The 55,448-nt window shown below is 69.6% G+C and carries 55 protein-coding genes, 1 tRNA gene and 1 pseudogene (2 of these 57 running past the window's edge); 22 read left to right on the forward strand and 35 right to left on the reverse strand.

What is annotated here, in order from left to right; all coding sequences use genetic code 11:
• Together ACGF8B_RS28580 and ACGF8B_RS28585 are read right to left on the reverse strand one after the other, a co-directional pair.
• On the reverse strand, positions 1-1,402 hold the 5' portion of the coding sequence (locus tag ACGF8B_RS28580; protein WP_392744131.1) for an FAD-dependent oxidoreductase. The gene continues 554 nt to the left of window position 1, outside the view; 1,402 of the gene's 1,956 nt are visible here — the first part of the coding sequence; the start codon lies at positions 1,400-1,402; the stop codon falls past the left edge of the window.
• A 263-nt stretch (positions 1,403-1,665) separates the two neighbouring features.
• Positions 1,666-2,256, reverse strand: coding sequence for a TetR/AcrR family transcriptional regulator (locus tag ACGF8B_RS28585; protein WP_392744134.1), 591 nt, complete (start codon positions 2,254-2,256; stop codon positions 1,666-1,668).
• A 150-nt stretch (positions 2,257-2,406) separates the two neighbouring features.
• Between ACGF8B_RS28585 and ACGF8B_RS28590 the strand changes: the two genes are divergently transcribed.
• A complete protein-coding gene (locus tag ACGF8B_RS28590; protein WP_392744137.1) occupies positions 2,407-4,878 on the forward strand; it encodes a glycoside hydrolase family 3 protein in 2,472 nt (823 codons plus the stop codon).
• 69 nt (positions 4,879-4,947) lie between these two features.
• Here ACGF8B_RS28590 and ACGF8B_RS28595 read toward each other — a convergent pair whose 3' ends face one another.
• Positions 4,948-5,946 (reverse strand): aldose epimerase family protein, encoded by a 999-nt coding sequence (locus ACGF8B_RS28595; RefSeq protein WP_392744140.1) that lies wholly within the window; start codon positions 5,944-5,946, stop codon positions 4,948-4,950.
• An 11-nt stretch (positions 5,947-5,957) separates the two neighbouring features.
• A complete protein-coding gene (locus ACGF8B_RS28600; RefSeq protein WP_392744143.1) occupies positions 5,958-6,866 on the reverse strand; it encodes an SGNH/GDSL hydrolase family protein in 909 nt (302 codons plus the stop codon).
• A 350-nt stretch (positions 6,867-7,216) separates the two neighbouring features.
• Between ACGF8B_RS28600 and ACGF8B_RS28605 the strand changes: the two genes are divergently transcribed.
• The gene (locus ACGF8B_RS28605; protein WP_124717843.1) at positions 7,217-7,711 is read left to right on the forward strand and encodes a DUF3145 domain-containing protein; all 495 of its coding nucleotides are present in this window, start codon (positions 7,217-7,219) and stop codon (positions 7,709-7,711) included.
• 131 nt (positions 7,712-7,842) lie between these two features.
• On the opposite strand, the gene fabF is transcribed toward ACGF8B_RS28605, so the two are convergent.
• The 5 genes from fabF to ACGF8B_RS28630 all read right to left on the reverse strand — a co-directional run bounded on the left by fabF (position 7,843) and on the right by ACGF8B_RS28630 (position 12,713).
• Positions 7,843-9,105, reverse strand: a complete 1,263-nt coding sequence (gene fabF / locus ACGF8B_RS28610) for a beta-ketoacyl-ACP synthase II (protein WP_392744144.1) — start codon at positions 9,103-9,105, stop codon at positions 7,843-7,845.
• Positions 9,106-9,182: 77 nt separating this feature from the next.
• Positions 9,183-9,431 carry an acyl carrier protein gene (locus ACGF8B_RS28615; protein ID WP_093542924.1) on the reverse strand — a complete coding sequence of 83 codons (249 nt, stop codon included), beginning with the start codon at positions 9,429-9,431 and terminating at the stop codon, positions 9,183-9,185.
• A 63-nt stretch (positions 9,432-9,494) separates the two neighbouring features.
• Positions 9,495-10,496 carry a ketoacyl-ACP synthase III gene (locus ACGF8B_RS28620; protein WP_392744147.1) on the reverse strand — a complete coding sequence of 334 codons (1,002 nt, stop codon included), beginning with the start codon at positions 10,494-10,496 and terminating at the stop codon, positions 9,495-9,497.
• A 13-nt stretch (positions 10,497-10,509) separates the two neighbouring features.
• Positions 10,510-11,424, reverse strand: coding sequence for an ACP S-malonyltransferase (locus tag ACGF8B_RS28625; RefSeq protein WP_392744150.1), 915 nt, complete (start codon positions 11,422-11,424; stop codon positions 10,510-10,512).
• Between the two features lie 89 nt (positions 11,425-11,513).
• On the reverse strand, positions 11,514-12,713 hold the full coding sequence (locus tag ACGF8B_RS28630) for a helix-turn-helix domain-containing protein (RefSeq protein WP_326765455.1): 1,200 nt from the start codon (positions 12,711-12,713) through the stop codon (positions 11,514-11,516).
• Between the two features lie 117 nt (positions 12,714-12,830).
• On the opposite strand from ACGF8B_RS28630, the gene ACGF8B_RS28635 reads away from it, so the two are divergent.
• The gene (locus ACGF8B_RS28635) at positions 12,831-13,496 is read left to right on the forward strand and encodes a pirin family protein (protein WP_392744153.1); all 666 of its coding nucleotides are present in this window, start codon (positions 12,831-12,833) and stop codon (positions 13,494-13,496) included.
• 9 nt (positions 13,497-13,505) lie between these two features.
• Here the strand turns inward: ACGF8B_RS28635 and ACGF8B_RS28640 are convergent, their stop codons facing one another.
• From ACGF8B_RS28640 to ACGF8B_RS28650, 3 genes are all read right to left on the reverse strand, one after another.
• The gene (locus ACGF8B_RS28640) at positions 13,506-14,096 is read right to left on the reverse strand and encodes a GNAT family N-acetyltransferase (RefSeq protein WP_392744157.1); all 591 of its coding nucleotides are present in this window, start codon (positions 14,094-14,096) and stop codon (positions 13,506-13,508) included.
• Between the two features lie 93 nt (positions 14,097-14,189).
• Positions 14,190-14,456: a DUF397 domain-containing protein gene (locus tag ACGF8B_RS28645; protein WP_392744160.1), complete on the reverse strand. Its 267-nt coding sequence runs from the start codon at positions 14,454-14,456 to the stop codon at positions 14,190-14,192.
• Positions 14,416-15,264: a helix-turn-helix domain-containing protein gene (locus ACGF8B_RS28650; RefSeq protein ID WP_392744163.1), complete on the reverse strand. Its 849-nt coding sequence runs from the start codon at positions 15,262-15,264 to the stop codon at positions 14,416-14,418. The genes ACGF8B_RS28645 and ACGF8B_RS28650 overlap by 41 nt, the downstream gene beginning before the upstream one ends.
• A gap of 85 nt (positions 15,265-15,349) precedes the next feature.
• On the opposite strand from ACGF8B_RS28650, the gene ACGF8B_RS28655 reads away from it, so the two are divergent.
• Entirely contained in the window at positions 15,350-15,835 is a 486-nt protein-coding gene (locus ACGF8B_RS28655; RefSeq protein WP_392744165.1) for an ATP-binding protein, read from the forward strand.
• Here the strand turns inward: ACGF8B_RS28655 and ACGF8B_RS28660 are convergent.
• Positions 15,795-16,616: a serine hydrolase domain-containing protein gene (locus ACGF8B_RS28660; protein ID WP_392744167.1), complete on the reverse strand. Its 822-nt coding sequence runs from the start codon at positions 16,614-16,616 to the stop codon at positions 15,795-15,797. The two genes, ACGF8B_RS28655 and ACGF8B_RS28660, sit on opposite strands and share 41 nt — an antisense overlap.
• Before the next feature lie 117 nt (positions 16,617-16,733).
• Between ACGF8B_RS28660 and ACGF8B_RS28665 the strand changes: the two genes are divergently transcribed.
• The 3 genes from ACGF8B_RS28665 to ACGF8B_RS28675 all read left to right on the forward strand — a co-directional run bounded on the left by ACGF8B_RS28665 (position 16,734) and on the right by ACGF8B_RS28675 (position 18,647).
• Positions 16,734-17,195, forward strand: a complete 462-nt coding sequence (locus tag ACGF8B_RS28665; RefSeq protein ID WP_392744170.1) for a MerR family transcriptional regulator — start codon at positions 16,734-16,736, stop codon at positions 17,193-17,195.
• Positions 17,195-18,211, forward strand: a complete 1,017-nt coding sequence (locus ACGF8B_RS28670; protein WP_392744172.1) for an aldo/keto reductase — start codon at positions 17,195-17,197, stop codon at positions 18,209-18,211. Before ACGF8B_RS28665 ends, ACGF8B_RS28670 begins: the two co-directional genes overlap by 1 nt.
• Before the next feature lie 112 nt (positions 18,212-18,323).
• Positions 18,324-18,647, forward strand: coding sequence for a hypothetical protein (locus ACGF8B_RS28675; RefSeq protein WP_392744174.1), 324 nt, complete (start codon positions 18,324-18,326; stop codon positions 18,645-18,647).
• A 72-nt stretch (positions 18,648-18,719) separates the two neighbouring features.
• Here the strand turns inward: ACGF8B_RS28675 and ACGF8B_RS28680 are convergent, their stop codons facing one another.
• The 5 genes from ACGF8B_RS28680 to ACGF8B_RS28700 form a co-directional block, all read right to left on the reverse strand.
• Complete coding sequence (locus ACGF8B_RS28680; protein ID WP_124717856.1) at positions 18,720-19,403, reverse strand: response regulator transcription factor; 684 nt, start codon at positions 19,401-19,403, stop codon at positions 18,720-18,722.
• On the reverse strand, positions 19,400-20,746 hold the full coding sequence (locus tag ACGF8B_RS28685; protein WP_392744176.1) for a sensor histidine kinase: 1,347 nt from the start codon (positions 20,744-20,746) through the stop codon (positions 19,400-19,402). The genes ACGF8B_RS28680 and ACGF8B_RS28685 overlap by 4 nt, the downstream gene beginning before the upstream one ends.
• 116 nt (positions 20,747-20,862) lie before the next feature.
• Positions 20,863-21,831, reverse strand: a complete 969-nt coding sequence (locus ACGF8B_RS28690) for a DUF4429 domain-containing protein (protein ID WP_392744177.1) — start codon at positions 21,829-21,831, stop codon at positions 20,863-20,865.
• Between the two features lie 86 nt (positions 21,832-21,917).
• Positions 21,918-23,129: an alpha/beta hydrolase gene (locus ACGF8B_RS28695; RefSeq protein ID WP_392744180.1), complete on the reverse strand. Its 1,212-nt coding sequence runs from the start codon at positions 23,127-23,129 to the stop codon at positions 21,918-21,920.
• Positions 23,130-23,380: 251 nt separating this feature from the next.
• Positions 23,381-24,052, reverse strand: coding sequence for a TetR family transcriptional regulator (locus tag ACGF8B_RS28700; RefSeq protein WP_392744182.1), 672 nt, complete (start codon positions 24,050-24,052; stop codon positions 23,381-23,383).
• A gap of 117 nt (positions 24,053-24,169) precedes the next feature.
• On the opposite strand from ACGF8B_RS28700, the gene ACGF8B_RS28705 reads away from it, so the two are divergent.
• Complete coding sequence (locus ACGF8B_RS28705; protein WP_392744184.1) at positions 24,170-25,780, forward strand: MFS transporter; 1,611 nt, start codon at positions 24,170-24,172, stop codon at positions 25,778-25,780.
• A gap of 187 nt (positions 25,781-25,967) precedes the next feature.
• Positions 25,968-26,345: a peptidase inhibitor family I36 protein gene (locus ACGF8B_RS28710; RefSeq protein ID WP_392744187.1), complete on the forward strand. Its 378-nt coding sequence runs from the start codon at positions 25,968-25,970 to the stop codon at positions 26,343-26,345.
• Positions 26,346-26,429: 84 nt separating this feature from the next.
• On the opposite strand, the gene aceE is transcribed toward ACGF8B_RS28710, so the two are convergent.
• Positions 26,430-29,171 (reverse strand): pyruvate dehydrogenase (acetyl-transferring), homodimeric type, encoded by a 2,742-nt coding sequence (aceE, locus tag ACGF8B_RS28715; RefSeq protein ID WP_392744190.1) that lies wholly within the window; start codon positions 29,169-29,171, stop codon positions 26,430-26,432.
• Between the two features lie 471 nt (positions 29,172-29,642).
• On the opposite strand from aceE, the gene ACGF8B_RS28720 reads away from it, so the two are divergent.
• The 6 genes from ACGF8B_RS28720 (at position 29,643) to ACGF8B_RS28745 (ending at position 34,396) form a co-directional block, all read left to right on the forward strand.
• Positions 29,643-30,080, forward strand: a complete 438-nt coding sequence (locus tag ACGF8B_RS28720; RefSeq protein ID WP_266746033.1) for a DUF3052 domain-containing protein — start codon at positions 29,643-29,645, stop codon at positions 30,078-30,080.
• Positions 30,081-30,347: 267 nt separating this feature from the next.
• The gene (locus ACGF8B_RS28725) at positions 30,348-30,806 is read left to right on the forward strand and encodes a peroxiredoxin (protein ID WP_329870545.1); all 459 of its coding nucleotides are present in this window, start codon (positions 30,348-30,350) and stop codon (positions 30,804-30,806) included.
• A gap of 146 nt (positions 30,807-30,952) precedes the next feature.
• Positions 30,953-31,528: a TerD family protein gene (locus ACGF8B_RS28730; RefSeq protein ID WP_037696943.1), complete on the forward strand. Its 576-nt coding sequence runs from the start codon at positions 30,953-30,955 to the stop codon at positions 31,526-31,528.
• A gap of 172 nt (positions 31,529-31,700) precedes the next feature.
• The gene (locus ACGF8B_RS28735; protein ID WP_093542977.1) at positions 31,701-32,276 is read left to right on the forward strand and encodes a TerD family protein; all 576 of its coding nucleotides are present in this window, start codon (positions 31,701-31,703) and stop codon (positions 32,274-32,276) included.
• 70 nt (positions 32,277-32,346) lie between these two features.
• Positions 32,347-33,489 carry a DUF475 domain-containing protein gene (locus ACGF8B_RS28740; protein WP_392744194.1) on the forward strand — a complete coding sequence of 381 codons (1,143 nt, stop codon included), beginning with the start codon at positions 32,347-32,349 and terminating at the stop codon, positions 33,487-33,489.
• A 172-nt stretch (positions 33,490-33,661) separates the two neighbouring features.
• On the forward strand, positions 33,662-34,396 hold the full coding sequence (locus tag ACGF8B_RS28745; protein WP_392744197.1) for a Tellurium resistance: 735 nt from the start codon (positions 33,662-33,664) through the stop codon (positions 34,394-34,396).
• Between the two features lie 209 nt (positions 34,397-34,605).
• On the opposite strand, the gene ACGF8B_RS28750 is transcribed toward ACGF8B_RS28745, so the two are convergent.
• The gene (locus ACGF8B_RS28750; protein ID WP_392744200.1) at positions 34,606-35,466 is read right to left on the reverse strand and encodes a TerD family protein; all 861 of its coding nucleotides are present in this window, start codon (positions 35,464-35,466) and stop codon (positions 34,606-34,608) included.
• A gap of 220 nt (positions 35,467-35,686) precedes the next feature.
• On the opposite strand from ACGF8B_RS28750, the gene ACGF8B_RS28755 reads away from it, so the two are divergent.
• From ACGF8B_RS28755 to ACGF8B_RS28770, 4 genes are all read left to right on the forward strand, one after another.
• Positions 35,687-36,850 (forward strand): HpcH/HpaI aldolase/citrate lyase family protein, encoded by a 1,164-nt coding sequence (locus tag ACGF8B_RS28755; RefSeq protein WP_392744203.1) that lies wholly within the window; start codon positions 35,687-35,689, stop codon positions 36,848-36,850.
• Between the two features lie 239 nt (positions 36,851-37,089).
• Positions 37,090-39,594: a phosphoribosyltransferase gene (locus ACGF8B_RS28760; RefSeq protein WP_392744205.1), complete on the forward strand. Its 2,505-nt coding sequence runs from the start codon at positions 37,090-37,092 to the stop codon at positions 39,592-39,594.
• Positions 39,595-39,617: 23 nt separating this feature from the next.
• Entirely contained in the window at positions 39,618-40,448 is an 831-nt protein-coding gene (locus tag ACGF8B_RS28765) for an HAD family hydrolase (protein ID WP_392744208.1), read from the forward strand.
• Between the two features lie 54 nt (positions 40,449-40,502).
• Entirely contained in the window at positions 40,503-41,162 is a 660-nt protein-coding gene (locus ACGF8B_RS28770; RefSeq protein ID WP_392744210.1) for an O-methyltransferase, read from the forward strand.
• Positions 41,163-41,360: 198 nt separating this feature from the next.
• On the opposite strand, the gene ACGF8B_RS28775 is transcribed toward ACGF8B_RS28770, so the two are convergent.
• From ACGF8B_RS28775 to ACGF8B_RS28790, 4 genes are all read right to left on the reverse strand, one after another.
• Positions 41,361-41,591 (reverse strand): zinc ribbon domain-containing protein, encoded by a 231-nt coding sequence (locus ACGF8B_RS28775; protein ID WP_392744213.1) that lies wholly within the window; start codon positions 41,589-41,591, stop codon positions 41,361-41,363.
• 27 nt (positions 41,592-41,618) lie between these two features.
• Entirely contained in the window at positions 41,619-42,209 is a 591-nt protein-coding gene (locus ACGF8B_RS28780) for a DUF4383 domain-containing protein (RefSeq protein ID WP_392744216.1), read from the reverse strand.
• Positions 42,210-42,572: 363 nt separating this feature from the next.
• A complete protein-coding gene (locus ACGF8B_RS28785; protein ID WP_392744219.1) occupies positions 42,573-43,940 on the reverse strand; it encodes a hypothetical protein in 1,368 nt (455 codons plus the stop codon).
• A 71-nt stretch (positions 43,941-44,011) separates the two neighbouring features.
• Positions 44,012-44,776, reverse strand: coding sequence for a DUF4097 family beta strand repeat-containing protein (locus ACGF8B_RS28790; RefSeq protein WP_392744221.1), 765 nt, complete (start codon positions 44,774-44,776; stop codon positions 44,012-44,014).
• A gap of 200 nt (positions 44,777-44,976) precedes the next feature.
• Between ACGF8B_RS28790 and ACGF8B_RS28795 the strand changes: the two genes are divergently transcribed.
• Positions 44,977-45,051: transfer RNA gene (locus ACGF8B_RS28795), tRNA-Val, on the forward strand.
• A gap of 68 nt (positions 45,052-45,119) precedes the next feature.
• Here the strand turns inward: ACGF8B_RS28795 and ACGF8B_RS28800 are convergent.
• The 9 genes and pseudogenes from ACGF8B_RS28800 to ACGF8B_RS28840 all read right to left on the reverse strand — a co-directional run.
• Positions 45,120-46,133: pseudogene (locus ACGF8B_RS28800) on the reverse strand (tyrosine-type recombinase/integrase); the annotation flags it as partial.
• Positions 46,134-46,277: 144 nt separating this feature from the next.
• Positions 46,278-46,514 carry a hypothetical protein gene (locus ACGF8B_RS28805; RefSeq protein ID WP_392744224.1) on the reverse strand — a complete coding sequence of 79 codons (237 nt, stop codon included), beginning with the start codon at positions 46,512-46,514 and terminating at the stop codon, positions 46,278-46,280.
• A gap of 1 nt (position 46,515) precedes the next feature.
• Positions 46,516-46,845, reverse strand: a complete 330-nt coding sequence (locus ACGF8B_RS28810; RefSeq protein ID WP_392744227.1) for a SpdD protein — start codon at positions 46,843-46,845, stop codon at positions 46,516-46,518.
• Positions 46,846-46,857: 12 nt separating this feature from the next.
• Entirely contained in the window at positions 46,858-47,043 is a 186-nt protein-coding gene (locus ACGF8B_RS28815) for a mobile element transfer protein (protein ID WP_392744230.1), read from the reverse strand.
• A gap of 20 nt (positions 47,044-47,063) precedes the next feature.
• Positions 47,064-47,753: a DUF2637 domain-containing protein gene (locus ACGF8B_RS28820; RefSeq protein ID WP_392744233.1), complete on the reverse strand. Its 690-nt coding sequence runs from the start codon at positions 47,751-47,753 to the stop codon at positions 47,064-47,066.
• A gap of 81 nt (positions 47,754-47,834) precedes the next feature.
• Complete coding sequence (locus ACGF8B_RS28825; protein WP_392744236.1) at positions 47,835-48,017, reverse strand: hypothetical protein; 183 nt, start codon at positions 48,015-48,017, stop codon at positions 47,835-47,837.
• Positions 48,018-48,101: 84 nt separating this feature from the next.
• A complete protein-coding gene (locus tag ACGF8B_RS28830) occupies positions 48,102-49,454 on the reverse strand; it encodes an FtsK/SpoIIIE domain-containing protein (RefSeq protein ID WP_392744239.1) in 1,353 nt (450 codons plus the stop codon).
• 2 nt (positions 49,455-49,456) lie between these two features.
• The gene (locus ACGF8B_RS28835; protein ID WP_351724003.1) at positions 49,457-49,786 is read right to left on the reverse strand and encodes a hypothetical protein; all 330 of its coding nucleotides are present in this window, start codon (positions 49,784-49,786) and stop codon (positions 49,457-49,459) included.
• A 135-nt stretch (positions 49,787-49,921) separates the two neighbouring features.
• A complete protein-coding gene (locus ACGF8B_RS28840; protein WP_392744242.1) occupies positions 49,922-50,701 on the reverse strand; it encodes a GntR family transcriptional regulator in 780 nt (259 codons plus the stop codon).
• Between the two features lie 18 nt (positions 50,702-50,719).
• Here ACGF8B_RS28840 and ACGF8B_RS28845 point away from each other — a divergent pair, with 18 nt between their 5' ends.
• A complete protein-coding gene (locus ACGF8B_RS28845) occupies positions 50,720-51,184 on the forward strand; it encodes an NUDIX hydrolase (RefSeq protein WP_392744635.1) in 465 nt (154 codons plus the stop codon).
• A gap of 6 nt (positions 51,185-51,190) precedes the next feature.
• Here ACGF8B_RS28845 and ACGF8B_RS28850 read toward each other — a convergent pair whose 3' ends face one another.
• Positions 51,191-52,030 carry a nuclease-related domain-containing protein gene (locus tag ACGF8B_RS28850; RefSeq protein WP_392744245.1) on the reverse strand — a complete coding sequence of 280 codons (840 nt, stop codon included), beginning with the start codon at positions 52,028-52,030 and terminating at the stop codon, positions 51,191-51,193.
• 575 nt (positions 52,031-52,605) lie between these two features.
• Entirely contained in the window at positions 52,606-54,426 is a 1,821-nt protein-coding gene (locus tag ACGF8B_RS28855) for a DUF262 domain-containing protein (RefSeq protein ID WP_392744248.1), read from the reverse strand.
• 218 nt (positions 54,427-54,644) lie between these two features.
• Between ACGF8B_RS28855 and ACGF8B_RS28860 the strand changes: the two genes are divergently transcribed.
• Positions 54,645-55,448 carry the 5' portion of an HNH endonuclease gene (locus ACGF8B_RS28860; protein ID WP_392744251.1) on the forward strand. Its footprint extends 261 nt past the window's final position, so the window shows 804 of its 1,065 coding nt (coding positions 1-804); it begins with the start codon at positions 54,645-54,647; its stop codon lies beyond the right edge, outside the window.

A 55,448-nucleotide genomic window follows, 5' to 3' on the forward strand; every position in this document is an offset into this window, starting at 1 on the left:
GTGCCTTGCCCAGCCGGTAGGCGTCGTACAGACCCGGCTTGACCTTCTCCAGCTCGGTCTTCCAGTCCTTCTCCTCGAACTCCCACCAGCGGCGGCTGAATTCGAGCAGCACCTTGGTCGCCGCGTCGTAGTGGATCTCGGTGATCGCGCGGCGCTTGCCGTACGAGAGCGCGGGCGTGACGGGGACGTGGCGCAGCCCGGAGAACGGCACGGTGATGATCGCCCGGTCGCCGGTGAACTTCTGCCGCACCAGCGGCTTTCCGTCGCGGCCCTCGGAGACCGTCTCGACCTCGACGCCGTCGGGTCCGTAACTGATCCTGGTGGCCCGCCGGTCCAGCCGGACCAGGTCCTTGACCCGCTTGTACATCGCGTCGGCCAGGGTGCCCGTGCCGTCCGGCAGCTCGTAGAACGCGGTGTCCGGGCTGATCAGGGAGGCCCCGATGAAGCTGTGCACGAAGGCGAGATGGAGGCGGGAGGTGAGGTTCTCGACCGTGCCGACGAGGTCGATGGTGCGCTCGTCGAGCTTGGCCGCCTCGGTCAGGAAGCGGAACATCGACCAGTGCCCGTACTTCTGGATCACCCGGGCCCAGCCCTCGACGAGTTCCCGGCCCTGCTTGCCCTCGAACTCCTTGCGTACGGGGGCGAACGCCTCGCGCACGATCGTCGCGGCGGTCTTGTTCTCGAACTCGGCGGGGACCCCGAACGAGCGGTTGACCGCCTGGGGCTTCGCCGCGTAGTCGGCCTTGCGCATCCGGATGCCGTTGACGTGGATCCAGGTGTGGTTGACGGGACGGCCCTCGGAGTCGACGTCCACCAGGTAGAAGGGGCGGCGCTTCAGACCGAAGCTGTCCATCAGGCCGGTGACCAGCGGATGGCTGTCGGGGATCCGCATCGCGCCGGCCTCGGCGTACTGCTTCGGGTCCGCGAACGGCGCCTTCGCGTTCTCGTGGCCGCCCTTGCGGAAGGTCTTGATCCGGCCGCCGACGCGGTTGCCGTTGGCCTCGATGACGGTGACGGTGTGCCCTGCGCTGCGGAGCAGGTGGGCGGCGGTGAGCCCGGCCGGTCCGGCGCCGACGATCAGCACCTTCTTGGGGCCCTTGCTGCTGCGGGGCAGGCCCTTGGACAGCAGGATGTCGCGGTAGCGGGGGACCAGCGGCCGGTCCTGTTCGTCGACCACGAGGATGGCGCGGGCGACGGCCAGGCAGGCGTCCCAGTCGGAGCCGGTGGCCGCGGGGGCGAGCGCGGTACCGGAGGCGGTGGCGGATCCGGTGGCGGCGGGCGCCGAGGCGCGCGCGGTGCCGGCGGCGGTGACGGCCAGGGCCGCGGCACCGGCGGTGGCACCGGTGATCAGGGTGCGGCGGGAGGGCAGGCCGGGGGTGGATCCGGTGGGGTTGGAAGTCATGCGGCAACCCTGGGGCGCCCCGGGGGGTGCCCTGTGCCCGGACGCGCGTAGACCGGTCCGAAATCACCCGCAGGAGGCGCGGATCGATCATGTTCCACCCCGGTCGGACACAGCGCATGTCATGATTGCCGGTTCTCCAAGGCCCTTGATCCCGCTCATGGTTGAGGGTCCGCGGGCCTCGGCCCCGTCCATCGTCACGGGTTTCGCGGAGCCTCGGTCCGGTCAGCTGTCACGGGGTCTCCGGAGCCCGGTCCGGTCCGCCGTCACGAGGTCTCCGGGGCCTCCGGTCCGGTCGGCCGCAGCAGTGCCAGGAAGTCCTCGAACGCCGCGGGCATGTCCACCGAGTCCGGGTCCAGCAGCCACTGGTACTGGAGCCCGTCCATCACCGCCACCAGCAGCGGCGCCGCACGCTCCGGGGTCAGTCCGCCCGGCAGCCGTTCGCCGTACTCCGCGCGCAGTATCGCCGCCATGCTCGCCCGGACCTGGGTGTAGCGGCGGGTGAAGAACTCCCGTGCCGGATGCCCCTCCGTCACGCTCTCGCCGAGCAGTGCCGAGAACGTCTGGACGATGCCGGGCCGCATCGCGTTGTACTCCACCAGCGAGGCCAGCAGTTCGATCCGCCAGACCCCGTCGCTGCGGGTGCCGCCCCCGGTGTCCCACTGGTCGCGCTCCTCCAGCACGGCGACGAGCAGCGCCTCCTTGGTCGGGAAGTAGTGCAGCAGCCCCTGCTGGCTGAGGCCGACCCGCTCGGCGACGGCGCTCAGCGAGGCGCCGCGGTAGCCGCGCTCGGCGATCACTTCGAGCGCGGCCCGGACGATCTCCGCCCGGCGCTCCGTACTTCTGGCCCGCACCATCGCCCCGGCCCCTTTCGGCGCTCCATCGGTCCCGCACAGGGACCGTACGCCATCCTTGAGGTCACGGAATGATAACGAAACCTACTGGTCTACCTGTAAGGGGGTCAGTATGGAGGTATTCAGTCCAGAATCCGACCAGGAGGCACGGCCGTGGCAGACGCGTCCACACCCACCAACCCCGATGCGGTCCGCGAGGCCGTGGTCGACGCGGCGCTCGCCGCGCTGGGACTCGACGACAAGGCACGGCTCCTGGCCGGCCAGGACATGTGGTCGCTGCCCGCCCTTCCGGAGATCGGGCTGCGCTCCCTGGTGATGTCCGACGGGCCGATCGGGGTCCGGGGCGTCGCCTGGAGCGCCGACGACCCGTCCGTCGCGCTGCCCTCGCCCACCGCGCTGGCCGCGACCTGGGACCCGGCGCTGGCCCGCCGGGCCGGCCGGCTGCTCGCCCAGGAGGCCCACCGCAAGGGGGTGCACGTCCTGCTCGCCCCGACCGTGAACATTCACCGGTCCCCGCTCGGCGGGCGCCACTTCGAGACGTACAGCGAGGATCCGTACCTCACCGGCGAGATCGGCACCGGCTACGTCCTCGGGGTGCAGGACGGCGGCGTCGGCACGACCGTCAAGCACTTCGTGGCCAACGACGCCGAGACCGACCGCTTCACCGTCGACAACATCGTCTCCCCGCGCGCCCTGCGCGAGATCTACCTCGCCCCGTTCGAGCGGATCGTCAGGAACGCCCACCCCTGGGGCATCATGTCGGCCTACAACCGGGTCAACGGCTCCACCATGACCGAGCACCGCTACCTCCAGAACGCGGTGCTGCGCGGCGAATGGGGCTTCGACGGCTACATCGTCTCCGACTGGCTGGCCGCCCGCTCCACCGTCGCCGCCGTCAACGGCGGCCTCGACGTCGCGATGCCCGGCCCGAAGACCGTGTACGGCAAGGCGCTCGCCGACGCCGTGCGGGCGGGCGAGGTCGAGGAGTCCGTCGTCGACGGCGCCGTACGCAACGTGCTTCGGCTGGCCGCCCGCGTCGGGATCCTGGACGGCGCCCCGCCCGTCGTCGACGCGGCCGCCCGCCCCGGCGGCATCGACGGCGACGCGCTGGCCCGCGAGATCGCCCGCCGCTCCTTCGTGCTGGTGCGCAACGAACGCGCCGTCCTCCCGATCGACCCGGCGGCCGTCCGCAGGATCGCCGTCAGCGGGGCGCTCGCCCGGGACGCCCGGGTTCTCGGCGGCGGCTCCGCCCAGGTCTTCCCGCACCACATCGTCACCCCGCTCGACGGTCTGATCGCGGCCCTCCCCGGGGACGTCGTCGACTACCGGATCGGCGCCGACCCGAACACCGAACTCACCCCCGCCGAGAAGGGCTTCGAGTTCACCGCGGTCTGCTACGACGAGGCCGGCACCGTCATCGGCACCGCACCGCTGCGGGGCGGCACCGTCCAGTGGATCGGCGACGACCTCCCCGAGGGCGTCACCCGTGCGAACCTGCACAGCGTCGAGATCACCGGCACCTTCGTCCCGCGCGACAGCGGCGAGCACGTCTTCGGCACCCGCGGCACCGGCGCGCTCACCCTCACCGTCGCGGGGGAGACCCTGTACGACGAGATCCACCGGGTCGTGGGATCCGCCGACCCCGGCGAGGCATTCTTCGGCAACCCGCTGGAGCGCGGCCGGATCACCCTCACCGCGGGCGAACCCGTCGAGGTCTCGCTGCGGCAGGTCCCCGAGACCCTGGGCGACGACCAGCCGGTGCTCGGCGTCTCGTTCTCGCTCTGCCACCTCGGCCCGCGCCGCGACCCGCAGGAACTGATCGCCGAGGCCGTCGGGGCGGCCCGCGCCGCCGACACCGCGATCGTGGTCGTCGGCACCACCGAACGCGTCGAGTCCGAGGGCTTCGACCGGACCGACCTGAGGCTCCCCGGCCACCAGGACGACCTGGTCCGTGCCGTCGCCGCCGCCAACCCGAACACCGTCGTGATCGTCAACTCCGGCTCCCCGGTGGAGCTTCCGTGGCGCGACGAGGTCGCCGCGGTCCTGCTCGGCTGGTTCCCCGGCCAGGAGGCCGGCCACGCGCTCGCGGACGTGCTGCTCGGCGCCGCGGAACCGGGCGGGCGCCTCCCCACCACCTGGCCGGCCGTGCTCGCCGACGTACCGGTCCTCGGCACCACCCCGACCGACGGCGAACTCCGCTACGACGAGGGCGTCTTCGTCGGCTACCGGGCCTGGGAGAAGGCCGGCGCCACGCCCGCCTACCCCTTCGGCCACGGACTGGGCTACACCACCTGGGAGTACGAGAGCCTGGAGGCCGGCCCGGACTCCGCCACCGTCCGCGTCCGCAACACCGGCACCCGGCCGGGCGCCGAGACCGTCCAGGTCTACCTCGCGCCCCGGGACGGCACCGCCGACCGCCCGGCCCGCCGGCTGGCCGGCTTCGCACGGGTCGAGGCGGCACCCGGCGAGAGCGCCGAGGCGGTCGTCGCACTGGACCGGCGCGCCTACGAGATCTGGGACGAGGAGGCGTACGGCTGGGTCCTGGTCCCCGGCACGTACGAGGTGCAGGCGGCCCGTTCGCTCGGTGACGTGCGCCGGACGGCGGTCCTGGACATCAAGGAATAGGCAGGGCCGGGCAGGGGGACGGCAGCCGTCCCCCTGCGACCGGACGGCAGCCGTCCCCCTGCTGCCCCGTCAGCGCACCGAGAATCCGTACACGGTCGTCGAGACGAACTCCTCGCCCGGCCGCAGCACCGTGCTCGGGAACGCGGGCCGGTTCGGGGAGTCGGGGAAGTGCTGGGTCTCCAGCGCGATCCCGGCGCACGGTCCGAACGGCCGCCCGTCGAAGTGGTCCGCCGTGTACAGCTGGAGGCCCGGCTCCGTCGTGGTCACACTCAGCACCCGTCCCGAGGCCGCGTCGTACAGCTCGGCCGCCGGACCCGTGCCCGCCCCGTCCAGCACGAAGTTGTGGTCGTAGCCCGCGCCGAGGGGCCCCGGCTCCCGGAAGTCGAACCGGGTGCCGTCCACCGGCAGGAACTCGCCCGTGGGCAGCGATTCGGCGTCCGCCGGAGTGATCCGCCCGGCCGCGATCCGCAGCGTCTGCCCGAGCGCGCTGCCACTGCCGGCGCCCGCCAGGTTCCAGTACGTGTGGTTCGTCGGGTTCAGCACCGTCGGGGCGTCCGTCGTCGCCCGGTACGTGATCCGCAGCGCCCCGCCCTCGTCCAGGGTGTAGGCCGCCGACACCGCCAGACGGCCCGGGAAGCCCTCCTCCCCGTCCTCGGAGACCAGCGACAGCTCGACACCGTCCGCCACCTCCCGGGCCCGCCACACACGCTTGTCGAAGCCCTCGGCCCCGCCGTGCACCTGGTTGCGGCCCTCGTTGGCCGTCAACCGGTGGACGCGCCCGTCCAGCTCGAAGCGGGCCCCGCCGATCCGGTTCGCGTACCGCCCGACCAGCGCGCCGAAGTACGGGCCGGGGAACTCCCGGTACCCGGCGAGATCGGGCAGCCCGAGCGCGATGCCGGCCCGCACCCCGTCCCGGTCCGGCACCTCGACCGACTGCACGATGCCGCCGTACGTCAGCACGCGCACCCGCGTACCGTCCCGCTCCAGCGTCCAGCGGTGCACCCGGGTGCCGTCCGCGAGAGTGCCGAACTCTTCCGTACGCATCGCCGTGCCCGGACCAGTGATCATGATCACGGAGCCTACGCGGGGGGCCGGGCCGCGGTGACATTGCGGTAGGCGATCTCCGCCAGCCTGGCCTGCCCGTCGCGCCCCGGATGGAACCAGTCCCACCGGCTGAGCTGCTCGCCGGTGAACGGGTAGTCGAAGACCGCCCCGCCGTCGTAACGGCAGCGCGGATCCTTCGCACAGACCTCCCGCAGCACCTTGTTGTACGCCACGACCCGGTCCTGCACCGATGCCCGCCGGGCCGTCGCGGGCGCGCCCATGTCGTCCGCGTCGGCCAGCATCGACCGGCAGATCCCCAGCTTCCAGATCTGCTTGCCCAGCGCGTTCCCGCGCCCCGTCGACCAGAGCCGCTTGAGATCCGGCACGCTCGACACGTACACCTGCGCCTTGGGCGCCGCGGCCCGCAGCTGACGCATCGAAGCCTCGAAGGAGGCGCGAAAATCAGCCACCGGGGTCATGTACCGGGCGGAGTCCCGGCAGGCGTCGTTGGCGCCGATCATCACCGTCACCAGATCGGGTTTCTCCTTCGCAGCCGCCGCCATCTGTTCCGGCAACTGCGCGATCCTGGCCCCCGTCTCCGCGTGGTTCCAGCTGCGCGAGGAGGCCCCCGACGCACCGAGCAGCCGCACGGCCAGGCTGCGCACTTCCCTGTCGGTGCCGGTCGCCCAGGACACCTCCGGGCAGTCCGCCAGCACCGAACAGGCGTCGAAGCCGCGGGTGATGGAGTCGCCGACGGCGGCCACCGAACCCGGCTCGCGGTCCCATACCGGCCCGGGCCTGGCGGACGGCTGCGCGGCCGCCCCCTTCGTCGTCCCCTCCCGGCCGGAGTCGCAGCCGGTCAGAACGGCCGTACCGAGCAGCGAGACCGCCGCGAGGACGGCGGCCGCGGTACGCGAACGGCGGCGGGCGGAACGATCCTGCATCGCTTGGTCCCCTCGGTTATGCCCCCGGCAACCCCTGGTGGCACCGGTCGGAAGGCCCGGACGCCCTGGCGGGTGAAAGCTGAGCGAATGATGGGCCCGGGACCGACCGTACGTCACACCTGGGCCCCCGCAGCGCGGTAGCTTTTCCTCGTCGAACCAGCGGCGCGTTCCCCCGCCCGGCTCCACTCGGGTGGCTTTCGGGAAATCACATCACGTCACATACTGTCCCTTTTCAGGAGCTTCACCCCGATGCTGTTTACTGATGACAACCTCGGGATCCGGCCGAGAAGAGACGGTACGGGTGCGAGGCCGCTGGGAAAGGCGAACTTCGTCCCACACTGGAGGTCCCGGTGACGACACGTGGAGTTCTGTACGTTCACTCCGCACCGCGCGCGCTCTGCCCCCATGTCGAATGGGCGATGGGGGGCGTCCTCGGCGTGCGGGTCCAGCTCGACTGGATCAGACAACCCGCCGCGCCCGGCACCTGGCGTGCCGAGTTCTCCTGGCAGGCCCGGCCCGGCACGGCGTCCAAGCTCGCCTCCGCGCTGCGGGGCTGGGACCTGCTGCGCTTCGAGGTGACGGCGGAGCCGAGCCCCACGTCGGAGGGCGAGCGCTACAGCTCCACGCCCGGCCTCGGCATCTTCCACGCCGTCACCGGCATGCACGGCGACATCCTGGTGCCCGAGGACCGGCTGCGGGCCGCGCTGGCCCGCTCCGCGCGGGGCGAGAGCGATCTGGAGGCCGAGATCGCCAAGCTGCTCGGCAAGCCCTGGGACGACGAGCTGGAGTCCTTCCGCCACGCGGGCGAGGGCGCGCCGGTGCGGTGGCTCCACCAGGTGGTGTGACAGAGATCAGCCCCTCCGGCGATTGAGGAGCGGGGTCCGGGGCGCAGCCCCGGGAGCACCCCGCACGACGCACGATGCCGCCTCCCCCACGGGGAAGGCGGCATCGTCGTACCGGGGCTGCGGACCGCGGGTCAGACGCTGCGGAACGCCAGGACCACGTTGTGCCCGCCGAACCCGAACGAGTTGTTGATCGCGGCGATCGAACCCTCCGGCAGCGGACGCGGCTCGTCACGCACGATGTCCGCCTCCACGGCCTCGTCGAGGTGCTCGACGTTGATCGTCGGAGGGGCCATCCGGTGGTGCAGCGCCAGGACCGTCGCGACGGTCTCGATGCCGCCGGCGCCACCGAGGAGGTGACCGGTCATCGACTTCGTCGCGGAGATCGCGACATGGTCCAGGTCGTCGCCCAGGACCTTGCGCAGCGCCTTCAGCTCCGCGACGTCGCCCTGCGGCGTCGAGGTGGCGTGCGCGTTCAGGTGAACGACCTCGGACGGCTTGAGGTCCGTCTGGTCCAGCAGGTTCTGCATCGCGGCGGCGATGCCGCGCCCGGTCGGCTCGGGCTGCGCGATGTGGTGGGCGTCCGCGGACAGGCCCTGGCCCAGCACCTCGCAGTAGACCTTGGCGCCACGCTTCGCGGCGTGCGCCGCGGACTCCAGGACGACGACCCCGGCACCCTCGCCGAGCACGAAGCCGTCCCGGCCGGTGTCGTACGGGCGCGAAGCCTTCTGGGGCTCCTCGTTGTTCTTGGACATCGCCATCATGTTGGCGAACGCGGCGATCGGCAGCGGGTGGATCGCCGCCTCGGTGCCACCGGCGAGGACCACATCGGCACGGCCGGTGCGGATCATCTCGACGGCGTACCCGATCGCCTCGGCGCCCGAGGCGCAGGCGGAGACCGGGGTGTGCACGCCGGCCTGGGCGTTGACCTCCAGGCCGACGTTGGCCGCCGGGCCGTTGGGCATGAGCATCGGCACGGTGTGCGGGGAGACGCGGCGTACGCCCTTCTCCTTCAGCACGTCGTACTGGTCGAGCAGGGTGATCACGCCGCCGATGCCGGAGGCGATGACCGAACCCAGCCGGTCGGGCTGGATCTTCTCGTCCTCGCCGGCCTTGCCGGTGAAACCGGCGTCCGCCCAGGCCTCACGGGCCGCGATCAGCGCGAACTGCGCCGAGCGGTCCAGCTTTCGGGCGAGCGGGCGGGGCAGGACGTCGCCCGGGTCGACGGCCGCGAGGGCGGCGATCCGGACGGGCAGTTCGGCGAAACGTTCGCCCTCGAGAGGCTTGACGCCGGAACGACCGGCCATCAGACCTTCCCAGGTCGACGCCGAGTCGCCACCCAGCGGAGTGGTTGCGCCGATACCGGTGACGACCACGGTGCGATTGGTCGAGTTCACTGGAAAATCTTCTCCACGTGTAGAGGGTCGTGAATCAGCGGCGCCACCGCCGGGTGGCGACACAGGAGCCGGGCCGATCAGGCCTGGTGCTTGAGGATGTAGTCGGCAGCGTCGCCGACCGTCTTGAGGTTCTTGACGTCCTCGTCGGGGATCTTGACGTCGAAGCGCTCCTCGGCGGCGACGACGACCTCGACCATGGACAGCGAGTCGACGTCCAGGTCGTCGGTGAAGGACTTGTCCAGCTGGACGTCCTCGACCGGGATCCCGGCGATCTCGTTGACGATCTCGGCGAGACCCTTGACGATCTCTTCCTGAGTGGCGGCCATGTTGGCGCTCCTTCGATGTTTATCTGCAGGTTGGGGCATGCGGGCCGAAATGGCCCGGTGTGCTTAGGGGAGGGTAACGACCGTCGCGGCGTAGACGAGACCCGCCCCGAAGCCGATGACGAGCGCGGTGTCGCCGCTCTTCGCCTGACCGGTCGCCAGGAGCCGCTCCATAGCGAGCGGGATCGAGGCGGCGGAGGTGTTGCCGGTGGTCTCCACGTCGCGGGCGACGGTGACGTTCTCCGGCAGCTTCAGGGTCTTCACCATCGAGTCGATGATCCGCATGTTGGCCTGGTGCGGAATGAAGACGTCCAGGTCTTCCGGGGAGATCCCGGCCGCGTCCAGCGCCTGCTGGGCGACCTTCGCCATCTCGAAGACGGCCCAGCGGAACACCGCCTGGCCCTCCTGGGTGATGGCCGGGAACTTCTCCGGACGCTCGGCGTGGAACTCGTCCCATGCCACGGTCTGCTTGATGGTCTCGGACTTGTCGCCCTCGGAGCCCCACACGGTGGGGCCTATGGCCGGCACCTTGGAGGGGCCGACGATGACCGCACCGGCGCCGTCACCGAACAGGAAGGCCGTCGCGCGGTCCTCCTTGTCGGTGAGGTCGCTGAGCCGCTCCACGCCGATGACCAGCACGTACTCGGCGGAACCCTCGACGACCATGCCCTTGGCGAGGGTCAGGCCGTAGCCGAAGCCCGCGCAGCCGGCCGAGATGTCGAAGGCGGCGGGCCTGCCCGCGCCGACCAGATGGGCGATCTCGGTCGCGATGGCCGGGGTCTGCTTGAAGTGCGAGACGGTGGAGACGATCACGGCGCCGATCTGCTCGGGCGTGATGCCGGCGTCCGCGATGGCCTTGCCGGAAGCCTCGACGGACATCGCGGCCACGGTCTCCTCCTCGGAGGCCCAGTGGCGGGTGGCGATGCCGGAGCGCGAACGGATCCACTCGTCGGACGAGTCGATCGTCTCCAGGATCACCTCGTTGGGCACGACACGGGTCGGGCGGTAGCCGCCGACACCCATGATCCGTGCGTACGGGGCGCCCTGGCTGGGCTTGATCTTCGACATTCTCTCGGGCTCCTTAGGCGCCGGCATGCTCGGAGACGAGTGCGCGGGCCGCGTCGAGGTCGTCGGGGGTCTTGAGCGCGAGCGTCTTCACACCGGGCAGCGCGCGCTTGGCGAGGCCCGTGAGGGTCCCGCCGGGGCATGCCTCGATGAGAGCGGTGACGCCCAGCTCCTTGAAGGTCTCCATGCACAGGTCCCAGCGGACCGGGTTGGCCACCTGGCCGACCAGCCGGGACAGGACCTCGTCGCCGGTGGCGACGGCCTTCCCGTCGGCGTTCGAGACATATGTCACGGCCGGGGCCGCGGGCTTCAGCTCCGCGGCGGCCTCACGCAGCCGATCGACGGCGGGGGCCATGTGGCTCGTGTGGAAGGCTCCGGCGACCTTGAGGGGCACCACGCGGCGCACGCCCTCGGGCATGTCCTCAAGCAGCGCGGCGATCTGCGCGGCGGTGCCCGCGGCGACGATCTGGCCCGCCCCGTTGACGTTCGCCGGGGTCAGCCCGAGCTTCTCCAGGTGCGCGACCGACACGTCCGGGTCGCCGCCCAGCAGGGCGGCCATACCGGTCTCGGTGACCGCGGCGGCCTCGGCCATGGCGAGCCCGCGGGTCCGTACGAGACGCAGCGCGGCCTCGTCGCCGATGACTCCGGCGAAGACCGCGGCGGTGATCTCACCAACGCTGTGACCTGCGACGACGTCCGGCGACGCGTCGAGCGCGGCGGCGGAGAGCAGACCGGCGGCCACCAGCAGCGGCTGCGCCACCGAGGTGTCACGGATCTCGTCCGCGTCGGCCTTGGTGCCGTAGTGGACGAGGTCGAGCCCGATGGCGTCGGACCACGCCGCGATGCGGTCGGTGGCACCGGGGAGATCGAGCCAGGGAGTCAGGAAGCCGGGCGTCTGAGCGCCTTGGCCGGGAGCGACGAGTACGAGCACCCTCACACTCTCTCTTGTGAACGGTCCCGAACACCCGTGGGGACAGGGACGAAGAACCGTATGGGGAATTGTTGATGTCCGACAAAAGTCTAGGACTGAGGATCTCTCGCGGCCAAGCGCCCCAGAATCAGGGCGATCCGCAGCGTGAACGCCGAGCGGACATCGGACGGTGACCATCCGGTGACGTCAGTCACACGTCGGAGCCGGTAGCGCACGGTGTTCGGGTGGACGAAGAGCATCCTGGCCGCGCCCTCCAGGCTGCTCGCCTGTTCCAGATAGACACTCAGCGTTTCGAGGAGCGCGGAGCCCGCCTCCTCCAGCGGTCTGTAGATCTCCTCCACCAACTGGTCCCGCGCGGCGGGATCGCCCGCCATCGCGCGCTCCGGCAGCAGATCGTCCGCGAGCACCGGCCTGGGGGCGTCCTGCCAGGCGCCGCACGCCTTCAGCCCGGCGGCGGCGGCCTGAGCGGACCGGGTGGCCGCGAGCAGGTCGGGCACCACGGGGCCGGCGACGACGGGGCCCGCCGCGTACGGGCCGATCAGCGCCTTCGCGACGTGCAGCGGGTTGTCGCTGCCGCCCGCGATGACGACCAGGCGGTTGCCGAGGACCCCGGTCAGGACCTGGAGCTTGGCGTGCCGGGCGGCCCGCCGGATCGCCTCCACGGTCAGCTCGCTGTCGCCGTCCGGGGCGGTGCCGAGCACCACACAGACGTGTTCGGGGGAGTTCCAGCCGAGCGCGGCCGCGCGCGACACGGCGCCCTCGTCGGCCTCCCCGGACAGCACCGCGTTGACCACGAGGGACTCCAGCCGGGCGTCCCAGGCGCCGCGCGCCTCGGCGGCCTGCGCGTACACCTGGGCGGTCGCGAAGGCGATCTCCCGGGCGTAGACCAGCAGCGCCTCGCGCAGCACCGACTCGTCGCCGGGCGCGGCGACCTCCTCGATCGCGGCCTCCATGACCTCGATCGTGGTACGCACCATCTCGACGGTCTGCCGCAGGGTGATCGCACGGGTCAGCTCGCGCGGAGCCGTGCCGAAGACATCGGTGGAGATGGCCTGCGGGGTCTCCGGATGCCGGAACCACTCGGTGAACGCGGCGATACCGGCCTGGGCCACCAGCCCGATCCAGGACCGGTTCTCCGGTGGCATCGCCCGGTACCACGGCAACGACTCGTCCATGCGGGCGATCGCGTTCGCGGCGAGCCGCCCGGAGGACTGTTCCAGGCGCTTCAGGGTCGCGGCATGCAGGTGGGCGGCGTTCGCAGCGGGCTGCTCAGGATCGGGTCGGGGCACGGAGACAAGATTGCCTTATCGGGCGACGGGCACGGAGGGCCGGGGCGACCGCGGTGTCGTACCGGCGGGTAGCCGCCGGGGGCCCGGCCGCGCGACAGGCCCGGCTACGGTGGGCGGGTGATCTCCGTACACCGAGCCGAAGACCGGTACCAGGGCGGCGACCGGGACGCCGGCATCCTGTCCCGGCACGCCTTCTCCTTCGGCGGCTTCTACGACCCGGACAATCTGCGCTTCGGCGCGCTCATGGCCTGCAACTCGGAGCGGCTGGAGAGCGGTGCGGGCTTCGAGGAACACCCGCACAGCCATACGGAGATCGTCACCTGGGTCGTCGAGGGCGAGCTGACCCACCGGGACTCCGCCGGTCACGCCACGGTCGTACGGCCCGGTGACCTCCAGCACCTCGGCGCCGCCTCCGGCGTCCGGCACGTCGAACGCAACGACGGCGACACCCCGCTGACGTTCATCCAGATGTGGCTGGCCCCGCTCGAACCGGGCGGCGAACCCTCGTACACGATCGTCCCCGGCCTCGCCGACTCCACCCCGTACGCCGTCCCGGCGGCCGGTGCGACGCTGCATGTGCGCCGGCTGGACGCGGGGGAGCGGGCGGCGGTGCCGGACGCGGCACGGGTGTACGTCCATGTGGTGGCCGGGGGCGTACGGATCGGCGACGAGCGAGGCGAGGAACTGGGGCCGGGCGACTCGGTGCGGATCACCGGCGAGGAAGGGCTGGAGCTGGTGGCGGAGGGAGCGGCCGAGGTGCTGATCTGGGAACTGCCGGACTGAACGGCCCGGCTACCGGCCTGCGTCCCGGCGCCACATCGACCACATCGGCGGCCCGGACCGGAATGTCATCTCCTCGTGCACGGCGAAGCCGTGCCGCTGGTAGAAGGTGAGGTTGCGGCGGTTGCTGGACTCCAGGAAGACCGGCCGCCCGTCCGCGTCCGCCCGCTCCAGCAGCCCGCCGAGCACCCGCGCCCCGCGCCCCGTGCCGCGCGCGTCGGCACGGGTGCCGATGTACTCCACGTACCAGTGCTCGGGTCCGTCCGGGTGGCGGTGCTCCATGGCGAACAACCGGGCGGCGGTACGCGGGAGTTGGGCCCTGGTCGCGCGTACGAGTGGTCCCGTGTTGCGCAGCAGGTACGTCGTCGGCAGCTTCCACTTCCCGGGCTCCGCCCACACAGCCGCGACCGTGCGCTCCGGATCGGTCCACACCCGGCCGGCCGGGACCTGCTGGGCCAGATGCGCGGTGAACAGCAGCCGCAGCCGCCGGTCCCGTTCGCGCGGCATCAGCCAGGACCAGACGGGATCCTCGGCGTAGGCACTGGCGAGCACGGCGGCGAGCGCGGGGACATCGGCGGCGGTGGCGCGGACTATGTCTGCCATGGCCGAGGAGAGTAGCGGGTGTCGGGAGCAGAAGGGGCCCGGGCCCGACCACCGGTCGGCCCGGGCCCCCTAGGCGCAGGTCCTGCGGTGACGTCAGCGGAGCCCGTCCACGAAGCTCTGCCAGGCGTCGGCCCCGACGGTCAGGACGGGTCCGCCCGGGTTCTTGCTGTCGCGGACCGGCACGGCACAGGGGAGGCCGTCGACCACCTCGACGCACTCGCCACCGGTGCTCCCGCTGTAACTGGACTTGCGCCATGCGGCGTTGCCGGTGACGGTGCATTCGACGCAGTCGCCGCCGGTGCTGCCGCTGTAACTGGACTTACGCCACCGCGCGTTCTTCAGGTCGTGGCCGGTCTCCATAACACTCCTCCATCACGCGGGTGATCAGCGCCGCGGACTCCTCGACGGAGAGGGCCGTGGCCTGCAAATGAGCGTAACGGAGCGCGGCTTCCTTGACAGTGTCAGGGCTGGCGGTCATATGGCCGGAGACGATGTCCTCCGTGTAGACGATGTCAGGGTCACTGTCGAAGCGCATCGTTGTGAACGAGCCGTCCAGACTGGCATGTTCACCGACCGCGAAGGGCAGCACCTGAATGCGCATCCAGCGGTGGTCAGCGAACTCCAACAAGCGGAGCAGTTGCCTCCGCATGACGTCTCGGCCGCCGATCGGCCGGTGTAGCAAGGCCTCGTCGAGAACGACCCAGAGGAGCGGGGGGTGCTCCCGCTCCAGGATGCGCTGGCGCTCCATCCGGGCCGCCACCTGGTTCTCCAGGTCGTCCGGCATGCCGGTGGCCAGCACTGCCCGCGCGTACTCCTCCGTCTGCAACAGTCCGTACACCACCTGCGCCTGGTAAGTGGAGATGTACGTGGCCTTGGCCTCCATGTCGGCGTACGGCTGGAACCAGGCGGGGAGTTGGCTGCGCAGAACGAGGCCGATCAGCCGCGAGAACATCCCGCCCGTGCCGAGTGCCGCGTCCACGCGTTCGGAGAAGTCGCGCGTGGGGAGCTTCTTCGTGGTCTCGATCTGGCCGATCAGCGAGCCGGTGCAGAAGATGATCTCGCCGAGCTGCCCCTGCTTGAGACAGGCCGCTTCCCTCTGGCGGCGTAACTCCCAGCCGTAGTAGTCCAGTGGGGAAGCGCTCGGATCGAGCGTATGGATGTTGGCCACGGCGGGGCACCTCCGGCGTTCAACGCCTCGCGGCGTTCGTTTCCGTACGTAGCCGAGCGTAGTCAAACCGCTGCAACCTGGTGACATGAATCACGTAACTGCCTCGCCGCCGGTCGGCGCGGAGCCGACCTATCACGCCGACTTCGCGATGGGCGAGCACTCCGCCCGGCATCTGCGCCGCATCCTGCGCCTCTACCTCAAGGGCTGGGAACTCATGGACGTGGCCGACGCGGCGGAGCTGGCGCTGACGGAGCTGATCGCGAACGTGGTGCGGCATGTGCCCGGCCGTCGCTGTCAGACGTTCATCTTCCTGCTGGCGGCCGGTGGGGTGCGCGTCGAGGTCGCGGACGCCTGTCCCGATGTGCCGAGGATGGTCGTGAGGGACGAACTCGACGAGGGCGGGCGCGGGTTGGTGCTGGTCGACGCCGTCACCGACCGGTGGGGCGTCGAGCCGCGCCCGGACGGGCGCGGCAAGACGGTGTGGTTCGAGTGCCTGGCCGTCGCCGGGGCGGCGGACAGGCTGATCGCGCTCAGAGACCGGAGCGCAGCTCCGCGAGCACCGCGTCCGTGAACGGGGGCCACGCCTCGACGGCCCACGGTCCGAAGGGGCGGTCGGCCAGCGCTACGCACGCCGCGCCCGCGACCGGGTCGACCCACAGGAACGTCCCCGACTGCCCGAAGTGCCCGAAGGTCGCGGGGGAGGAGGAACCGCCCGTCCAGTGCGGGGACTTGGAGTCCCGGATCTCGAAGCCGAGGCCCCAGTCGTTGGGGTTCTGGTGCCCGTAGCCCGGCAGCACGCCCTTCAGGCCGGGGTGTACGACGGTCTGCGCGGCCAGCACCGTACGCGGGTCGAGCAGACGGGGCGCCTGTAGTTCGGCCGCGAACCGGACGAGGTCCTCGACGGTCGAGACGCCGTCCTTGGCGGGGGAGCCGTCGATCGTGGTCGCCGTCATCCCGAGGGGTTCCAGCACGGCCTGGCGCACGTACTCCGGGAACGGGATGCCGGCGGCCTTGGCGATGTGGTCGCCGAGCACCTCGAAGCCCGCGTTGGAGTAGAGCCGGCGGGTGCCGGGCGCGGCCGTCGTCCGGTGCTCGTCGAAGGCGAGCCCGCTGGTGTGCGCGAGCAGGTGCCGGACGGTGGAGCCCTCCGGCCCGGCCGGCTCGTCGAGCTCGACCGCGCCCTCCTCGTACGCCACCAGCGCCGCGTAGGCCGCGATCGGCTTGGTGACGGAGGCGAGCGGGAAACGGTGCGCGGTCGGGCCGTGCGTACCGAGAACGGTGCCGTCCGCTCGTACGACGGCAGCCGCCGCGGTGGGGACGGGCCAGTTGTCGATCATCGCCAGGCTCTGCATGCGTACGAGCCTAAGGGGCGCCGTGGAACGGCGAGGAGGCGGTGGCCGGTGGTCCGCCGGGACCCGTCCCCGATCGCGCTTGCCTAGAGTGCACTCCAAGGTTCTAGCGTGGAGGGCATGACGGTGATGGAGAGCACTTCCGCGAAGGTGGACGCCTGCGCCACGGCCCCGCAGACGCCTTTGCGCCCCGAGGGTCAGGACCGGTACACCATCAGTGAGGTCGCGGCCTTCACCGGGCTCACCGCGCACACCCTGCGCTGGTACGAGCGGATCGGGCTGATGCCGCACGTCGACCGGTCCCACACCGGCCAGCGCCGCTTCACCAACCGCGACCTGGACTGGCTGGACTTCGTCGGCAAGCTGCGGCTGACCGGGATGCCGGTCGCCGACATGGTCCGGTACGCGGAGCTGCTGCGCGAGGGTGAGCACACCTTCGAGGACCGGCAGGAGCTGCTGGAGGCGACCCGCCGCGATGTGATCACGCGGATCGCGGAGCTCCAGGACACCCTGGCCGTGCTCGACTACAAGATCGACTTCTATGCGGGCGCCCGTCGGGCGCCGGAGAGGCCCAGTGCCTGATGACTGACGACAAGATCACCACCGTGGAGCTCGGCGACGGCGGCCCGCAGGTCGGCGTGCAGGGACTCGGCTGCATGGGCATGAGCGAGTTCTACGGCGACACCGACGAACCCGCCGCCCGCGAGACGCTGGAGACGGCGCTGGCGGCCGGCGTCACCCTCTTCGACACGGCCGACATCTACGGCAGCGGCGCCAACGAGACCTTCCTCGCCCCGTTCGTCGGGGCGCACCGGGACGAGATCACGCTCGCCACGAAGTACGCCATCGAGCGCAAGGACGACGACCCGCACTACCGGGGCGTGCGCAACGACGCCGCGTACATCCGCAAGGCCGTCGAGGACAGCCTGCGCCGGCTGAACACCGACGTCATCGACCTCTACTACATGCACCGCCGCGACCCGGCCGTCCCGCTGGCCGAGTCCGTCGGCGCGATGGCCGAGCTGGTCCGGCAGGGCAAGGTCAAGCAGCTCGGGCTGAGCGAGGTGACCGGCGCGGAGCTGCGCGAGGCGCACGCGGTGCACCCCATCGCCGCCCTCCAGTCCGAGTGGTCGCTCTTCAGCCGGGACATCGAGCGCAGTGCCGTACCGGCCGCCGTCGAGCTCGGGGTGACGCTCGTGCCGTACTCGCCGCTCGGCCGGGGGTTCCTGACCGGGGCGTTCACGGACGCGGGCAAGGAGCTGTCGGAAGGCGACTTCCGTAAGTTCCAGCCCCGCTTCACCGGCGAGAACGCGAAGACGAACGCCGCCCTGCTGGAGCCCGTCCACAAGATCGCGGCGGCGCACGGGGCGTCGGCCGCGCAGGTGGCGCTCGCCTGGGTGCAGCAGCGGGCCCAGGTGCACGGGCTGACCGTGGTGCCGATCCCGGGCACCCGCAGGAGCAGCCGGCTGCTGGAGAACGTGGCCGCCACCCGGCTCACGCTGACCGACGGGGAGCTGGCACAGCTGGAGCCGATCGCGGGGCTGGTGGCGGGGGACCGCTACCCGGACATGAGCTCGACGTCCGCCGCCCGCGAGTAGCCGCGTACGGCGGCCCGGGGCCCGGCGCACCCCCGGGCCCCCGGGCTCCGGCGCCGTGGTGAATGATGGTGGCGAATTGCGGTACGGCAATGTTTGTACGAGGGGTGCGGCCATGGTGTTCGTCGTCGTTATTTCCATTGTTCTCGTCGGCGGCAGCATTTCCTACATCGTTCATCTCTTCAGACGCGACAGCAGAATTCGGTCACAGGGGCGGGACATCCGGGCCCTGGTCGAGGACGTCCGTCTCCTCGGCTCCAACGACGGCGGATCCGCCAACATCAAGTACCGGCTCTCCTGGACCGAGGACGGCGTGACCAAGGAGGTGGAAGGCAGGGACACCGTTTCCGCCTTCTACTCGTCGAGGCTCCAAAAGGGCTGCGAGATCGACATCAAATATCTGGACGACAACAACATCATGTTCGTCTTCGACAAATAACCGGGACGTCGCACAGCCGGGACGTCGCACAACCAGGACGTCGCACAGCCGGGACGTCGGGTGGCCGAGGCTTCACCCCTCGCCCGGCACCACCACCCCCGCCTCGTACGCGAAGATCACCGCCTGTGCCCGGTCCCGCAGGTCCAGCTTGGCCAGGACCCGGCCGATGTGCGTCTTCACGGTCTGCTCGGCCAGTACCAGCTTCCCCGCGATCTCCTGGTTGGACAGGCCCCGCGCGATCAGCTCCAGCACCTCCGTCTCGCGCGGAGTCAGCCCGTTCAGCCGCAGCGACTGGCCGCTTCGGGTGGCCCCGGTCGGGCCCTGCCGGGCGAAGTCCGCTATCAGCCGGCGCGTCACGGACGGCGCGAGCAGCGCCTCGCCCGCCGCGACCACCCGCACCGCCGAGATCAGGTCGGCCGGCGGCGCGTCCTTCAGCAGGAAGCCGGACGCCCCGGCGCGCAGCGCCTCGTACACGTAGTCGTCCACGTCGAACGTGGTGAGCATCAGGACCTTCGGCCGGTGCACCACCCCCACCGGCGGGTTCAGCAGCTCGCGGGCCGCCGCCAGGCCGTCCATCTCCGGCATCCGGACATCCATCAGCACCACGTCCGGACGGGTGCTGCGGCCGACCTCGACGCCCCGGCGCCCGTCCGGTGCCTCACCGACCACATCGATGTCGCTCTGCGCCGAGAGCAGCGCCGCGAAGCCCGCCCGCACCATGGCCTGGTCGTCGACGATGATCACGCGAATGGTCAAGAGTCCTCCGGGGCCGGGGGCGTAGCAGGATCGAGGGGCAGCCGCGCCGCCACCCGGAAGCCACCGCCGGGCAGCGGTCCGGTGTCGAGCGTGCCGCCGGTCAACCGTACGCGCTCCCGCATACCGACCAGTCCGTGCCCCGTGCCGGACGCCTCCAGCGGCGAATCGGGCTGCCGCGCACGGTCGTTGACCACCAGGACGGTCAGATGCGTGCCGTCGGAGGTGACCGATATCCGGGTCCGCGCCCCGGGGGCGTGGCGGATCACGTTGGCCAGTGCCTCCTGCACGATCCGGTACGCCGACACGTCCACCGCCTGCGGCACGTCCGGCAGCCGGGCCGACAGCGACAGCTCGGCCGGCAGCCCCGCCCGCACCGTCGCCTCCACCAGCTGCTGCACCCGGTCGAGCCCCGGCTGCGGTGCCCGCTCGCCCTCCGTGCCGTCGCTGCGCAGCAGCGTCAGCAGCCGCCGCATCTCCGTCAGCGACTCCCGGGCGCTCGCCGCGATCGCGGCGAACTCCTCGTGCGCCTCCTCGGGCAGCCCGCTGATCCGGTACGGCGCGGAGTCGGCCTGGACCGTGATCACGGACATGTGGTGCGCGACCACGTCGTGCAGCTCACGGGCGATCCTGGTGCGCTCCTCCAGCAGCGTGCGCTGCGCCCGCTCGGCCTCGCTGATGGTCTCCTGCTCGGCGAGCCGGCGCTGTGCGTCGCCCCGTTCACGTATCACCGCACCGATCACCATGAACACCGCGCCGAGCGCCGGAAGCAGGCCCGCGGTGCCGTTGCTGCGGTCCGTGCCGCCCAGGTGCAGGACCAGGCTCGCCACGGCGGTCAGCGCCCAGACGGAGACCACGGTCCGGCGGGTCTCGCGCAGGGCCACCGCCAGCATCACGAAGAGGTAGGCGATCAGGGTCGGCGGCGGCCACGGCCAGACGGCCATCAGTGGTTCCGGGTACCGCAGCAGTACCAGCGCCCCCACGACGTCGGCGGGGAAGATGATCCACCATGCCTGCAACGGGCGGTGCGCCAGCATCAGCAGCGGCGCCGCCTGGGCGACGGCCAGCAGGCCGGCCAGCCCCTCGGCCATGCCGTATTCGTTGGTCAGCACATTGAGCGTGACCGGAACGAAGATCGCCGCGAGGACGAGGACGGCGATGTACGGCAGCTGCCGCCGCCACCGTTTGGACGCGTTCGCGAGCGGCGGGACCGGGGGATGGGACGGGTGGGCGAGGCCGTGGGCCATCTCGCGCAGATTGCGGCGGGCGGCGCTCACCAGCCCGTCGGCGGCGGGCGGCGGGCGCGGCGGCGCCTCGGGCGGAACGTACGGCGGGGTGGTCGTCATGGCCGCAGCAGCCTAAGCAGCGGACCGGCGCGGTGGCGTCATACCAGGGTTCCGGTTCGCCGCCGGGCCTCTCGTACGGGGGTACTACCCGCCGGTCGCCGCGGCCGCCACGGGGCTCACAGCTCGGCGAGCAGCTGGGCCTTCTTGGCGCTGAACTCGTCGTCCGTCACCAGACCGGCCCGGTGCAGCTCCCCGAGGTGCCGGATCCGCTCCGCGATGTCCGCCGGGTCGCGCCGTCCGGCGCCTGCCAGGACGGCGGCGGGCACGGCAGCGGCTGAATGGTTTTTGCGCACCGATTCCAGCACGGCCGCGGCGAACGGCAGCGACTCGTGGACCGGGCCGTAGCCGAGCCCGAAGACCACCGCGGCCGGGTCCTGATCGGCCCGGGTGGGGCCGGCCGCGACCGGCTGCGGGCCGTGCGCCGCGCCCGGCTCAGCGACCGGACCCGGACCACCGCTCCGGGCAGGCCCGTCGCCCGCGACCGGTCCCGGGACCGCGGCCTCCAGGCCCCTCGGCACCAGCCGCAGATAGCCCTCGAAGGCCTCCGGCGAGCGCCACTCGACACCGCTCAGCTCCGTCACCGGGAACGTCTGGTCGCCGGCCTTCCACTTCGCCGTGGAGGCGCCCGTCCAGAACCAGCGGAAGGAGACCCGGTGCCCGTCGAAGCCGGCCCGGCCGTCGTACGCCTTGAACTGCATCGGTGCCTCGGGCGCCGCGACCAGGAACCGTTCGGCGGGCTCCGCCGCGTCGGGGCCGAGCCGGGCGCGCAGCTCGTCCGCGTAGTACTCGGCCAGCGTCTCGCGCTCGGCGGGGAGCACCAGCCGGTACGGATCACAGCCGTCCTTCAGCTGCCCCGCGGCGGCCTCGACCAGCGGATCGGCGCCCGGTCGCGGCACGGCACGCAGGACCACCGTGCCCCGCTTGCCCGGGGTCAGCGTCACCGACGACAGCGCCGCGTGCGGGACGCGTCGTTCCCGCAGGCTCTGGAAGAGCCTCGGCGTGCGGATCCCCCGTTCGAAGCGGATGAGCACGGAGTCGGTGTCGAACTCCCAGGTGGCATGAATTCCGGCCAGCACATCACCCATGTGCCTCATCGTATGCGGCACTTGCCCCACACGTCCCCCCTCGGCGCACGCTGCGATTCGATGGCCCGCCAGGGCCCCTGCACCCGTCAGACGGCCCGGCCTCCGGTGATTCGTTCATGGCAGGAGCCGTCGGCGGGCGCGCAGCTCACCGATTCGTAGGATCCCGTGCCGATGGCGGCGAAGTTGCCGAGGCTCTCGGTCCCCGGCTCGAAGTAGCCACTGTGCCCGACCGCGTCGCCCGCCGAGACGATCCGCGCGCCGAAGCCGGGGTCGACCGGGTCCGCCCCGTGACCGAGACCGCCGAACTCCAGGTTCGGCACGTCCTCGATCCAGTCGTCGCGATCGCGCATCGCCCACACCCTGGCCCCGGTCCGCAGCTGCGCGGCGTTCTCCACCCGCATGCCGGGGCTGCCGGCCACCGCGATGTCGCCGACCCTGGCGGGCAGTTCGTGTGCGGCGACCCCGCACAGCACCGAGCCGTAACTGTGGCAGAACAACGAGACGGGGGCGGTGCCGGGCAGCGCCGCCACCAGGGCGTTCAGCCGTACCGCCCCGCGCTCGGCGAGGTTGCCCAGCGCCGCGTCCATGCCGATCCCGGCGGGCGTGGTGTAGTCGGCCCAGGCGATGACGGCGGTACGGGTGCCGGGGCGCGCGGCGCGCTCCGCCGCGTACAGCGACTTCGCCATGCCGACCGGGGCGGCGTTCACCTTGGGCTCGGGCCGTTCCAGCGTCAGCAGGTTGGTGTCGACGCCGGGGACGATCACGGAGATCCGCTCGGCCCGGTCGAGACTGCCGAACACCTCTGCGGCGCGGCCCTTCCCGGACGGGTCGAAGGCCAGGAAGTGGCGGCCGCGGGCCAGCATCGAATCGAAGCGGTGCATCCGGCGCACCGCCTCGGCGCGGCCCTCGGGCGAGAGTCGCACATCGTGCATGCGCCGCTGCTCGACCTTCCGCGCCTGCCCCACGGCCCGCCGGTTGGCGCGGTAGCGCAGAGTCACCGGGGCGCCGTTCAGATTGCCCACGACCAAGGGGTACTTGTCCGCCAGCCCGGCGCGCTGCGCGGCCGTGAGCGTGGCGAAGAAGTGGGCCAGCCGGTACGGCGGCGCGTCGGCGTCCGGCAGCGCATGACCCGCCACCCGGCCCCGGGCCCAGGCGGCGAGTGCGACGGTGCGTGGCTCGTCGGAGCGTTGGTGACGTACGGCGGTCCAGCCAGTGGTCGCCAGCATCACGAACACGACCGCGACGGCGAGCAGCGCGCGCCATGCGGTGAGCGTGGGAGAGGAGTCGAAGGAAGTCACTGCGGCCCACATTAGGAGACGCGCGACGACAGCCGTGAAGAGGGTGACGCACATCACTCCGCTGCGGGGAATTCGGTACCACGCTTTTCACGCTGTGTGGTTGTCATACGCACGCTCAGGCGCGCGGAGTGCCCCCCGGAGATCGCATCGGGCCGCCGGGGCACGGCTGTTGTGAAGTCGGTCATGCCGAACCGCTGAGGCGTACGGCACACCGGGCGGGGCGGGCGCGGGTGTTGCCCGGACCCGCGCCGCTACCCGGCCGTCGCGCCGGATTCCGTACGCCAGTTGCCGGCCAGCGCCGGTCCGAGCTGGTCCAGGTACGCCTCGGTCAGGGCGCGCAGTGAGTCCACGCCGGACTCCCGGCCGCGCCCCCAGAGCTGACCGGTCACCCGCATCACCCCGAAGAACGCCGCCACGAGGACCCTCGGCCGCGGGTCCTCGTCCACGTCGAGCCCCTCGCGGCCGGCGATCAGCAGCGCGATCTCGTCCTCCATGGCCGCGCACCGCCGCAGATGGGCGGCGAGCAGTGAGGGGGTCGATTCGATCATCCGGTAGGTACGCATGTGGAGTTCGACCGTGACGAGTTCCTCGATCGTCTCGCCGATGCTGTTCCAGGCGCACAGGAACGCGCCGCGCAGCGCCTCGAACGGGGCCTCCTCGGCGGGGCGCCGGCGCAGCTCCGCCAGGAAACTCGACTCCACCATCTCCTGGATGGCGAAGGCGGCCTCCTCCTTGCCGGCGAAGTAGCGGAAGAAGGTGCGCTGGGAGACCTCCGCCACCTCGACGATCTCGTCGACGGTGGTCTTCTCGTACCCCTGTGTGATGAAAAGATCGAGGGCGGCGTGCAGCAGGGCGTCCCGGGTGCGTCGCTTCTTCCGTTCGCGCAGTCCGGTCGGATACGCGGCCTGCTGCTCATCGGTCACTTAACCGGCCTTCTTTCTCCTGCTTTGTCCAGCTCAGCGTACCTGTGAGCTACGTGACAGTTACTGTCTTGTGAAATGGTTTGTCAACTGTCAGTGGCTGACACTAGTGTCCCCGGCATGACTAGTCAGACCACCGTCGACAAGGCGTCGCGGGAGCCACAGGAAACCGTCGCTCCCGCACCGGCCAAGGGGCTGCGCGGCCACCCCTGGCTGACGCTCTTCTCCGTGGCCATCGGCGTGATGATGGTCGCGCTCGACGGCACGATCGTCGCGATCGCCAACCCCGCCATCCAGCAGGATCTGAACGCCTCGCTCGCAGACGTCCAGTGGATCACCAACGGCTACATGCTCGCCCTCGCGGTCTCCCTGATCACCGCGGGCAAACTCGGTGACCGGTTCGGCCACCGCCAGACCTTCCTCATAGGCGTCGTGGGCTTCGCCGCGGCATCCGGGGCCATCGGCCTGTCCGGCAGCGTCGCCCTGGTGATCGTGTTCCGGGTGCTCCAGGGCCTCTTCGGCGCCCTGCTGATGCCCGCCGCGCTCGGCCTGCTGCGCGCCACCTTCCCGGCCGAGAAGCTGAACATGGCGATCGGCATCTGGGGCATGGTGATCGGTGCCTCGACCGCCGGTGGTCCGATCCTCGGCGGCGTGCTCGTCGAGCACGTCAGCTGGCAGTCCGTCTTCTTCATCAACGTGCCGGTCGGTGTGATCGCGCTGCTGCTGGGCCTGGTGATCCTCAAGGACCACCGCGCCGAGAACGCCCCGCGCTCCTTCGACATCGGCGGCATCGTGCTGCTGTCGCAGGCGATGTTCTGCCTGATCTGGGCGCTCATCAAGGGCTCCGAGTGGGGCTGGGGCGACTACCGGACGCTCGGCTTCCTGGGCGCCGCCGTGGCCCTGTTCGTGGTCTTCGCGCTCTCCCAGAAGAACGTCAGGGAACCGCTGATCCCGCTCGCCATGTTCAAGTCCGTGCCGCTGTCCGCGGGCGCGGTCCTGATGGTGCTGATGGCCTTCGCGTTCATGGGCGGGCTGTTCTTCGTCACCTTCTACCTCCAGAACGTGCACGGTCTGAGCCCGGTCGACAGCGGTCTGCACCTGCTGCCGCTGACCGGCATGATGATCGTCGCCTCGCCGCTGGCCGGCGCCATGATCACCAAGTTCGGCCCGCGGGTCCCGCTGGTCGGCGGCATGGTGTGCACGGCGGTCGCCATGTTCGGCATGTCCCAGCTGGAGATCGGCACCTCCACCCTCACCATGTCGATCTGGTTCGGTCTGCTCGGCCTCGGCCTCGCCCCGGTGATGGTCGGCGCCACCGAGGTCATCGTCGGCAACGCCCCGATGGAGCTCTCCGGCGTCGCGGGCGGCCTCCAGCAGGCCGCCATGCAGGTCGGCGGCAGCCTCGGCACGGCGGTGCTCGGCGCCGTCATGGCCTCCCAGGTCGACTCCAAGCTCGCCGACAACTGGAAGGCGGCGGAGCTTCCGCCGCTGAGCCCGCAGCAGCTGGACCAGGCGTCCTCGGCCGTCGAGGTCGGCATCCCGCCGGTGGGCGGGAACGTCCCGCCGGAGGTCGCGGGGAAGATCGCGGGCGTCGCCCATGACACCTTCGTGTCAGGGATGAGCACGGCGTTCATGGTCGCCGGCATCGTCGCCGTCGTCGCGGCGCTGGTCGCCACGCTCACCAAGCGCGGTGCGAACGCCGAGGCGGGCGCGGGCGCCGGACACATCTGACCGGTCGCCACCGGGACGCCGGGGCACGCGCCCACGCGTCAACACCGTACGTACGACAGCCCCGCCGGAGCGTTCCGGCGGGGCTGTCGCCTATCCGGGTGGTGTGCCCGAAGGCCCCTTCCCCGGGCATTGCCCCGCAGGTCAGGGTGCGTGCAACTGATTCGCACCACCACGGGGGTCGATTTCCATGCGCACGACCGTTCTCGCCACCACCCTGGCCGCCGCCTCGCTGGCCGCCATCGCCCTGATCCCGGAGAGCGCCGCCCACTCCGCGCCCGTCCGGCCCGGATCCTGCGGCGCCGGACAGCTCTGCCTCTGGGACGATCCGGAGTTCACCGGCACCCGCCGGACCCACGAGCTGTCCACGATCGACATCGAGAGCTGTGTCCCGCTGCCGAAGGGCAGCAGCGTCCAGTCCCTCGCCAACCGCACCGGCCGCCCCGTCACCACGTACCAGTCGGCGGAATGCGCCGAGACCGGTGAGTTCGAGACCTACCCGGGCGGCGGCACCTGGGTGCCCCGGTCCCCGTACCAGGTCAGGGCCTTCAAGGTCTGGGAGAACTGACCGGAGGACGGGGATCCGGCCGGATACGCCGAAGGGCGGCGGGACCAGCAGGCCCCGCCGCCCTTCATGCGTCGTGCGTCGTCGTCACGCGTCGCCGCCGGCCGCGCCCGGGTCGGCCGCGGTGACGTCCAGCAGCTCGTACCGGTCGATCGCCTTCTTCAGCAGCGAACGGTCGATCCGGTTCTCCTTGGCGAGCTCGGTGAGCACCGCGAGGACGATCGACTGCGCGTCGATGTGGAAGAACCGGCGGGCCGCGCCACGGGTGTCGGCGAAGCCGAAGCCGTCCGCACCCAGCGACTGGTACGCGCCGGGCACCCAGCGCGCGATCTGGTCCGGCACCGAACGCATCCAGTCCGAGACCGCCACGAACGGGCCCTCGGAGCCGGAGAGCTTCCGCGTGACATACGGGACGCGCTGCTCCTCCTCCGGGTGCAGCAGGTTGTACCGCTCCACGTCCACGGCCTCGCGGCGCAGCTCGTTCCAGGAGGTCGCCGACCAGACGTCCGCCCGGACGTTCCACTCCTCGGCGAGGATCCGCTGCGCCTCGACCGCCCACGGGACCGCCACGCCGGACGCCATGATCTGGGCCGGGATCTCGCCCCGGTCGGCCGCCTTGAAGCGGTACACGCCCTTGAGGATGCCCTCGACGTCCACGTTCTCGGGCTCGGCCGGGTGCTGGATCGGCTCGTTGTAGACCGTGAGGTAGTAGAAGACGTCCTCGTTCTCCTCGGGGGTCCCGCCGTACATCCTGCGCAGACCGTCCTTGACGATGTGCGCGATCTCGTAGCCGAACGCCGGGTCGTAAGCGACACAGCCCGGGTTGGTCGAGGCGAGCAGCTGCGAGTGGCCGTCCGCGTGCTGGAGACCCTCACCGGTCAGCGTCGTACGCCCGGCGGTCGCGCCCAGCACGAAGCCGCGCGCGAGCTGGTCGGCCATCTGCCAGAACTGGTCACCGGTGCGCTGGAAACCGAACATCGAGTAGAAGACGTACACCGGGATCAGCGGCTCGCCGTGCGTGGCGTACGCCGAACCCGCGGCGATCAGCGACGCCGTGCAGCCGGCCTCCGAGATGCCGTCGTGCAGCATCTGGCCGGTCGGAGACTCCTTGTACGCGAGCAGCAGATCGCGGTCCACCGCCTCGTACTGCTGGCCCAGCGGGTTGTAGATCTTCGCGCTCGGGAAGAAGGCGTCCATGCCGAAGGTGCGGTACTCGTCGGGCGCGATCAGCACGAAACGCTTGCCGATCTCCTTGTCCCGCATGAGGTCCTTCAGGATGCGGACGAACGCCATGGTGGTGGCGATCGACTGCTGACCGGAACCCTTCTTCGCGGTCGCGTACGTCTTGTCCTCGGGCAGGGCCAGCGGCTTCGCACGCACCACACGGGTCGGGACGTAACCGCCCAGACCCTTGCGGCGGTCGTGCATGTACTGGATCTCCTCCGAGTCGCGGCCCGGGTGGTAGTAGGGCGGGTAGCCCTCGTCCAGCTGCTTGTCCGTGATCGGGATGTGCAGCCGGTCGCGGAACCGCTTGAGGTCCTCGACCGTGAGCTTCTTCATCTGGTGGGTCGCGTTGCGGCCCTCGAAGTTCGGCCCCAGGGTCCAGCCCTTGACCGTCTGCGCCAGGATCACCGTCGGCTGGCCCTTGTGGGCCTTGGCCGCCGCGTAGGCCGCGTAGACCTTCTTGTGGTCGTGACCGCCGCGGCCCAGGTGCAGGATCTGGTCGTCGGTCATGTCCTTGACCATGTCGCGCAGCCGCGGGTCGTCCCCGAAGAAGTGGTCGCGGATGTACGCGCCCGACTCGGTGGCGTACGTCTGGAACTGGCCGTCCGGCGTGGTGTTCAGCTTGTTGACCAGGATGCCCGTGCGGTCCTGCGCGAGCAGCGGGTCCCAGGAGCGGTCCCAGACCAGCTTGATGACGTTCCAGCCGGCGCCGCGGAACTGCGACTCCAGCTCCTGGATGATCTTGCCGTTGCCGCGTACCGGGCCGTCGAGCCGCTGCAGGTTGCAGTTGACCACGAAGGTGAGGTTGTCCAGGCCCTCGCGGGCGGCGATGGAGAGCTGGCCGAGAGACTCGGGCTCGTCCATCTCGCCGTCGCCCAGATACGCCCAGACATGCGACTTGGAGGTGTCGGCGATGCCGCGCGCCTCCATGTAGCGGTTCATCCGGGCCTGGTAGATCGCGCCGAGCGGGCCGAGGCCCATCGAGACGGTCGGGAACTCCCAGAAGTCCGGCATCAGCCGCGGGTGCGGATAGCTGGACAGGCCGTTGGGCGCCTTCGACTTCTCCTGGCGGAAGGCGTCGAGCTGCGCCTCGCTCAGCCGGTCGAGCAGGAAGGCGCGGGCGTAGATGCCCGGGGACGCGTGCCCCTGGAAGAAGATCTGGTCGCCGCCCAGGCCGTCGTCCTTGCCCCGGAAGAAGTGGTTGAAGCCCACGTCGTACAGCGAGGCGGAGGAGGCGAAGGTGGCGATGTGACCGCCGACGCCGATCCCCGGGCGCTGGGCGCGCGACACCATCACGGCCGCGTTCCAGCGGGTCGCGTTGAGGACCTTGCGCTCGATCTCCTCGTCGCCGGGGAAGAACGGCTCGTCCTTGGTGGCGATCGTGTTCACGTAGTCCGTACTGCGCATCTCCGGCACGGCGACGCGCTTCTCGCGCGCACGCTCGATGAGCCGGAGCATCAGGTAACGGGCCCGCTCGCGGCCTCGCTCGTCGACTGCGGCGTCGAGCGAGTCGAGCCATTCCTGGGTCTCTTCGGGATCGAAGTCCGGGACCTGGCTCGGCAGGCCGCCAATGATGATCGGGTTGCGATCGGATCCGGAAGCCACGCTGTTCCTTCGCTGTTCGGTGGTGCTCTACGGGGCCTGATTGAGGGAGAACATGCCCCCGGGATGTATGCAAGTGCGCCATCACCATCGTGTACCGCGGGGGCGCAAACGTCATCTCTACCGAGGGGTAACCGCCGTGTTGCGAGACATCGCGGCCGGAGCGCGGGGATGGGTCGGGCCAAACCGCAACCATACGCCCAACCCGTCCAAGCGTTCCCAAAGGATGTTCGACTCCGAATGGCGGACCGAAACGGCATAAGCTGTGGAAGGACGTAAAGGGTGTGGACGGTAGCGCCGGGCCCCCGAAGGGGATCTGCCGACAGTGCGGCGACGTGGCAGGGAACGTCACCGTTTAGGCGGTCTCGGACGCCGGGTACTTGCGCGATCCGCCGCTCCCGTGTGGACTACGGCCAACGCCCCGCGCACGCGCGTGGCTCAAGCATTTTCCGAAACATGATCAGGAGGCAACCCGTGAGCGCGACCGCGGACCACGCGGAGGAGCGGACCAACCCGGCAGCACGCCTGGGGTTCGAGCCCGGACAGGTGGTCCAGGAGATCGGCTACGACGACGACGTCGAGCAGGAGCTCCGTGAAGGCATTGAGGCCACCATCGGCCAGGATCTCGTCGATGAGGACTACGACGACGTCGCAGACGTCGTCGTGCTGTGGTTCCGCGACGAGGACGGCGACCTTACGGACGCGCTGGTGGATGCCATTGGTCTGATCGAGGACGGCGGTGCGGTCTGGCTGATGACGCCGAAGACCGGCCGTGACGGATACGTCGAACCGAGCGACATCAACGAGGCCGCACAGACGGCCGGTCTCTCCCAGACCAAGAGCATCAACGCCGGCAAGGACTGGACGGGCAGCCGTCTGGTCACGCCGAAGGCGGCCAAGGCCAAGCGCTGAAACACGCTCGCCACGCATTCGCCTTGAAGGCCCCCGACGGCACCGAGCCGCCGGGGGCCTTCGTGCGACCGGGATCTTCGTGCGGCCCGGGATCCGCGTGCGGCCGGGGATCCGCGTGCGGCCGGGGGACGTGCGGCGGCCCCCGGGCTCGCCGGCCCAGGGCCCGGTCGCCCCGTGCGGGCGCTTCGTGGCTCGCTGCGGGCTCTGCGTAGGGTGGGAGCCACCCGGACAGCCCAGCCCGGTGAATGTAGCGAAGGGACGCTTTTCATGGCGATCGAGGTCGGCACCAAGGCCCCGGATTTCGAGCTGAAGGACAACCACGGCCGGACCGTGAAGCTCTCCGACTTCCGCGGCGAGAAGAACGTCGTCCTGCTGTTCTACCCGTTCGCCTTCACGGGCGTCTGCACGGGTGAGCTCTGCGCGCTCCGCGACGAGCTGCCGAAGTTCGAGAACGACGACACGCAGCTGCTCGCCGTGTCCAACGACTCCATCCACACCCTGCGCGTCTTCGCCGAGCAGGAGGGCCTCGAATACCCGCTGGTCTCGGACTTCTGGCCGCACGGAGAGACCTCGCGGGCCTACGGCGTCTTCGACGAGGAGAAGGGCTGCGCGGTGCGCGGCACCTTCATCATCGACAAGGAGGGCGTGGTGCGCTGGACCGTCGTCAACGGTCTGCCCGACGCACGCGACCTCAACGAGTACGTCAAGGCGCTCGACGCGCTCTGATCCGGCACCGGTGGATCCGCGTGCGACCCGGTGAAAAGCCTGCTTCGCCGGGAACCGGTCACTAGGATCCAGTCGTTGATCGGATGCCAACGCAACGTGGAGGCGCCGGCGTCTGCCGGCCCCCAAGGAAACCAATGGGAGGACTCGTGGGAGTCAGCCTCAGCAAGGGCGGCAACGTCTCGCTGACCAAGGCCGCGCCCAACCTGACGGCGGTCGTCGTCGGGCTCGGCTGGGACGCTCGCACCACCACCGGTGGTGACTTCGACCTCGACGCCAGCGCGCTGCTGACGAATGCCGAGGGCAAGGTCGGCAGCGACGGGAACTTCGTCTTCTTCAACAACCTCAAGAGCCCCGACGGTTCCGTCGAGCACACCGGTGACAACCTCACCGGTGAGGGCGAGGGCGACGACGAGGTCATCAAGGTGAACCTGGCCGGTGTCCCGGCCGATGTCGACAAGATCGTCTTCCCGGTCTCGATCTACGAGGCCGAGACCCGCCAGCAGAGCTTCGGCCAGGTGCGCAACGCGTACATCCGCGTGGTCAACCAGGCCGACAACAGCGAGCTGGCCCGCTACGACCTCAGCGAGGACGCCTCGACGGAGACCGCCATGGTCTTCGGCGAGCTGTACCGCAACGGGGCGGAGTGGAAGTTCCGTGCCATCGGTCAGGGGTACGCCTCGGGGCTGCGCGGCATCGCGCAGGACTTCGGCGTCAACGTCTGAGAAGGCGCGACCGGTCCGGGCCGCCGAGAGGCGGCCCGGGCCACGCCCAAGCAGTACCCCGTCCGGCGCCGCACCCTCGTGCGGCGCCGGACGCGCTCGCAAGACGGCTCGGGGGCCCGGACGGCCCGACGGGCCCGGCAGACGGTTCATCGACTCGGGGAGGACACACACCATGGGCGTCACGCTCGCCAAGGGAGGCAATGTCTCCCTCTCCAAGGCCGCACCCAACCTCACCCAGGTGCTGGTCGGGCTCGGCTGGGACGCACGATCCACCACGGGCGCCGACTTCGACCTCGACGCCAGCGCGCTGCTGTGCCAGTCGGGCCGGGTGCTCGGCGACGAATGGTTCGTGTTCTACAACAACCTCACGAGCCCCGACGGCTCCGTGGAGCACACCGGTGACAACCTCACGGGTGAGGGCGAGGGCGACGACGAATCGGTCATCGTGAATCTCACCCAGGTGCCGGCGCATTGCGACAAGATCGTTTTTCCGGTGTCGATCCATGACGCCGACAACCGGGGCCAGACCTTCGGCCAGGTCAGCAACGCGTTCATCCGTGTGGTGAACCAGGCGGACGGTCAGGAACTCGCGCGATACGACCTCAGCGAGGACGCCTCGACGGAAACGGCGATGATCTTCGGCGAGCTCTACCGGTACAACGGCGAGTGGAAGTTCCGTGCAGTGGGACAGGGGTACGCGTCCGGGCTGCGAGGTATCGCTCTAGACTTCGGGGTCAACGTTTCGTAAAGCCGCGCACGGCGCGGGGGAGCCCCGTACATCTCGGGGGAGACCCGTTACATACACGATGGGGTAGCCAGTGCTTCTGAAAACCTTCGGCTGGTCGTTCGCGGTTACCGCGCTCGGCCTTGCCGCAGCTTGGATCTACGGGGGGTGGGAAGCCTTCGGTGTCGTTGCGATTCTTTCCGTCCTCGAGATCTCGCTGTCCTTCGACAATGCGGTGGTCAACGCCGGAATCCTGAAGAAGATGAATGCCTTCTGGCAGAAGATCTTCCTGACGGTCGGTGTGCTCATCGCGGTCTTCGGTATGCGGCTGGTGTTCCCCGTCGTGATCGTGGCCATCACCGCCAAGATGGGTCCGATCGAGGCGGTCGACCTTTCCTTCAACCAGCCCGAGCGCTACCAGGAACTCGTCACCGACGCCCACCCGGCGATCGCCGCGTTCGGTGGCATGTTCCTGCTGATGATCTTCCTCGACTTCATTTTCGAGGACCGTGACATCCAGTGGCTGCGCTGGATCGAGCGTCCGCTCGCCAAGCTCGGCAAGGTCGACATGCTGTCGGTCTGCATCGCGCTGATCGTGCTGCTGGTCGCCTCGATGACCGTCGCGACCAACGCGCACCAGCACGGCGGCGGTCACGCGGACAAGGCGGAGACGGTGCTGCTCGCCGGTATCGCCGGTCTGATCACGTACCTCATCGTCGGTGGTCTCTCCGGCTTCTTCGAGAACAAGCTGGAGGAGGAGGAAGAGCGCGAGCACGAGGCCGAGGAAGAGGCCAAGCGGAGCGGCAAGAAGGTTTCCTCCGTCGTGCTCGCCGGCAAGGCAGCGTTCTTCATGTTCCTCTACCTGGAAGTGCTCGACGCGTCCTTCTCGTTCGACGGTGTCATCGGTGCCTTCGCCGTCACCAACGAGATCGTGCTGATGGCTCTCGGCCTCGGTATCGGCGCCATGTACGTCCGTTCGCTCACGGTCTACCTGGTCCGCCAGGGCACGCTCGACGACTACGTCTACCTGGAGCACGGCGCCCACTACGCCATCGGCGCGCTGGCCGTTCTTCTGCTGGTCACCATCCAGTACCAGATCAACGAGCTCATCACCGGTCTGACCGGTGTCGTGCTGATCGCCTGGTCCTTCTGGTCCTCGGTCCGGCGCAACAAGGCGATGGAAGCCGAGGGCGGCAACGACGAGGGTTCCAAGGCGGAAGTCCCGTCCGGGGTGTGACCCGGTAGGGATTGAGGAACGCTCTCAGCGGGGCGGTCCGTGAGGCAACGGTTCTCCGGAGACATCCGGACCCGGCCCCGCGGCCGCCCCGCAGCGATGTGGGCGCCCCCGCCGAGGCGCGGGCCGGCCGTGGGACGGGGCACTTTTCTACTGAGATGCATGGGGGTTGGGGATGGCGTTCTGGGACGGCCTGTGGCCGCGGCGGGAGGCACAGTTCGAGTCGGGCAGCGCGGCGACCAACTCCATCGTGCTCACCCGGCGGCACGCCACGGTCTCGCTCACCAAACAGGGGGCGCTGACCGGCAATCTGCGGGTCAACCTCTCCTGGCAGATGCGTACGTCGGACATCATGGGCCGGTCGCGGCAGAGCGGCCGGCTGCTGCGACCGCTGAAGCTCTTCCAGCCCGAACCGGTCCAGGCCCACACCCAGGGCATGGTCAACGTAGACCTGGACCTGGGCTGCATGTACGAACTGAAGGACGGCACCCGAGGCGTCGTCCAGCCGCTGGGCAACCTCCTCGGCGACCTGAACGCGCCACCGTACATCCGGCTCAGCGGGGACGACCGCTTCGGGGCGCCGTCGGGTGAGACGGTCTACGTCAATCTCGACCAGCGCGACCAGATCAAACGACTGCTGTTCTTCGTCTACATCTACGACCAGACGCCGGCCTTCGACCGTACCCACGCCAAGGTGACGCTCTACCCGGGCAACGGCCCGCGGATCGAGATCGAACTCGACGAGCACGCCCCGGAGGCCCGCTCCTGCGCCGTGTTCACGGTGGACAACACCAAGGACGAGCTGATCGTGCGGCGCGAGGTGAAGTTCGTCTACGGGTTCCAGTCGGAGCTGGACCGGCTGTACGGCTACGGCATGCAGTGGGGGCGCGGCTACAAGTCCCGGACCTGAGTGGCCCGGATCCGAGTGGCCCGGATCCGAGTGGCACGGACCTGAGTGGCCCGGATCCGAGCGTCCTGGATCCGGGCGAGCGATCGGGGCCGGTGCGGGCTGGTCCTGAGCGTTCCGGGCCGGTGTGGTTCGGTCCTGAGCGTCCCGGGCCGGTGCGGGCCGGGACGCCGGGGATCGTGCCGGTGCCCCCCCCGCGTCCCGCGTCCGTCTCAGGACCGCACGAACTGCGGCCCCTGCGGCGGCAGCACGAAATTCGGGTCCGGGGCAGGCGCCGCGGCGGCGGCGGGCTGCGGATAGGCGTGGGCCGGCTGTGCGGCGGCAGGCTGGGGGTACCCGTACGCGGGCTGGGGAGCCGGCTGAGCCGCGGGCTGCGGATACCCGTACGCGGGCTGCTGGTGCTGGACCGTGACCTGCGCGTCGGGGCCGGACGCCGCCGGAGGGAACGGGGGCGCGGGCGGGAACCCGGGCACCGACACCGGCGCGGCTGCCGCCGCGGGCGACGGAGCCGGGTCGGGCTCCGCCGCCGCGGTCTCGTCGACCGAGATGCCGAAGGCGGTCGCCAGGCCGACCAGCCCGGTCGGATATCCCTGCCCCACGGCCCGGAATTTCCAGCCATCACCGCGCCGGTAGAGCTCGCCGCAGATGATCGCCGTCTCCTCGCCGGTCTCCGGCTGCACGTCGAAGACCGCGAGCGGCTCCCCGCCGGCCGACGCCGAGTCGTACAGCAGGATGCGCAGATCGCGCACCTGTGCGAATGCGGCGCCGTCGGAGGACGCGGCGACGACCACCTGCTCGACCGAGGCGTCCAGCCTGCCCAGGTCGGCCTCGATGGTGTCCGTGAGCTTCTCGGCGACGCTGCGCTTCGGCAGCCGTCGTACCAGGCCGGAGGGGTGGCGGGGCTGGTTGTAGAAGACGAAGTCCTCGTCCGAGCGCACGCGGCCACCGGCTCCGAGCAGCAGGGCCGAGGCGTCCACATCCGGAATTCCGGCGCCCGGGGTCCAGCGCAGAACGGCCCGTACGGCCATGGCGTCCAGAGGGACGTTCGAGCCTTTCACCATCGCGTGCGTCATGCCCGTCATCCTGCCTGCTGGCTGCCCGTGCGGACAACGCGGGGGGCACACCGGATGTGTCCCGAACAGGCCGGAAGAACAGGGTCCGGGCCGCATCCACCCGTCGGGAAATGGACGAGTTACCCGGAATTCATGCACGTGGGGAACTGTTGACACCCGTCCGTACGTACTATTACCGGCCATACGTTGTCCGGCCGGTCAGGCAGTTCGGGGGAGTTACATGCGTCATTTCGGGCATATTGCGCCCGCTACGAGGAAGGGCCTGTTCTTCCAGGAGCCGTGCGAGTTCGGGCCGGATTCATCGGCCCGCGTGCTGTCGGCCGCCCTGGGAGCGACCCTGTACAGCCCCGCCACCCGGCCCAGGCTTGCTGACGATGTCATCAAGCAGGCCGGGCGCGGCGTTGTCTCGATGGTGCTGTGCCTGGAGGATTCGATCGACGACTCCGAGGTCGCCGGTGCCGAGGAGAACCTGGTCGGCCAGTTCGCCGATCTCGACGCACGGGGCGCCGAGGTGCCCCTGCTCTTCATCCGGGTCCGGGAGCCGCACCAGATAGCCGATCTGGTGCACCGACTCGGTGACACCGTCCAGATGTTGTCTGGTTTTGTACTTCCGAAGTTCACCGAAGAACGTGGCGTGCCCTTCATGGAAGCGCTCGCCGACGCGGAGAAGACATGCGGGCGGCGTCTGTTCGCGATGCCCGTTCTCGAATCGCCGGAGCTGCTGCATCTGGAGACCCGGGGCGAAACGCTCCAGGGAATTGCCCGCACCGTCGACAAGTACCGTGACCGGGTGCTCGCGCTGCGCCTCGGTGTCACCGACTTCTGCTCGGCGTACGGACTGCGCAGGGCGCCCGACATGACGGCGTACGACGTACAGATCGTCGGCGCCGTCATTGCCGACGTGGTCAATGTGCTGGGCCGTGCGGACGGCACCGGATTCACGATCACCGGGCCGGTGTGGGAGTACTTCCGGCTCCAGGAGCGCATGTTCAAGCCTCAGCTGCGCCGGAGCCCGTTCCTGGAGGGCCGGGCCGAGGAGCTGCGTACTGCACTGATCGAGCACGACCTGGACGGCCTGCTGCGCGAGATCGAGCTCGACCGGGCCAACGGCCTGCTCGGCAAGACCTGCATCCACCCGTCGCACGTCGCACCCGTGCACGCGCTGTCCGTGGTCAGCCACGAGGAGTACAGCGACGCCCAGGACATCCTGCGGCCGGAGCGCGGCGGCGGTGGCGTCATGCGCTCCGCGTACACGAACAAGATGAACGAGGTGAAGCCGCACCGCGCCTGGGCCGAGCGGACCCTGCTGCGGGCCGAGGTCTTCGGCGTGGCGAGGCAGGACGCCGGCTTCGTGGAGCTGCTGGCCGCGGGCCTCGCCGAGTGAGCGCCGGGCGGGGCGGCGCACGAGCGCGTCCAGCCGAGTGGGCACGGGACGAACGGCGGAGCCGGGCGCACGGCGACGGCTGAGGTGAACGCGGAGCCGGGCGCACGGTAGCGGCAGGGATGGATGCGGAGCCGGGCGCACGGTAGCGGCAGGGATGGACGCGGAGCCGGGCGCACGGTACCGGCAGGGACGAACGCGGAGCCGGACGATCGGCGACGGCAGAGAAGGAGACGGCGGACGTGGTGTGGTCGGGCAGCTGGGTGACGGAGCGACTGGGCGTCGAGCTCGTCGGTGACGGGAAGCCGGACGGCGACAGGGAGCTGAAGGACCTGCTGGGACTCGCCCTGCGCCGCAACCCCAAGCGGGCCCACCTCCTCGTGTCGAACGTGCTCGGCAAGCACGTGCCGCAGAAGCCCTCCGTGGTGTACGGCACCGGATTCGAGCTCGGCCACAGGGTGCGCGAACTCCTCGGTGACGCCGAGGCGCGCCGGGCCGTCGTGCTCGGTTACGCGGAGACGGCCACCGGCCTCGGCCACGCGGTCGCCGACGGACTGGGCGTGGCACCGTACCTCCACTCGACCCGCCGCCCCGTCGAGGGCGTGGCACGGGCGGGCGGCTTCGAGGAGTCCCACTCGCACGCCACCTCACATCTGCTGCTCCCGGAGGACCCGGATCTGCTGGCGGGCGATCTCGGCCCGGCACCCTTGCCGGGCGCCGTCTCCGACGCGCCGCTGGTGCTGGTGGACGACGAGTTCTCCACGGGCAACACCGTGCTCAACACCATCCGCGCACTGCACGAGCGGTACCCGCGGAGCCGTTACGTCATCGTCGCCCTGGTGGACATGAGGTCACCGGCCGACCGGGGGCGGCTGGCCGAGTTCGCCGCGGAGATCGGTGCCCGTGTCGACCTGGTGGCGCGCGGATCGGGCACGGTCACCCTCCCGGAAGGCGTCCTGGAGAAGGGCCGGGCACTGGTCGCCGCACACGAGTCGGAGGCCGCGGTTCCCGCCGGGCCCGGGGCAGCCCCCGCCCCCCGCACCTGCACCCGGGTGGATCTCCGCTGGCCCGCCGGTGTGCCCGACGGCGGACGGCACGGCTTCACCCCCGCCCACCGGGCCGCCCTGGAACCCGCGCTCCCCGCCATGGCCGTCCGGATAGCCGGAGCCCTGGGCGACGCCCGCCGCGTACTGGTCCTCGGCTTCGAGGAGCTGATGTACGCGCCGCTGCGCCTGGGCACGGCCCTGGAGGACCACACCGACGCCGAGGTGCGCTACTCCACCACCACCCGTTCCCCCGTCCTCGCCGTGGACGACCCGGGCTACGCGATACGGACCCGGCTGGTCTTCCCGGCCCACGACGACCCGGCCGACGGGCCCGGTGACCGGTACGTGTACAACGTCGCGGGCGCCGGCTTCGACGCCGTGGTGCTCGCCGTCGACTCCGCCGCCGACACTCCCGAACTCCACGCCCCCGACGGCCTGTTGGCGCAGCTCGCCGCGCACACCGATCACGTCCTGCTCGCGGTCGTCCCCTCGTACACACCCCCGTACGTCGCCCGGTCGGTCCCCGACCCGCACGCCTCCGAACGGCAGGAACCCCCCATGCTGCCCGAGCCCCTCCGCGGCCCCGACTTCTCCTCCTACGCGCCGGACGAGGTCGGCTGGCTGCTCCAGGACCTCTCGGACACCGAGCTGGAGGCGCCCACCGAGGAGCGCGAGGAGGCGATACAGAGCGGTGGCGCGCACTACGCCGAGTCGCTGCCCGTCGAGTACCAGCCGTCCGACCAGTACCAGGAGCTGTTCAAGGCGGCGCTGGAGCTGTCGGCCGCCCGCGTCGCCCGCGCCGTGGGCACCGTCACCGAGACCGTCCTCGCCGAGCGCACTCCCCGCCCGGTCCTGGTCTCGCTCGCCAGGGCCGGCACGCCCGTCGGCGTACTGATGCGCCGCTGGGCCCGGCACCGGCACGGAATCGACCTGCCGCACTACGCCGTCTCCATCGTGCGCGGCCGGGGCATCGACGCCAACGCGCTGCGCTGGCTGGCCGCCCACCACGACCCGGCGGACGTCGTCTTCGTCGACGGCTGGACCGGCAAGGGCGCGATCACCCGCGAACTCTCCGCGGCGCTCGCCGAGTTCGACGGGTTCGACCCGGAGATCGCGGTACTGGCCGACCCGGGCGGCTGCGTCCGCACCTACGGCACCCGCGAGGACTTCCTCATCCCGTCCGCCTGCCTCAACTCCACGGTCTCCGGGCTGATCTCGCGGACCGTCCTGCGCGCCGACCTGGTGGGGCCCGAGGACTTCCACGGCGCGAAGTTCTACCGGGAGCTCGCGGACACCGATGTGTCCGGCCACTTCCTCGACACCGTCGCCGCGCACTTCGACGAGGTCGCCGACGCCGTGGACGCCGAGGTCAAGGAACTGCTCGCGGCCGACCGCGCGCCCACCTGGGAGGGCTGGGCCGCGGTGGAACGCATCAGCGAGGAGTACGGCATCCACGACGTGAACCTGGTCAAGCCGGGCGTCGGCGAGACGACCCGCGTACTGCTTCGGCGCGTCCCGTGGAAGATCCTCGCCAAGCGTGGGGCGGGCGCGGACCTCGAACACATCCGTCTGCTGGCCGAGCAGCGGGGCGTACCGGTGGAGGAGGTCGACAGCCTCCCGTACACCTGCGTGGGTCTGATCCACCCGAAGTACACCCGGGGCGCGACGGGCTCGGACGGCAGGGCGGTGGAGTCCAAGTGACCACCCGGGCACCCTCGGCCGAAATGGCAACCGCCCCCGTGACGCTCGTCGCGAGCGACCTCGACCGCACCCTGATCTACTCCTCGGCCGCACTCCAGCTGGCCATGCCGGACGCCGAGGCGCCCCGGCTGCTCTGCGTGGAGGTCTACGACCACAAGCCGCTCTCGTACCTGACGGAGACGGCCGCGGCGCTCCTGGACGAACTGGCCCGCACCACGGTCTTCGTCCCGACGACCACCCGTACCCGCGAGCAGTACGGACGCATCCACCTGCCGGGTCCCGCACCGCGGTTCGCGATCTGCGCCAACGGCGGACACCTGCTCGTGGACGGCGAGTCCGACCGTGACTGGCAGCGGCAGGTGGCCCGCAGGCTCGCCGACGAATGCGCCTCCCTCGCCGAGGTCCGCGCCCACCTCCTGGCCGCCGCCGATCCCGCCTGGCTGCTCAAGGAACGGGTCGCCGAGGACCTCTTCGCCTACCTCGTGGTGGAACGCCCGCTGCTGCCCGGGGACTGGGTCGAGGAACTGGGGGAGTGGGCCCTGACACAGGGCTGGACGGTCTCCCTCCAGGGCCGCAAGATCTACGCCGTCCCGGGCCCGCTCACCAAGAGCGCCGCCATGGACGAGGTGGCCCGGCGCGCCGGCGCCACGCTCACCCTCGCCGCCGGCGACAGCCTCCTGGACGCCGATCTGCTCCTCGCGGCCGACCGCGCCTGGCGCCCGGCCCACGGCGAACTGGCCGACACCGGCTGGAGCGCGCCGCACGCCGAAGTGACGGCCGGACGCGGCGTGGCGGCGGGCGAGGAGATCCTCCGGCACTTCCTCCGGGCCGCCGGCGAGGCAAGATCGTCCTGACAACGGACGGGGACGGAGAGGTCACCGCCGATCGACGGACGAGGAGCGCACGGGATGACCAAGGGCAACGAAACCAAGATCACCGACGAGCTGTACGCGTACATGCTGGCGCACAACCCACCGCTCGACCCGGTGCAGCGCGAGCTCGTCGAGACCACGTACGCCCGCCTGCCCGAGCAGGCAGGCATGCAGTCGGCCGAGGAGCAGGGACCGCTGCTCGCCTTCCTCGTCCGGCTGACCGGGGCCCGGTACATCGTGGAGGTCGGCACGTTCACCGGATTCTCCGCCCTGTCGATGGCACAGGCACTGCCCGCCGACGGGCGGCTGATCGCCTGCGACGTCTCGGAGGAGTGGACCGCCTACGGCAGGGAGGCCTGGGAGAAGGCGGGCGTCGCGGACCGGATCGAGCTCCGCATCGCCCCCGCGCTGGACACCCTGCGCGCGATGCCGGGCGAGCCGCACATCGATCTCGCCTACCTCGACGCGGACAAGGGCAACTACATCCCGTACTGGGAGGAACTGGTGCCCCGGATGCGGCAGGGCGGCCTGATCGTCACGGACAACGTGCTCTTCCACGGCAGGGTGACCGACCCGCACGCGACCGGCGGAGCGGCGGCGATCAAGGAGTTCAACGAGCATGTGGCCGCCGACTCGCGGATGGACAGCGTGCTGCTCACCGTGTCCGACGGCCTGACCCTCTCCCGCAGGCGTTAGAGCCGGGGCCGGGGCACCCCGCTCCCGGCCGGGGTCGGGGACACCCCCGCTCTCCGACGGTTCGGGGCCTCTCACTCTCCGGCCGGGCCCGGTGCCCCGCTCTCGGGCCGGGCCCGGGGCGCTCGCTCTCCGGCCGGGTTCGGGGCCCCGTTCTCAGGGGCCGGGGCAGGGGCCCTGTTCTCAGCCGCAGCAGCGTTCTCAGCCGCAGCAGCCACCACCACAGCAGCCGCCCCCACCACCGCCACCGCCGGCCGACGGGGCGGCGGGGGCGGACCTGGCGGACGACCCGCCGACGGCCACGGTGGAGAGCAGCTTCACGGTGTCGGCGTGTCCGGCGGGGCAGGAGGCCGGGTCGGACGACTGAGCCATCGGACGGCTGATTTCGAACGTGTCTCCGCAGGAGCGGCAGCGGAATTCGTAACGAGGCATGGCCCCAGGCTAACCGCGACCCCGCCCTCAGAGGTCACGCCGGACGGCCGGCATCGGCGGCGTGGCAGCCCTCCGGCTCAGCAGCATTTCCCGCTCCGCCTCCTCGGGATGGCGCGCCCGCCAGTACGGGTTGTCGTGCGGAAGGCCGCCGCTGACCCGTCCGTACATCCCGAAGACCATCAGCATCAGGCCGACCACGAAGCTGAACAGCACGTTCTGGATGCGGAACGCGAGGAAGTTGTAGTCGGTCTCCAGCAGCGCGAGATTGACGAAGCCGCTGAGGATGAAGGCGATGCCCAGAATCATGTTGAGCGTCGAGGCGAAGTTGCCGCCGATCACCATCCCGATGAACAGGAGCAGGCCGACGCAGATGGACAGGACGCTCAGGGCGCCGTTGGTGTTGAGACCCGCGACGGTGGCTCCGCCGGTGTTGAAGAACCCGATCTTGTCGATCAACCCCAGGACGCCGAAGGCCAGCAGCACCAGCCCCATCAGCCCCGCCCCGACCCGGTAGACCTGGCTGAGCCGGTGATCGACCGGCAGATGCTTGTCGAGCCGGGTGGCCTTGCGACGGCGGGGGGCCCGGTGCCCCGTGGAATGCAGCACATGGGTGGCCATGGCGGTCGTCTCCTTCGGGCGTACTACCAGGATCCGCCCAAGGCCCTGCCACCGCACACCAGAGCCCTACGACGTGCTGGCACGCAGCCGGCACGACTCGTCCGGCACGACTCATCCGGCATGCCTCGTCCGGCGAGGCTCCACCGCACGACTCCTCCGCCACGGTTCTTCCGGCGCGGCATCCCCGCACTGTTCCCCCGGAGCGGTTCCTCCGCCACGGCTCGTCCGTCACGGCCAGTCCGGCGCGGCTCGTCCGTCACGGCCCGTCCGGCGCGGCTCGTCCTTCACCGCTCCTCCGCCACGGATCCTCCGTCCCCGTTCAGGCGCCTGCCCCGCGTGGCTGTGCCGCGCAACCGTCCCCGTTCAGGCGCCTGCCCCGCGCTCCTCGCGGATCTCGGAGACCACCCGCGCGGCTGTCCGCCGTACCGCCTCGGTCTCGGTCAGGAAGTGCCAGTAGTCGGGGTGGCGTCCGTCGAGCGCGACGACGGCGCGATCGAGCCGGGCCACGGCATCGTCCAGCGGACGGGCATGGCGCGGATCGGGCGTGCTGCGGCCGTCCATGGCCAGGCGCTGGGCGTCACGGACCGCGAACCGGGTCCGCTGGATCTCCTGCTGCGGGTCCTTCGCCACCGCGTCCAGCCGGTGCAGCCGGTCACCGGCCGCGGAGACGGCCTCGTCCGTGGCGTTCAGCAGGGCGCGGACCGTGCTCAGCCGGGACGTCGCATCGGCCCACCGCTGCTCATCCCGCGCCTGGACGGCTTCCTTCAGCTTCTCCTCGGCCTGCCGTACATTGACGGCCGCCTGCTCGGGCACGGGCTGGAGATCCTGCCAGCACGCCGCGGAGAACCGCCGCCGCAGCTCGCTCAGCACCGGCTCCACCGAGCCCGCACGGGTGGTCAGCGCCTGGGCGCGCGTACGCAACGACACCAGCCGGTGGTCGATCTCGGCGGCCCGCTCGGGCAGCTTGTCCGCTTCGGCCCGCACCGCCTCCGCGTCGCGCAGCACCTGGTCGGCGCGCTGCAGGGTCTCCGCGACGCCGTGCCGTCCGGCGCCCTGGTTGAGCTTGGTCAGCTCGGGAGCGAGAGCCGCCAGCCGGGCCGCGAGATCATCCGCCCGCAGCCCGGACGCGCGCACCGCGTCGAGCGCGTTGCTCGCACCCAGCAGGGCCTGCCGGGCCCGCTCCACGGCCGGTGCGAGCCGCGCGAGCTGCGTCTCCGCACTGCCCAGCAGCGGACCGAGCCCCTGCGCGAACCGGTCCAGCTCGGCCTTGACCCGTACCAGCTCGTCCTTGGCCGTGGTCAGCTCGGCCCGCGCGCGGGAGGCGACCGAGTGCTCCAGATCGTCCCGGTCCAGGTCGTGCGCGTCCACTGCCGTGATGTAGGTATGGCTGACTTCGTCGATCCGCCGGCCGAGAGCGGCGAAGTCGTCCACGGCCTTGCGCGCGGCGGGCGAGCTGTCCACCGCGGTGATCGTCTCGATCGAGATCCGCAGATCGCGCTGAGCCGTGTCCAGCTCGTAGAACGCCGACGCGGCGGCGTCCTTCGCGGCCTGCGCCTCGGCCCGCTGACTCTCCCCGCGTCCGCCGAACCAGCGTCTCGTACCACCACCCGCGAACGCGGCCGGCAACACGGCAGCCAGCAGCGGCACCGGCAACAGCATCAGCACAACGACGTCCCTGACGGCGGAACCACCACCCGCTCTCGTCCGCGGCTGTGCGTGTGTCGCCGTCACATCCCTCTCCCGTGCCGTTTCGCCCTGCCCGGTACATTCTCCCACCAGGTAAGGACGAACACACGGGCCGGTTAGTTCGCGCTTCGGACGGTGACTTCACCGTTGTCGCTCCGGGCCTTCACCACATGACGGCTGCTGTCGCCGCGCGGCACGTCCACCGAGGTGTGCCCGTTGTCGGCAGCGGCGTCCACCGCGTACTTCACGGAGCCGCCAGGAAGACCGATGGTGATCGCCCCGTTGTCGCTCTCGGTGTCCACGAGATCCGGCACTGCGGTGAACCCCAGCCGGATGCTGCCGTTGTCGGACCGCGCCGACACGGACCGGGCCGAGATCCCCTCGGCGGCGATGGCACCGTTGTCGCTGGCCAGCTTGAGCGGCCCGGTGGAGTCCCGGACGGTGACCTTGCCGTTGTCGGCGGTGAGCGTGAGCGGCGTACGGAACCCGGAGGCGACGATCTTCCCGTCGTTCCCCTCCACGACCACCGCCACGCCGCGTGGCACCTTCACCTGATGCTCCGCGGCACAGTCACTGATCAGCGCATCGCACTTCACCGCGAGCGTGAGGGTGTCGTCCCGCATCTCCCACCGGGGTTCGGGCCCGTCCCCGAACATCACCCAACCGTCGACCCGGCGGGTCACCTCGACCTTCTGCACATCGGCCGGCACAAGCTCCACCGACGACTGCCCGGAACGGATGGTCAGAGTCTTCCCGCCCAACGCGAACGACTTGTGCTCGGCAGGCGCGTCGCTCACGTCCGTACTGCCACAGCCGCTGAGCACGAGCGCCATGAGTACGGCGCCTCCGGACGCGACGAGAGCACGGGTGCGAATGGCCACGATGATCTTTCCCCCAGGTCGAACGGCACGTGCACCCGACGGTGCGAGCTTCACCGTACGTACCACCCCGCCCCCGCCGGAATCCGGACGGCCACCGTATGCGGGTGGGGATATCCCCCGCACGGGCCCGTCGTCCCCTCGCCGCCGGGAACCGTTTGTGACCACAGGCCGTAGTCCATGTACGCTGTTGCCTCATCCACGGGTGCGTAGCTCAGGGGTAGAGCGCTGCTCTTACAAAGCAGATGTCGGCGGTTCGAAACCGTCCGCGCCCACCAGTACGAAGGCCCCCGACCGATCATGGTTGGGGGCCTTTGACATCTACTTCTGACATCAACGGGCGCGATCACCCACGGTCGGGCCGCTGCCGCTTCAGCATGCGGTCCAGATGACTCACTGCCTCGCGCTGCGTGTCCTGGACGACGTGGGCGTAGATGTTCATCGTGACCGCGATCTGACTGTGCCCGAGGATCTCCATCACGACGCGGGGAGCGACGCCGGCGGCGGTCAGCAGGGTCGCGCATCCGTGGCGGGCGTCGTGCAGCCGGATCACGCGAAGCCCGGCGGCCTTGGCCACGCGGGTGAACGAGCGGTACAGATTGCGCGGCTCGATCGGCCGACCGGTGCGCGTGGTGAAGACGTAGCCGGTCTCCTCCCACTGATCACCAGCGGCTTCACGCATGACGGCTTGGCGCAGCCGTTGCCAGCGGAGGGGAGCGACGCAGAGGGCGGGCAGGGGGAGGGTCTGCTTCCTACGCCGGCCCTTGGGATCGTCCTCGTATGCCTCACCGCGGACACGCTGTCGCTGGGTACGAACCCGGATCTCCCGCTTGTCGAGGTCGACGTTCTCCCATCGCAGCCCGACGATTTCCCCGCGCCGGAAGCCGAGCGCGATGGCGAGGACGAAGGCCGCGTAGAGCGGATCCTTCCGAGCGGCCGTGAGGAAGGACAGGGTCTCGTCGAGAGACCAGGGCGACAGATCCCGGGGCGCGGCGGACGGGGGCTCCACCAGGGTGGCCACGTTTCGCATGACCAGTTCGTCACGGCAGGCGGCGGTCAGGGCGGTACGCAGGACGCGGTGGGATTCCTTGGCCGTTGCGGCGGTGGTCTGCTGCTCCAGGCGGACGAGGAAACGCCGGACGTCAGCGACGCTCAGCGATTCAAGGCGCTTCGAGCCGAGCATAGGCACGAGGTAGAGGCGGATGTGTGTCTCGTACTTCGCGTAGGTCGTCCGCTTGCGGCGAGGCTTGATGATGTTCTCCAGCCAGTACGGCAGCCACTCGGAGAGCTTGGCCGACCGCGTGGGCACGGGCACGCCCTGGTCCACCTTGGCGAGCAGGTCACGGCGCTTGGTGTCGCATTAAAGCCGTCGCAGTGGCCGCAGATCGGCCGGGGCAGGGTGTGCTGGTGCATGATGGGATCTCCCTTTCGGGTCCGTTGGATCTGGATGGGTGGGGCGCCCGGGGCGGCGGTTCTTTGGCGAGAGAGCCGCCCCGGGAGCCGGTTACTTCTGGGAGTCGTCGGGCAGGGCGAACCAGCCGTCGGCCCAGTCGTCCTGATCGAGACCGGTGGGCGTCCACCTGTCGGAAGGCATTCCGGCGGTGATGAAGCCGAAGGCGATGCGGGCCTTCGGCCCGGGGAATTCGCTGATGGCAGTGCACTTGAAGTAGCGCCACTGCTCGGGTGCCTTGTAGCGGTCGGGGCGCCAGGCGTAGGTCGTGCCTAGGGTGAAGAAGTCCATGTCAGTTGCCTTTCTGGTTGTTGAGGAGCGAGCGCAGGACCACGGCGCACAAGGCGACCGAGGCGGCGGTGATCGCGGTGGCCAGGAGCATGGAGACCAGGACCGCGCCCACGACCAGGACCACGGCGGTTCCGCCAGCGGCTGCGACGATCAGCGAGCCCGGGGTGATCTGAACGGTCGGCCGGACGGGCGGAGTCGCCGGGGCCGAGACGGGGGCGGGAGCGTGGTGGCAGTCGCAGGCCGGCGGGTGCACGAGGCCGGTGAGCGGCGGGACGAGGGACGCTGCCGTGGTGGGGGCGGTGTCCGGGGTGGGATACTTCGGATTGAACATGACGTGCTCCTGTCAATTGCAGCGGTGGGTTTTGGCGGCGAGTTCGGCGGCGGCCCGGCCGTGATAGTCGGCGGAGAAGTTGCAGCCGGGGGCGGTGCAGGCGGCGGTGTGCTTGGTGCGGCCCCGGCCGTCGTAGTGGGTGCCGACCTGGACGGGACCGATACGGACCACGTTGGTGAAGCGATTCGGACGCGGCATGGTGTGAACTTCCTTTGTTGTCAGGCGAGTTGGGCGGCGATGGAGTCGGCCAGCGGTGCGGGGATACCGAGGCGGGCGCGCAGGGTCTCCGTGTCGATGTGGTTGCCGGTCGTGGCGTGGTGGGTGTTGGCGAGCTTCCGGGCGTGATCGAGCAGCGCCGGAGGAACCGCAGTTGCCACAGCAGCGGCCGGGACCGGGCCCGGGGCCGGGCCGAGGGCCGGCGGGAGTTCGGGGGCCAGTTCCGGGGTGCGCTCCACCGTGACTTCCGGGACCGGTTCGGGTGCCGGAGCAGGCAGCGGTGCGGCCGGTTCGGGCAGTGGTGCGGCCGGTACGGTTTCGCCCGGGCCCGGTGTGGGGGTGTGAGCGAGGAGTGTTCCGCCGAGGAAGGCGAGGGCGGGCCAGCCGGCGACGAGGATGCGGAGCCAGGCAGGAGTGTTGCCGAGGTCGAGCATTCCTGCGGTCGCGATGTTCGCGCCCAACGATGCGGTCAGGGCGATGACGAACCAGACCCAGGCAGGGCGGTTGCCCGCTCTGACGCGCATGCGGCGCCAGGCGGCGACCAGCAGCAGGTCCACGCTGATCGGGTAGGCCCAGGCCTTCCAGCCGTCCTGTCCGGCTGCTTCGGCAAGGTCATGCAGGTGCGAGAACGACAGGGCGCCGGCGATGACTGCCTGGACCAGTACGGCGTCCAGGCGGATGGTTCGGGACATCGGATTTCACCTCCGGTCCGGGGTGGTGCCGGGGCCGGGCGGGATTCGGTGGTAACCGCCCAGCACCCGGAGCAGCGGGGGTCAGGCGTCCGGGTCGGTGCCGGTGCCGAAGCAGTTGAGGCAGAGGCCGTCCTGCTGGCCGACAGGGCGGTGCTTGCGGCCGACGCGGACCGTGGTAGGGACGTTTCCGGTCCCGCCACACGGAATGCAGGGGGTCGGCTCGGCCGTGTGCTTGGGCTTGGTGGTCCGTTTGGTGGTGGCCATGGCGGTGGATTCCTTTCGGTTCCGGGCATGGGCGGGGTAGGGACCTGGCGCGAGAGGTCACGCCAACCGGGAAGGTGCGGGGTGTTACTCGGTGACCGGCACCGGCTTGACCAGCGGCGCAGTCGGAGCCGGGGTGGTGCGGACGACCGGGCGGAACGGGGCCAGTGCCTCGATGTCCGGGGTCAGGTGCGCGTACTCGCGGCAGATCGCGACCGCGTCGGCGGCGCTCAGTTCCGGGGTGCGGATACGGGACCAGCCGCCGGAGGAGTCGCCGGCCACCGCCACACCGGGACGGTCCGGGGCGATCGTGGTGACCGCGAAGACCGCGTCCGGGGCGATGTCGCCCAGGCCCATATCGGCGGTCTGCTTGTCGTTCACGCGGTGCACCACACGGCCGGTGAGCTGGGCACGGAGCATCGTGGCGCCCTTGCCGAGTTCCGAGCCGAAACGCTGCCCGCAGATCTCCAGATAGATGCCGACCGCGCGGGCCATCTGCGCGAGACGCACCAGGCGCATCACCATCTGATCGCGCCGTTCCTCATCCTTCTTGACCGCTGTCAGGAACAGCTCGGCCACCTCATCGACCAGGACGACCAACGGCACCGGCCGCAGCTTGGCGGGCAGATCCCACAGGTCCGAGACCTCGTGGGCGCTCAGGATGTCGAACCGGTCCTCCATCTCCCGCACGAGGACCTCAAGCAGGTTCGAGGCTTCGTCCGGGGTGGTGGCCAGGGCGGAGAGGCGGGGTGCGTAGCCGCGTTGTTCGACACCGCGTTTGCAGTCGATCCCGACCAGGGCGACCGGGAGTTTGGCCAGTCCGGTGATCAGGTTGCGCTGGTACATCGACTTGCCCGACTGATTCGCGCCCAGGGTCAGGCTGTGCGGGATCTTCTTGTAGTCCCGGACGAATGCCGTCCCGTCCTCCCGCAACGCCACCGGCACCACCAACGGGCCCGAGGCGACCTTGCGGGGCAGCCGGCGCGGCATCTTCACCCGCCGCAACACGTCGTACCCGGTCATCCGCAGTTCGACGAACCCGGGCTTCACCTCGACCACGTGGACGGAGTGGACCCCCCAGGCGTGCCGCAGCCGTTCCGAAGCAGCCGCCACGTCCGCAGGCTCCAGACCGGCCGGGAGACGGAGTATCGCCCGCATCCCGGTTGAGGAACCACGGACCCGGCGCACTCTCGGGGGGACCGGCTGGACATCCTGGCGACGGGTCACGTTGCGGACCATGAACGCCCGCAGCCTGGACGGCTGAACCGTCAGACCGCACACATCCATCGTCGAGCGGTACGTAGCCGCGAACCGGACCCTAGCCACCGGCAGACCCACCAACGACCAGAACACCCGAGGCGCGTGCCCCTTCGCGTATCCGAGGCCGCCGGCAGCCGATAAGGCCCCGGCCGTCTCGATCAGCGTGGACAGGTCCGGCATGATCAGGCACCCGCCGTGATCGCTACCGCGCGGAAGCTGATTCCGTGCCGGGTCTGCCCGTTGAACGTGTTCTCCCAGTCCCGCGCCTTCAGCCCGATCACCGTGACCGGCGTCCCCGGGGTCAGGCTCTCCGGGACCCCCGTGCTCGGCACCGTCACCTGGTAGAGGTTGCCCTCCCCCTCATCCGAGATCAGCAGGCCCACGGTCGCGAGCGGGGCACCGGTCTCCCGGTCCATCGCTACTTCACCGGTCTGCTTGCTCACGAGCTTCGGAGTCGGAGGCGTCGCAACGAACACGACAGCAGTCGAAACGTCAATCTTGAAGGACGGCATGACTTCTCCTGTAGAAGAGAGGATCTCCGTCACTCATGTACATGAGTGATAGCTAGAAGAGTGCATGAGTCCTGTACATGAGTCAACCCGCCACGAAAAAGAATCTTGTGGCGGGCTGTCTCTGCTGATGCTCTGTCAGTCTCCGGCTGGGAAGCGGTAGTCCAATACGAACTGGTCAGCGGCCATGATCGTGTCGCATACCTCGACAACGCGGCCAGAGTTCGTTGCCGCACTTCTTACGAGATGAATCACGGGGGACCCCGGACTCAGCGCCAGTGCGGACGCCTCCGGCTTGGACGCGAGACGTGCCCTGACAGTCTCGGTGAACTCCGAGAGGGTGTGCCCACGATCTTCTAGCCGTGCGTAGATCCCGCCGCCGCCGGGGTTCTCGGCGAACATCTCTGGGATGTCCTTCACCACGTCCCAGGGGAGATACGAGGTGGCTTCCTCGGTAGGGACACCGTCCCGGAAGTACCGGCGCTTGCGTGCGAGTACCTGAGTGCCGGCCGAGATGTCCAGCCGCTCCGCGATCTCCTGCGGTGCTTCTACCGGGCCGATGAAGAGGACGTTCACGGACGGCTTGCCGCCGGATTGCTCGGTCTCCGCGAGGTAGGCCGCCTTGCCTGCCTTCCGGTGAGACCGGCGGAAGCGGTCCGAGGACTTGCGCTGTACCGGAGGTCGAGACCGGACGAACGAGCCCCGCCCGTGATGAGTTTCGATCAGCTGAGTCGTACGTAGTTCAGCGACTGCCTTGCGTACGGTCCCCGAGGCCACGCCGTAGCGGTCCATGAGCTCCGTTTCGCTTGGCACAGCGGCCCCAGCAGCCAGAGCTCCCGACCGGATCTGCGCCGCTAGGTCGTCTGCGATCTGGAGATACTTCGCCTTGGCCGAAGAGGCCACTTCACTACTCGCCATAGTCCTTCTCAGTCTCCTATTCTCATGTACATGAGTAACAGTCGCCCCGAGATCCCGTCAACGCCGCTCCACTCCGTGTCCGTAGCCGGGGTGGTGGTCCGCGAGGACGGGCGAGTCCTCACGATCAGGCGAGCCGACAACGGAACGTGGGAACCGCCGGGGGGCGTGCTCGAACTGTCCGAGGCTCCGGAGGCCGGAGTTCGCCGCGAGGTATACGAGGAGACCGGGATCAAGGTCCAGGTCGACAGGCTGACCGGCGTCTACAAGAACACGGCCCGGGGCATCGTCGCTCTTGTCTTCCGGTGCCACGCAGAGGGCGGTCAGGAGCAGCTTTCGGAGGAGTCCACTGCGGTCGAGTGGCTGACCCCGGACGAGGTGACCAGCCGTATGGCTGAGGTCTACGCAGTCCGCGTCACCGATGCACTGCTGAACGATGCGCCCCACGTCCGAGCGCATGATGGCAGGAAGCTCGCCAGCCGCTGAGAGCCGTCAGAGAGAGCCAGACCAGGAACGTTGGTCACGCGCCACGGCGTATACGGCTTCCACCTGCTCAGGCAGCAGGGCTCCGGCCAGGGGTGCCAGACTGGCCAAGGCTCGTTCGTCGATCGCTCTTACATCGTGCAAGGAGGGCACCACGGTTAGGTCGGCCGGACGAACGAAGACGAGCAACGGGTTGACTGCGACAGGGAAGTTACATCCTCGTTCGAGTACGTCCCTCACGATCTCAGCCTCGCGCCGACTGCTCCGGAGGTACGGGCGCCCTTTCCCGTGGTTGATGCGGACTGCATGGTCGCCAACCCAGACCGACTTGTTGCGATGGTTCTTTGTGTTGATCGAGAAGACACCGCCGGGCCCCACCAGCAGGTGATCGATATCCCAGGTTGGAGACAGTGGTACGGAATGCAGTGCACGCCAGTCATGGCGGGGCAACCGCGCCAGCTCTCGACTGACGACGCGTTCACCCCGAAGTCCGGCTCTCCAGGGATCGGCCTCAGTCGGGCGGCGCAGAATCCATGAGAGGTAGCGCTCTACCAGGCTCGGCGAAACTTCCTTGATCTTTTCCCGCAGCGCGTCACCGGGTCGCCTCAAGGCTAGGTCGTACTCGGGGGGAGGGGGGAGGGGCGTCGATGTGACCGCAACGGGCGCGGTCGTCGCACGGGCCATGTAAGGGGCAAGGACGTTCAGGATTGGCAGGCGTAACGCCTCGTCCTTGATCTCAATATGCCCAGTTTGCCGATCGAACCATGCCACGGCTGTTCCATCTGGTGTGTTCACGTAGAGCCGGTCCAACCCATGGCGCTTCCAACTGGATACCCGCAACTCAGCCATGCCCGCCCCCAGCAGCCGCCTGCCCCGTAACCACCATCGGAGCAGGAGCAGACCTATGCCGCAAGACCGCCCTGTCGCCACGGCTCCGCGAGCTGTTACAGGTTTCTCTACCTCATCAAGGCACCCGGCTGCGCTCCGCTCCGCCGGGCGCGCTTCCCGGCTCTGGCTGCGCCCGCGCTCCTGCCTTCGGCCCGCTCGGCGCTGCCGCCGCCGACGCGCGCCCGCAGTGGATGGGCCGGTAGGGCATGAGACGAGAACCAAGCCCGCGGCTTCAAGACGATGCCTCCGGCGGGGGCGCTCAGACTCCGGGATGGGAGGGGCGCCGTTCGCGGGTGCCGGCGGATTCGTGGTGAGCGTTGTGGGGCTCCCATCCCGACCACCTTCGACCCAGGCAGAGCCGAGCAGTCGCGGCCCAGGGCGTCAAGGTCGTTCGTACAGTGGCGCGCTCCACCTTGACGCCCTGAACCACGCCCGCTCCACGGTGTGTGGGTCGAAGGCGGACGGGATGGGAGCCGGGGTGAGTGGTGGGTTGATCGGGGCCCCCGCAGCCTATTCGGCATATAGGCCGGCCCCATCTATAGCTTCCAAACTCGGTCAAGCGCGTCGGCCGCCAAAAAACGCGATCTTGCCTCGATCTGGGCATCAGACGGGAAGGCGTCGGAGTTCGCTTCCCACGCTTCGAGCTCCGTATCGAAAAATGCCCTTCCCTTCCTAAGCGCCTCAGCCTTAGAGGACAACGGTGCATCCCCAAGGGCACTGTTTAGACGGTTGGTGAGTAGCGTCAGATTTCCAATCGAGTAGACCGGGTCGAGATGGTTCTTGGAGGCCACGGACTGAGGCTTGATGTGCTCAATTGACCAAGTCGCGAGATTTTGCCCCGCGGGCAATAGCCCTTCCAGTTTTGCAAATGACATCAGCACATAAGCGATAAAGATTTTACGAGATCGGAGCTTCTGCGCCTGATTCAACTGAAGCGACGGTGCGTAGAACAGCGAACAAAATGCTTGAACAGATCTTGTGCGGTCGGGCAGGCTTGTACGCAGTTTTTCTTTGAGATCCTCGATAGCCACCGCCACCTCGGTGGAGGATGTGGCGCTCTCCAAGCGAACAGCAAAACGGTTATACCGGCTTCGAGTTCCGCCAGTAGATCCGCTATTCGTGAGCGCTGTGTACTGAAAATGGAAGGCTTCAACTAGCCTAAGAACTTCGACTACCTGCGATTGCTTGAGCAACCTTGTTTCGTGGAACTTGCGAGCCACTGCAAGTACCGTCGAGTTCGCTACGGAGACGTTGAAAAGTGCAAGCGCGCGAACACTGTCAACGAACTCTGGAACGGCGAACGCATTTCGTAGGCCACGAGATTTCGGCTGCACCTGTACATTTTCAGCCTCAAGCCATTGATAAGTTTCCGCATCGCGTTCGAGTTCCCGCAGATATGAGAGATGTGCGTCCGGGCCTGTACTCACGATACGGCTAATCGCTTTGAACAGTTCAGGCTCCTTTACCGCCTCGCGGCGAGAGTTCCAGGACTGCCAAATGAACCTGTCGACGACATCTGCGCTGACGCGCCCTAGTTGAACACTGTCTACTACTCTTTCCCAGCGACTTGCAACCGCCCCTCTGTCCTCGGCCTCTGTAGAACTGCCGCGAATCAGGAGATTCTTGACCAGGTCTGACAGCCGCAAGTCTGATCCACGCGTATTCAATGTTTCGAAGACCAAAAAGCCGTCTTCCTCGGACGCCAGCTCAACCTGAATCACGCGCGCTTTCAAAGCGTTTGAGCGAATCAATTTGAGATGCTCAACTTGCCCATCTGGCGTCAATCCCTTGAGGGCGGAGAGGATTTTGTCCTCGAAGAAGGAACGCGCCTCCCCAATTCGTTCGGCACTCTTATTCCACTTTGCCCCCGATGGTATGGCATTTGGATTCTGGATCTCTTCGTAAAACATGCTCTCGGGTCGACGCAAAACTGGATGGCTCTTACCGTCATCGTCCTTGACGACCAAATACTTTTGTGTGCTTAGGGCCTGGCTGCTGGCTACGTCGGCATCAAATCCGGCGACGTTGGCGTACTTAGTAGCTACTTCGTCAAGTGCATCACGCACAACGGACAAAAGGATTGCGCTCGTGGTTAGCCGCTGTTGACCGTCAATAATGGAATAAGTATCGCTAAATAGGTCTCTTTTCTTGCTGACCCAAGTTACCGTGGATCCGAAGAAAAAGTCGCCCTTCGCTAGGATCACGTCGTCCCAAAAATCGACGAGCTGATCACGCGACCAGCTGTATGGGCGCTGGAAATTGGGGACTTCGTAAAGGCATTGCTGAAAGCAGGTCTGTATGGTCTTCGTCTTACTCTCAATTGGAATAAGGTCGCTGCTCGGATTCGCCTCGGACATTCCTAGCCTCCATGCCGTCCGCTAATGACTCTGCTGCGAACGGTATCGCAAGACCGAGCGACTTGGTATACGTTTTGGATGAAGAGTCAACAGCTCGTACTGCCTGCCCTGCAGGCCTGCCCCCTGGCCCGGCGCTGAAGCTGCTATTGGTGGCGTGAGTCACCGCTGTGTGTCGAAGGGGCGAGAGTGTAGCCATGGCTCGGCCCTACGATCCTCCTATGCGAAGAGGAGCGATCACGCGAGAGTCTGTGCTCAAGGCCCTGGCGGAGCACGACGAGTTGGGGCGTGAAGCCTTCCTGTCGAAGTACGGCTTCGGGGAGGCGCGGTCCTATGTCTTGGTTCACGACGGTCAGGCGTATGACTCCAAGGCCGTCGCCGGCGTGGCCCACAAGTGGGATCAGGGGCGGGCCCTCACTCGGGACGAGTTCAGCGGCGGGAAGGAGCATGCCGCGGCGTGGCTCAAGCGGGTGGGCTTCCAGGTCAAGGCCATCAAGAACCCGGACTGGGCTCGCGACGAGATCATCCTTGCCTGTCAGCTGGTGATGGAGAAAGGTTGGAAGGGGTTGGACGCTGGGGACGGCCGGGTAGCGGAGCTATCCGCTCTGCTCCAGCTGCTTCCCATCCACGCCGAGGCGGACCGCAACGAGAAGTTCCGCAACCCCAACGGTGTCGCGCGTAAGACGTTCGACATCGCCACTCGGCACCCGGAGTACCGGGGGAAACCCACCAACGGTGGCGCACTGGATGTCGCGGTGCTGCATGAGTTCCTTGCCCGGCCGCAGGAGATGACCGAGGCCGCGAGGCTGATTCGGCACGGCATCGCCGCCGGCGACTTGCAGTCCTTCGCGCCGACTGAGGAAGAGGAGTTCGGCGACGAATTCAGCGCACCTGAGGGGCGGCTGCTTATGCGCTGGCACAGGGCGCGCGAACGGGACAAGGGCTTGCGCAAGAAGAAGATAGCTTCCGTTCTTCAGCGTGGCGGACAGCTCGCTTGTGAGGCTTGCGGCTTCAAGTTCGAGAAG

This window comes from Streptomyces sp. NPDC047917 (assembly GCF_043204345.1).
GTDB lineage: Bacteria > Actinomycetota > Actinomycetes > Streptomycetales > Streptomycetaceae > Streptomyces > Streptomyces sanglieri.

Excerpts from the sequence above, each read along its gene's own strand:
- ACGF8B_RS28775 (WP_392744213.1), bottom strand. The coding sequence starts at position 41,591 with ATGCCTCGTTACGAATTCCGCTGCCGCTCCTGCGGAGACACGTTCGAA.
- ACGF8B_RS28735 (WP_093542977.1), top strand. The coding sequence starts at position 31,701 with ATGGGCGTCACGCTCGCCAAGGGAGGCAATGTCTCCCTCTCCAAGGCC.
- ACGF8B_RS28705 (WP_392744184.1), top strand. The coding sequence starts at position 24,170 with ATGACTAGTCAGACCACCGTCGACAAGGCGTCGCGGGAGCCACAGGAA.
- ACGF8B_RS28655 (WP_392744165.1), top strand. The coding sequence starts at position 15,350 with ATGAATCACGTAACTGCCTCGCCGCCGGTCGGCGCGGAGCCGACCTAT.
- ACGF8B_RS28690 (WP_392744177.1), bottom strand. The coding sequence starts at position 21,831 with ATGGGTGATGTGCTGGCCGGAATTCATGCCACCTGGGAGTTCGACACC.
- ACGF8B_RS28805 (WP_392744224.1), bottom strand. The coding sequence starts at position 46,514 with ATGGACTTCTTCACCCTAGGCACGACCTACGCCTGGCGCCCCGACCGC.
- ACGF8B_RS28850 (WP_392744245.1), bottom strand. The coding sequence starts at position 52,030 with ATGGCTGAGTTGCGGGTATCCAGTTGGAAGCGCCATGGGTTGGACCGG.
- ACGF8B_RS28725 (WP_329870545.1), top strand. The coding sequence starts at position 30,348 with ATGGCGATCGAGGTCGGCACCAAGGCCCCGGATTTCGAGCTGAAGGAC.
- ACGF8B_RS28830 (WP_392744239.1), bottom strand. The coding sequence starts at position 49,454 with ATGCCGGACCTGTCCACGCTGATCGAGACGGCCGGGGCCTTATCGGCT.
- ACGF8B_RS28765 (WP_392744208.1), top strand. The coding sequence starts at position 39,618 with ATGGCAACCGCCCCCGTGACGCTCGTCGCGAGCGACCTCGACCGCACC.
- ACGF8B_RS28665 (WP_392744170.1), top strand. The coding sequence starts at position 16,734 with ATGACGGTGATGGAGAGCACTTCCGCGAAGGTGGACGCCTGCGCCACG.
- ACGF8B_RS28815 (WP_392744230.1), bottom strand. The coding sequence starts at position 47,043 with ATGCCGCGTCCGAATCGCTTCACCAACGTGGTCCGTATCGGTCCCGTC.
- ACGF8B_RS28755 (WP_392744203.1), top strand. The coding sequence starts at position 35,687 with ATGCGTCATTTCGGGCATATTGCGCCCGCTACGAGGAAGGGCCTGTTC.
- ACGF8B_RS28585 (WP_392744134.1), bottom strand. The coding sequence starts at position 2,256 with ATGGTGCGGGCCAGAAGTACGGAGCGCCGGGCGGAGATCGTCCGGGCC.
- ACGF8B_RS28835 (WP_351724003.1), bottom strand. The coding sequence starts at position 49,786 with ATGCCGTCCTTCAAGATTGACGTTTCGACTGCTGTCGTGTTCGTTGCG.
- ACGF8B_RS28615 (WP_093542924.1), bottom strand. The coding sequence starts at position 9,431 with ATGGCCGCCACTCAGGAAGAGATCGTCAAGGGTCTCGCCGAGATCGTC.
- ACGF8B_RS28820 (WP_392744233.1), bottom strand. The coding sequence starts at position 47,753 with ATGTCCCGAACCATCCGCCTGGACGCCGTACTGGTCCAGGCAGTCATC.
- ACGF8B_RS28675 (WP_392744174.1), top strand. The coding sequence starts at position 18,324 with ATGGTGTTCGTCGTCGTTATTTCCATTGTTCTCGTCGGCGGCAGCATT.
- ACGF8B_RS28770 (WP_392744210.1), top strand. The coding sequence starts at position 40,503 with ATGACCAAGGGCAACGAAACCAAGATCACCGACGAGCTGTACGCGTAC.
- ACGF8B_RS28710 (WP_392744187.1), top strand. The coding sequence starts at position 25,968 with ATGCGCACGACCGTTCTCGCCACCACCCTGGCCGCCGCCTCGCTGGCC.
- ACGF8B_RS28600 (WP_392744143.1), bottom strand. The coding sequence starts at position 6,866 with ATGCAGGATCGTTCCGCCCGCCGCCGTTCGCGTACCGCGGCCGCCGTC.
- ACGF8B_RS28645 (WP_392744160.1), bottom strand. The coding sequence starts at position 14,456 with ATGGAGACCGGCCACGACCTGAAGAACGCGCGGTGGCGTAAGTCCAGT.
- ACGF8B_RS28840 (WP_392744242.1), bottom strand. The coding sequence starts at position 50,701 with ATGGCGAGTAGTGAAGTGGCCTCTTCGGCCAAGGCGAAGTATCTCCAG.
- ACGF8B_RS28660 (WP_392744167.1), bottom strand. The coding sequence starts at position 16,616 with ATGCAGAGCCTGGCGATGATCGACAACTGGCCCGTCCCCACCGCGGCG.
- ACGF8B_RS28825 (WP_392744236.1), bottom strand. The coding sequence starts at position 48,017 with ATGGCCACCACCAAACGGACCACCAAGCCCAAGCACACGGCCGAGCCG.
- ACGF8B_RS28810 (WP_392744227.1), bottom strand. The coding sequence starts at position 46,845 with ATGTTCAATCCGAAGTATCCCACCCCGGACACCGCCCCCACCACGGCA.
- ACGF8B_RS28670 (WP_392744172.1), top strand. The coding sequence starts at position 17,195 with ATGACTGACGACAAGATCACCACCGTGGAGCTCGGCGACGGCGGCCCG.
- ACGF8B_RS28640 (WP_392744157.1), bottom strand. The coding sequence starts at position 14,096 with ATGGCAGACATAGTCCGCGCCACCGCCGCCGATGTCCCCGCGCTCGCC.
- ACGF8B_RS28750 (WP_392744200.1), bottom strand. The coding sequence starts at position 35,466 with ATGACGCACGCGATGGTGAAAGGCTCGAACGTCCCTCTGGACGCCATG.
- ACGF8B_RS28780 (WP_392744216.1), bottom strand. The coding sequence starts at position 42,209 with ATGGCCACCCATGTGCTGCATTCCACGGGGCACCGGGCCCCCCGCCGT.
- ACGF8B_RS28620 (WP_392744147.1), bottom strand. The coding sequence starts at position 10,496 with ATGTCGAAGATCAAGCCCAGCCAGGGCGCCCCGTACGCACGGATCATG.
- ACGF8B_RS28685 (WP_392744176.1), bottom strand. The coding sequence starts at position 20,746 with ATGACGACCACCCCGCCGTACGTTCCGCCCGAGGCGCCGCCGCGCCCG.
- ACGF8B_RS28595 (WP_392744140.1), bottom strand. The coding sequence starts at position 5,946 with ATGATCACTGGTCCGGGCACGGCGATGCGTACGGAAGAGTTCGGCACT.
- ACGF8B_RS28855 (WP_392744248.1), bottom strand. The coding sequence starts at position 54,426 with ATGTCCGAGGCGAATCCGAGCAGCGACCTTATTCCAATTGAGAGTAAG.
- ACGF8B_RS28745 (WP_392744197.1), top strand. The coding sequence starts at position 33,662 with ATGGCGTTCTGGGACGGCCTGTGGCCGCGGCGGGAGGCACAGTTCGAG.